This is a genomic window from Arthrobacter sp. OV608 (assembly GCA_900110595.1).
In the GTDB taxonomy this organism is placed as follows: domain Bacteria; phylum Actinomycetota; class Actinomycetes; order Actinomycetales; family Micrococcaceae; genus Arthrobacter.
In genome coordinates this window covers 1-55,936 of record FOEZ01000012.1, presented here as the reverse complement: position 1 = coordinate 55,936, position 55,936 = coordinate 1, and the positions used below count along the sequence as shown (strand labels likewise).

General features: G+C 66.7%; 51 protein-coding genes and 3 tRNA genes. 21 read left to right on the top strand and 33 right to left on the bottom strand.

What is annotated here, in order from left to right:
* Nucleotides 1–365: 365 nt before the first annotated feature.
* The 3 genes from BMX78_RS15520 to BMX78_RS15510 all read right to left on the bottom strand — a co-directional run bounded on the left by BMX78_RS15520 (nucleotide 366) and on the right by BMX78_RS15510 (nucleotide 726).
* Nucleotides 366–441: transfer RNA gene (locus BMX78_RS15520), tRNA-Phe, on the bottom strand.
* 48 nt (nucleotides 442–489) lie between these two features.
* A tRNA-Asp gene (locus BMX78_RS15515) sits at nucleotides 490–563 on the bottom strand.
* Nucleotides 564–653: 90 nt separating this feature from the next.
* Nucleotides 654–726 (bottom strand) — tRNA-Glu (locus tag BMX78_RS15510).
* Nucleotides 727–890: 164 nt separating this feature from the next.
* Here BMX78_RS15510 and BMX78_RS15505 point away from each other — a divergent pair.
* The 5 genes from BMX78_RS15505 (at nucleotide 891) to BMX78_RS15485 (ending at nucleotide 6,238) form a co-directional block, all read left to right on the top strand.
* Entirely contained in the window at nucleotides 891–1,934 is a 1,044-nt protein-coding gene (locus BMX78_RS15505) for a PHP domain-containing protein (protein ID WP_091420974.1), read from the top strand.
* Between the two features lie 103 nt (nucleotides 1,935–2,037).
* Complete coding sequence (locus BMX78_RS15500) at nucleotides 2,038–3,096, top strand: DMT family transporter (protein WP_286139060.1); 1,059 nt, start codon at nucleotides 2,038–2,040, stop codon at nucleotides 3,094–3,096.
* Between the two features lie 9 nt (nucleotides 3,097–3,105).
* Entirely contained in the window at nucleotides 3,106–3,570 is a 465-nt protein-coding gene (locus tag BMX78_RS15495; RefSeq protein WP_091420971.1) for a metallopeptidase family protein, read from the top strand.
* 10 nt (nucleotides 3,571–3,580) lie between these two features.
* The gene (locus BMX78_RS15490) at nucleotides 3,581–4,501 is read left to right on the top strand and encodes a cation diffusion facilitator family transporter (protein WP_091420968.1); all 921 of its coding nucleotides are present in this window, start codon (nucleotides 3,581–3,583) and stop codon (nucleotides 4,499–4,501) included.
* A gap of 258 nt (nucleotides 4,502–4,759) precedes the next feature.
* Entirely contained in the window at nucleotides 4,760–6,238 is a 1,479-nt protein-coding gene (locus BMX78_RS15485; RefSeq protein ID WP_091420965.1) for a C40 family peptidase, read from the top strand.
* A gap of 44 nt (nucleotides 6,239–6,282) precedes the next feature.
* Here the strand turns inward: BMX78_RS15485 and BMX78_RS15480 are convergent, their stop codons facing one another.
* The 5 genes from BMX78_RS15480 to BMX78_RS15460 form a co-directional block, all read right to left on the bottom strand.
* Nucleotides 6,283–7,131, bottom strand: a complete 849-nt coding sequence (locus BMX78_RS15480) for an ABC transporter permease (RefSeq protein ID WP_091420962.1) — start codon at nucleotides 7,129–7,131, stop codon at nucleotides 6,283–6,285.
* 22 nt (nucleotides 7,132–7,153) lie between these two features.
* Nucleotides 7,154–8,176, bottom strand: a complete 1,023-nt coding sequence (locus BMX78_RS15475; RefSeq protein ID WP_091420958.1) for an ABC transporter ATP-binding protein — start codon at nucleotides 8,174–8,176, stop codon at nucleotides 7,154–7,156.
* The gene (locus BMX78_RS15470; protein ID WP_286139058.1) at nucleotides 8,173–9,432 is read right to left on the bottom strand and encodes a LolA-like protein; all 1,260 of its coding nucleotides are present in this window, start codon (nucleotides 9,430–9,432) and stop codon (nucleotides 8,173–8,175) included. Before BMX78_RS15470 ends, BMX78_RS15475 begins: the two co-directional genes overlap by 4 nt.
* A 73-nt stretch (nucleotides 9,433–9,505) precedes the next feature.
* Nucleotides 9,506–12,292, bottom strand: a complete 2,787-nt coding sequence (locus BMX78_RS15465; protein ID WP_091420955.1) for a PEP/pyruvate-binding domain-containing protein — start codon at nucleotides 12,290–12,292, stop codon at nucleotides 9,506–9,508.
* Nucleotides 12,293–12,323: 31 nt separating this feature from the next.
* Nucleotides 12,324–13,361, bottom strand: coding sequence for a universal stress protein (locus tag BMX78_RS15460; RefSeq protein WP_091420953.1), 1,038 nt, complete (start codon nucleotides 13,359–13,361; stop codon nucleotides 12,324–12,326).
* Nucleotides 13,362–13,854: 493 nt separating this feature from the next.
* On the opposite strand from BMX78_RS15460, the gene BMX78_RS15455 reads away from it, so the two are divergent.
* Nucleotides 13,855–14,481, top strand: a complete 627-nt coding sequence (locus BMX78_RS15455; RefSeq protein ID WP_091420949.1) for an NAD(P)/FAD-dependent oxidoreductase — start codon at nucleotides 13,855–13,857, stop codon at nucleotides 14,479–14,481.
* 3 nt (nucleotides 14,482–14,484) lie between these two features.
* Here the strand turns inward: BMX78_RS15455 and BMX78_RS15450 are convergent, their stop codons facing one another.
* On the bottom strand, nucleotides 14,485–15,090 hold the full coding sequence (locus BMX78_RS15450; RefSeq protein ID WP_091420947.1) for a copper resistance CopC family protein: 606 nt from the start codon (nucleotides 15,088–15,090) through the stop codon (nucleotides 14,485–14,487).
* Between the two features lie 113 nt (nucleotides 15,091–15,203).
* Here BMX78_RS15450 and BMX78_RS15445 point away from each other — a divergent pair, with 113 nt between their 5' ends.
* Nucleotides 15,204–16,646 (top strand): NCS2 family permease, encoded by a 1,443-nt coding sequence (locus BMX78_RS15445; protein ID WP_091420945.1) that lies wholly within the window; start codon nucleotides 15,204–15,206, stop codon nucleotides 16,644–16,646.
* 7 nt (nucleotides 16,647–16,653) lie between these two features.
* Here BMX78_RS15445 and BMX78_RS15440 read toward each other — a convergent pair whose 3' ends face one another.
* Nucleotides 16,654–17,958: a cation:proton antiporter gene (locus BMX78_RS15440; protein WP_091420942.1), complete on the bottom strand. Its 1,305-nt coding sequence runs from the start codon at nucleotides 17,956–17,958 to the stop codon at nucleotides 16,654–16,656.
* 176 nt (nucleotides 17,959–18,134) lie between these two features.
* On the opposite strand from BMX78_RS15440, the gene hutG reads away from it, so the two are divergent.
* The gene (gene hutG, locus BMX78_RS15435; RefSeq protein ID WP_091420940.1) at nucleotides 18,135–19,088 is read left to right on the top strand and encodes a formimidoylglutamase; all 954 of its coding nucleotides are present in this window, start codon (nucleotides 18,135–18,137) and stop codon (nucleotides 19,086–19,088) included.
* Nucleotides 19,089–19,095: 7 nt separating this feature from the next.
* On the opposite strand, the gene BMX78_RS15430 is transcribed toward hutG, so the two are convergent.
* The gene (locus BMX78_RS15430; RefSeq protein ID WP_091420937.1) at nucleotides 19,096–19,764 is read right to left on the bottom strand and encodes a response regulator; all 669 of its coding nucleotides are present in this window, start codon (nucleotides 19,762–19,764) and stop codon (nucleotides 19,096–19,098) included.
* Nucleotides 19,761–21,377 carry a sensor histidine kinase gene (locus BMX78_RS15425; protein WP_091420934.1) on the bottom strand — a complete coding sequence of 539 codons (1,617 nt, stop codon included), beginning with the start codon at nucleotides 21,375–21,377 and terminating at the stop codon, nucleotides 19,761–19,763. Before BMX78_RS15425 ends, BMX78_RS15430 begins: the two co-directional genes overlap by 4 nt.
* A gap of 297 nt (nucleotides 21,378–21,674) precedes the next feature.
* On the opposite strand from BMX78_RS15425, the gene BMX78_RS15420 reads away from it, so the two are divergent.
* The 4 genes from BMX78_RS15420 to BMX78_RS15405 all read left to right on the top strand — a co-directional run bounded on the left by BMX78_RS15420 (nucleotide 21,675) and on the right by BMX78_RS15405 (nucleotide 25,188).
* The gene (locus BMX78_RS15420) at nucleotides 21,675–22,685 is read left to right on the top strand and encodes a Bug family tripartite tricarboxylate transporter substrate binding protein (RefSeq protein WP_091420931.1); all 1,011 of its coding nucleotides are present in this window, start codon (nucleotides 21,675–21,677) and stop codon (nucleotides 22,683–22,685) included.
* The gene (locus tag BMX78_RS15415) at nucleotides 22,682–23,185 is read left to right on the top strand and encodes a tripartite tricarboxylate transporter TctB family protein (protein ID WP_091420928.1); all 504 of its coding nucleotides are present in this window, start codon (nucleotides 22,682–22,684) and stop codon (nucleotides 23,183–23,185) included. The genes BMX78_RS15420 and BMX78_RS15415 overlap by 4 nt, the downstream gene beginning before the upstream one ends.
* Complete coding sequence (locus BMX78_RS15410) at nucleotides 23,186–24,730, top strand: tripartite tricarboxylate transporter permease (protein ID WP_091420926.1); 1,545 nt, start codon at nucleotides 23,186–23,188, stop codon at nucleotides 24,728–24,730.
* Nucleotides 24,731–24,798: 68 nt separating this feature from the next.
* A complete protein-coding gene (locus BMX78_RS15405; RefSeq protein WP_091420924.1) occupies nucleotides 24,799–25,188 on the top strand; it encodes a universal stress protein in 390 nt (129 codons plus the stop codon).
* On the opposite strand, the gene BMX78_RS15400 is transcribed toward BMX78_RS15405, so the two are convergent.
* The 5 genes from BMX78_RS15400 to BMX78_RS15380 all read right to left on the bottom strand — a co-directional run bounded on the left by BMX78_RS15400 (nucleotide 25,185) and on the right by BMX78_RS15380 (nucleotide 31,045).
* Nucleotides 25,185–26,105, bottom strand: coding sequence for a fumarylacetoacetate hydrolase family protein (locus BMX78_RS15400; protein WP_091420921.1), 921 nt, complete (start codon nucleotides 26,103–26,105; stop codon nucleotides 25,185–25,187). The two genes, BMX78_RS15405 and BMX78_RS15400, sit on opposite strands and share 4 nt — an antisense overlap.
* Nucleotides 26,106–26,372: 267 nt before the next feature.
* The gene (locus BMX78_RS15395; protein WP_091420919.1) at nucleotides 26,373–26,609 is read right to left on the bottom strand and encodes a hypothetical protein; all 237 of its coding nucleotides are present in this window, start codon (nucleotides 26,607–26,609) and stop codon (nucleotides 26,373–26,375) included.
* A 162-nt stretch (nucleotides 26,610–26,771) separates the two neighbouring features.
* Entirely contained in the window at nucleotides 26,772–28,364 is a 1,593-nt protein-coding gene (hutH, locus tag BMX78_RS15390) for a histidine ammonia-lyase (protein WP_091420916.1), read from the bottom strand.
* 9 nt (nucleotides 28,365–28,373) lie between these two features.
* Entirely contained in the window at nucleotides 28,374–30,068 is a 1,695-nt protein-coding gene (hutU, locus tag BMX78_RS15385; RefSeq protein ID WP_091420913.1) for a urocanate hydratase, read from the bottom strand.
* A 200-nt stretch (nucleotides 30,069–30,268) separates the two neighbouring features.
* Nucleotides 30,269–31,045 carry an IclR family transcriptional regulator gene (locus BMX78_RS15380; RefSeq protein WP_091421192.1) on the bottom strand — a complete coding sequence of 259 codons (777 nt, stop codon included), beginning with the start codon at nucleotides 31,043–31,045 and terminating at the stop codon, nucleotides 30,269–30,271.
* A 257-nt stretch (nucleotides 31,046–31,302) separates the two neighbouring features.
* Here BMX78_RS15380 and BMX78_RS15375 point away from each other — a divergent pair, with 257 nt between their 5' ends.
* Both BMX78_RS15375 and BMX78_RS15370 read left to right on the top strand, forming a co-directional pair.
* A complete protein-coding gene (locus tag BMX78_RS15375; RefSeq protein WP_091420911.1) occupies nucleotides 31,303–31,875 on the top strand; it encodes a DinB family protein in 573 nt (190 codons plus the stop codon).
* On the top strand, nucleotides 31,872–32,084 hold the full coding sequence (locus BMX78_RS15370; RefSeq protein WP_091420909.1) for a helix-hairpin-helix domain-containing protein: 213 nt from the start codon (nucleotides 31,872–31,874) through the stop codon (nucleotides 32,082–32,084). The genes BMX78_RS15375 and BMX78_RS15370 overlap by 4 nt, the downstream gene beginning before the upstream one ends.
* A 74-nt stretch (nucleotides 32,085–32,158) precedes the next feature.
* Here the strand turns inward: BMX78_RS15370 and BMX78_RS15365 are convergent, their stop codons facing one another.
* A complete protein-coding gene (locus tag BMX78_RS15365) occupies nucleotides 32,159–33,133 on the bottom strand; it encodes an NAD(P)-dependent alcohol dehydrogenase (protein ID WP_353615447.1) in 975 nt (324 codons plus the stop codon).
* 240 nt (nucleotides 33,134–33,373) lie between these two features.
* Here BMX78_RS15365 and BMX78_RS15360 point away from each other — a divergent pair, with 240 nt between their 5' ends.
* Nucleotides 33,374–34,879, top strand: coding sequence for an amino acid permease (locus BMX78_RS15360; protein ID WP_170850839.1), 1,506 nt, complete (start codon nucleotides 33,374–33,376; stop codon nucleotides 34,877–34,879).
* Between the two features lie 62 nt (nucleotides 34,880–34,941).
* Nucleotides 34,942–35,577 (top strand): LysE family translocator, encoded by a 636-nt coding sequence (locus BMX78_RS15355; protein WP_091420904.1) that lies wholly within the window; start codon nucleotides 34,942–34,944, stop codon nucleotides 35,575–35,577.
* Nucleotides 35,578–35,640: 63 nt separating this feature from the next.
* Here BMX78_RS15355 and BMX78_RS15350 read toward each other — a convergent pair whose 3' ends face one another.
* Nucleotides 35,641–36,504, bottom strand: coding sequence for an SDR family oxidoreductase (locus tag BMX78_RS15350; protein WP_091420902.1), 864 nt, complete (start codon nucleotides 36,502–36,504; stop codon nucleotides 35,641–35,643).
* A gap of 97 nt (nucleotides 36,505–36,601) precedes the next feature.
* Between BMX78_RS15350 and BMX78_RS15345 the strand changes: the two genes are divergently transcribed.
* The gene (locus tag BMX78_RS15345; RefSeq protein WP_091420900.1) at nucleotides 36,602–36,991 is read left to right on the top strand and encodes a winged helix-turn-helix transcriptional regulator; all 390 of its coding nucleotides are present in this window, start codon (nucleotides 36,602–36,604) and stop codon (nucleotides 36,989–36,991) included.
* Nucleotides 36,992–37,207: 216 nt separating this feature from the next.
* The gene (locus BMX78_RS15340; protein WP_091420898.1) at nucleotides 37,208–37,471 is read left to right on the top strand and encodes a hypothetical protein; all 264 of its coding nucleotides are present in this window, start codon (nucleotides 37,208–37,210) and stop codon (nucleotides 37,469–37,471) included.
* Nucleotides 37,472–37,530: 59 nt separating this feature from the next.
* On the opposite strand, the gene BMX78_RS15335 is transcribed toward BMX78_RS15340, so the two are convergent.
* Together BMX78_RS15335 and BMX78_RS15330 are read right to left on the bottom strand one after the other, a co-directional pair.
* Complete coding sequence (locus tag BMX78_RS15335) at nucleotides 37,531–38,283, bottom strand: 3-hydroxybutyrate dehydrogenase (protein ID WP_091421188.1); 753 nt, start codon at nucleotides 38,281–38,283, stop codon at nucleotides 37,531–37,533.
* A gap of 50 nt (nucleotides 38,284–38,333) precedes the next feature.
* The gene (locus BMX78_RS15330) at nucleotides 38,334–39,716 is read right to left on the bottom strand and encodes an MFS transporter (RefSeq protein WP_091420895.1); all 1,383 of its coding nucleotides are present in this window, start codon (nucleotides 39,714–39,716) and stop codon (nucleotides 38,334–38,336) included.
* A gap of 132 nt (nucleotides 39,717–39,848) precedes the next feature.
* On the opposite strand from BMX78_RS15330, the gene BMX78_RS15325 reads away from it, so the two are divergent.
* Nucleotides 39,849–40,757 (top strand): LysR family transcriptional regulator, encoded by a 909-nt coding sequence (locus BMX78_RS15325; protein ID WP_091420892.1) that lies wholly within the window; start codon nucleotides 39,849–39,851, stop codon nucleotides 40,755–40,757.
* Nucleotides 40,758–40,804: 47 nt separating this feature from the next.
* On the opposite strand, the gene BMX78_RS15320 is transcribed toward BMX78_RS15325, so the two are convergent.
* The 11 genes from BMX78_RS15320 to BMX78_RS15270 form a co-directional block, all read right to left on the bottom strand.
* Nucleotides 40,805–41,716 (bottom strand): spermidine synthase, encoded by a 912-nt coding sequence (locus BMX78_RS15320; RefSeq protein WP_091420890.1) that lies wholly within the window; start codon nucleotides 41,714–41,716, stop codon nucleotides 40,805–40,807.
* A 60-nt stretch (nucleotides 41,717–41,776) separates the two neighbouring features.
* Nucleotides 41,777–43,333 (bottom strand): D-glycero-beta-D-manno-heptose 1-phosphate adenylyltransferase, encoded by a 1,557-nt coding sequence (gene rfaE2, locus BMX78_RS15315; RefSeq protein ID WP_091420888.1) that lies wholly within the window; start codon nucleotides 43,331–43,333, stop codon nucleotides 41,777–41,779.
* A complete protein-coding gene (locus BMX78_RS15310) occupies nucleotides 43,330–44,868 on the bottom strand; it encodes an aldehyde dehydrogenase family protein (protein ID WP_091420885.1) in 1,539 nt (512 codons plus the stop codon). The genes rfaE2 and BMX78_RS15310 overlap by 4 nt, the downstream gene beginning before the upstream one ends.
* A gap of 41 nt (nucleotides 44,869–44,909) precedes the next feature.
* Complete coding sequence (locus BMX78_RS15305) at nucleotides 44,910–45,611, bottom strand: SDR family oxidoreductase (protein WP_091420883.1); 702 nt, start codon at nucleotides 45,609–45,611, stop codon at nucleotides 44,910–44,912.
* A gap of 58 nt (nucleotides 45,612–45,669) precedes the next feature.
* Nucleotides 45,670–47,097, bottom strand: a complete 1,428-nt coding sequence (locus BMX78_RS15300; RefSeq protein ID WP_091420881.1) for a PfkB family carbohydrate kinase — start codon at nucleotides 47,095–47,097, stop codon at nucleotides 45,670–45,672.
* On the bottom strand, nucleotides 47,094–47,837 hold the full coding sequence (locus tag BMX78_RS15295) for a D-sedoheptulose-7-phosphate isomerase (protein WP_286139054.1): 744 nt from the start codon (nucleotides 47,835–47,837) through the stop codon (nucleotides 47,094–47,096). The genes BMX78_RS15300 and BMX78_RS15295 overlap by 4 nt, the downstream gene beginning before the upstream one ends.
* Nucleotides 47,834–49,087 (bottom strand): glycosyltransferase, encoded by a 1,254-nt coding sequence (locus BMX78_RS15290; RefSeq protein WP_091420879.1) that lies wholly within the window; start codon nucleotides 49,085–49,087, stop codon nucleotides 47,834–47,836. Before BMX78_RS15290 ends, BMX78_RS15295 begins: the two co-directional genes overlap by 4 nt.
* Nucleotides 49,084–50,127 carry a glycosyltransferase gene (locus BMX78_RS15285; protein ID WP_091420876.1) on the bottom strand — a complete coding sequence of 348 codons (1,044 nt, stop codon included), beginning with the start codon at nucleotides 50,125–50,127 and terminating at the stop codon, nucleotides 49,084–49,086. The genes BMX78_RS15290 and BMX78_RS15285 overlap by 4 nt, the downstream gene beginning before the upstream one ends.
* Nucleotides 50,124–51,212 carry a glycosyltransferase family 9 protein gene (locus BMX78_RS15280; protein ID WP_091420873.1) on the bottom strand — a complete coding sequence of 363 codons (1,089 nt, stop codon included), beginning with the start codon at nucleotides 51,210–51,212 and terminating at the stop codon, nucleotides 50,124–50,126. The genes BMX78_RS15285 and BMX78_RS15280 overlap by 4 nt, the downstream gene beginning before the upstream one ends.
* Nucleotides 51,212–51,748: a D-glycero-alpha-D-manno-heptose-1,7-bisphosphate 7-phosphatase gene (locus BMX78_RS15275; protein WP_091420871.1), complete on the bottom strand. Its 537-nt coding sequence runs from the start codon at nucleotides 51,746–51,748 to the stop codon at nucleotides 51,212–51,214. Before BMX78_RS15275 ends, BMX78_RS15280 begins: the two co-directional genes overlap by 1 nt.
* A 127-nt stretch (nucleotides 51,749–51,875) precedes the next feature.
* Nucleotides 51,876–52,829, bottom strand: coding sequence for a sigma-70 family RNA polymerase sigma factor (locus tag BMX78_RS15270; protein ID WP_091420869.1), 954 nt, complete (start codon nucleotides 52,827–52,829; stop codon nucleotides 51,876–51,878).
* Between the two features lie 146 nt (nucleotides 52,830–52,975).
* On the opposite strand from BMX78_RS15270, the gene BMX78_RS15265 reads away from it, so the two are divergent.
* Nucleotides 52,976–54,037: an NAD-dependent epimerase/dehydratase family protein gene (locus BMX78_RS15265; protein WP_091420866.1), complete on the top strand. Its 1,062-nt coding sequence runs from the start codon at nucleotides 52,976–52,978 to the stop codon at nucleotides 54,035–54,037.
* Nucleotides 54,038–54,127: 90 nt separating this feature from the next.
* On the opposite strand, the gene BMX78_RS15260 is transcribed toward BMX78_RS15265, so the two are convergent.
* Nucleotides 54,128–54,673, bottom strand: a complete 546-nt coding sequence (locus BMX78_RS15260) for a hypothetical protein (protein ID WP_139204993.1) — start codon at nucleotides 54,671–54,673, stop codon at nucleotides 54,128–54,130.
* A 178-nt stretch (nucleotides 54,674–54,851) separates the two neighbouring features.
* Here BMX78_RS15260 and BMX78_RS15255 point away from each other — a divergent pair, with 178 nt between their 5' ends.
* Entirely contained in the window at nucleotides 54,852–55,841 is a 990-nt protein-coding gene (locus tag BMX78_RS15255) for a hypothetical protein (RefSeq protein WP_091420861.1), read from the top strand.
* Nucleotides 55,842–55,936 lie beyond the last annotated feature (95 nt).

Here is a 55,936-nt window from a genome sequence, read left to right as displayed (position 1 = left end):
CCGGGGGCAGGATATGGGCAGGCAGGACGCGGGGCAGCGCAGGACGGGGGGCAGCGCCGGACGTGGGCAGGATATGGGCAGGCGCAGGATGTGGGGCAGCGCCGGACGTGGGCAGGATATGGGCAGGCACAGGACGGGGGCACCCCTGGCCGCGGGCTGAGATGGCGTAGGCAAGGAAGTCCGAGCCTTGTTCGCGGATCCGAACCATCAAGGCAAGGTTTTGCGAACAAGACCAGGACTTCGGCAGAGCCCACTGCGAAAAGTGCGGGGACGGCAGTTAAACCGGGTGCGGGATCCCCTAACCCTCATGCGGGCACCGGGTTAAAGAAGAAAAGCACCAGTTCCGAAGAACTGATGCTTCCCAGTGGTGGCTCCGACCGGCGTCGATCCGGTGACCTTTCGATTTTCAGTCGAACGCTCTACCAACTGAGCTACAGAGCCTAGGTGACCAGTCACCATGAAAGCCGGAATTGCTTCCAACAATCAGAGCGACCCTGACGGGACTTGAACCCGCGACCTCCGCCGTGACAGGGCGGCGCGCTAACCAACTGCGCTACAGGGCCTTGCGTTTCTTGCTTCACAGTATCTCTACCGCTTTTTTCAAGGCTTCCAGCCTACCAGACATTTTCTGCCTGTTTGACCAGTTCCTTGCGTACCCCCAACGGGATTCGAACCCGTGCCGCCGCCGTGAAAGGGCGGTGTCCTAGGCCGCTAGACGATGGGGGCCAGAACCCGTTCGGAACAAAATAAAAGGCGTCAAGCGAGGCTTTCCGTCTTTGTCCTTTGCGTTTCTCCGAACTGGACTCTAAAACTATAGGGCCTACTCAGGAATAATCCAAAATCGGCCAAAACACCCGTCCGGAGCGGGGAGAACAGGTGAAGATGGACTGATGGATGCCGTTGCAGCACTCAACGAGATTGCCTTCTGGCTGGAGCGCGGGCGCGCTGCCACCTTCAAGGTCCAGGCCTTCCGGAAAGCGGCGGCGGTGATCGCCCCGCTCACGCCGGAGGAAGTGGCGGCCCGGGTCCGGAGCGGCCACCTGAAATCCATGAAGGGCATCGGCGACCGGACCTACCAGGTCATCCGCGAAGCTGTGGACGGCCAGGTTCCGGACTACCTCGCCGACCTCCGCGAAAAGGGCGCCCTGCCCTTGGCTTCCGGCGGCTCGACCATCCGCGAGGCGCTGCGCGGTGATCTCCACAGCCACAGTGAATGGTCCGACGGCGGATCCCCCATTGACCTCATGGTTGCGGCCGCCGGGGTACTGGGGAGGGAGTACCTGGCGCTGACGGACCACTCCCCCAACCTCACCATCGCGAACGGACTCTCGGCCGAACGCCTACTCCAGCAGCTGGACGTGGTGGAGGCCATCAATGCCGGAAACCACCCAGGCCTGGACGGACAGCAGGACCACAAGGCCCAACTGCTGGCAGGCATCGAAGTGGACATCCTTGAATCCGGCGAGCTGGACCAGGACCCGGAACTCCTGGCGCGCCTGGACATCGTGGTGGCGAGCGTCCATTCCAAGCTTCGCGCCGATTCAAAAACCATGACCAAGCGCATGCTGGGCGGTATCCAGGACCCGCATACCAACGTACTGGGCCACTGCACCGGCCGGCTGGTGGAGGGATCACGGGGCACGCGGCCGCCGTCGGACTTCGATGCCAAGGAGGTGTTCGCAGCCTGCGCCGAATACAACGTGGCCGTGGAGATCAACTCCCGGCCCGAGCGCCAGGACCCGCCGGACGCGCTGATTCAGCTGGCCCTGGACGCCGGCTGCCTGTTCTCGATCGACAGTGACGCCCACGCGCCGGGCCAGCTGGACTTCCTGCAGTACGGCGCCGAACGCGCTGAGCGCAACGGCGTTCCCGTCGACCGGATCATCACCACTTGGCCGGTGGAGCGGCTGCTGGAGTGGGCGGGATCAGCGTAGCCGCACTGCAGCGCCCCGGCCCTGCAGCTTTTTGGCAGGATCTTCGCTAGACGTGGCCGATTTCCGCCAGCCTGCCGTCCCCGTTCCCGGTTACATTGGCTGCATGCCATCAACCTCTCCGGTCAGCACCGCCGTTTCCCCGCCGCTCCCATCCAGGGTCAGGGCCCTCGGAGTGGCAGCCATGGTTACTACCGTGGTGCTGTGGGCGTCCGCCTTCGTGGGCATCCGTGCAATCGGCCCCCACTTCTCCCCCGGCTCCCTGACGCTGGGCAGGTTGGCGGTTGCCGCCGTCATACTGTCCCTCCTGGTCCTGCCGCAACTGCTGAAGAGCCGGCTCCTTCCCAAGGGCCGCGAGTGGTGGCCCATCCTCGCCTATGGAGCCATGTGGTTCGGTGGCTACAACGTCGCGCTGAACGCAGCGGAGCACGTGCTGGACGCCGGGACCAGCGCCCTGCTCATCAACGTGAACCCGATCCTGGTGGCCGTGATGGCCGGGATCTTCCTCAAAGAAGGCTTTCCGCGCTGGCTCATCGTCGGAAGCCTGGTTGCCTTCGCCGGAGTGGCCCTGATCGCTTTCAGTTCCGGACAGCCGTCGCGGGCTGGGGAAAGTCCGACGGCGGACGTCGCGGGTGTGCTTCTCTGCCTCCTCGCCGCGGTGCTCGCCGCAGTCAGCGTCATTATCCAGAAGCCTGTACTGCGGAAGTTTCCTGCTGCCCAGGCAACCTGGTTCGGGATACTGGTGGGCGCGTTGTGCTGCCTGCCCTTCACCGGCCAACTGGTTGCCGAAGTCCAGGCCGCACCCGTGGGGGCGACACTGGGACTGGTGTATCTCGGAGTCTTTCCCACGGCGATTGCCTTCACCACCTGGGCCTATGCGCTGTCCTTGATCGATGCCGGCAAGCTCGCCGCCACCACCTACCTGGTGCCCGGCACCACCATCCTGATCTCCTGGCTCCTCCTCGGCGAGATCCCCACCGCGCTGGGCCTGGTAGGCGGCGTGGTCTGCCTGGTGGGCGTGGGACTGACCCGGCGCAGGTCCCGGCCGACGCCCCGCAAGGATGCTCCAGGGAACCCTGCAGGCGCAACTGCCAGGCACATTGCGGTACCAGCTGCAGGGGAGGCTGCTGTGGGACCAGGGGCCAAGCGGAGCCCTTCCCGCTAGAGTCGGAGTATGCCAGTCAGCCTGCCGCCGGGCCTGCCCATTATTCCCGAAGGGCCCAGCGAACCTCTGCACGCCGCCGCGCCTGCCCACCCCTTCCCGACGCAGGCGTTCAACATGTCGCCGGACGAGTTTGAGGCCGCCGTCCGGGACGCACTTGACAGCATCCCCGGCAAGCTGGCCCAGGCCATGGACAACGTGGCGGTGTTCATTGAGGACGACTATGTGCCCCGGCCCGGGGAGGACCCGGATACCGTCCTGCTGGGACTGTACGAGGGCGTGCCGCTGACCGAACGGGACTCATGGTGGGACGCCGGCTCACTTCCCGACCGCATCACGATTTTCCGCGAACCCATCCTTGAAATCTCCGGATCGCGCGAGGACGTGATCCACGAAGTGGCGGTCACGGTGGTCCACGAGATCGCGCACCATTTCGGAATTGATGACGCCCGGCTGCACGAGCTTGGCTGGGGCTAGCCTTGTAGGCATGGGACACAACCACAGCCACACACATGGGGTCACCGCAACAGGCCGGCACCGCCACCGGCTGGTGGCCGTCCTCGCCATCACCCTTGCCGTGGTCCTGGTCCAGGTGGTGGGCGCCGCTCTCTCGGGGTCACTGTCCCTGCTGGCTGATGCCGGGCATATGCTCTCGGATGCTGCCGGCGTAACCATTGCGCTGCTCGCCGCCTGGATTGCCGGCCAACCGGCGAGCGACCAGCGGACTTACGGGTACCAGCGCGCCGAGGTGCTCGCAGCGCTGGCCAACGCCGTGATCCTGATTGTGATCTCCGTGGTGATCTTTACCGAAGCCATCCGGCGGATCGGGACGGTACCCGAGGTACAGACGGACATTATGCTCTTCGCCGCCATCCTGGGCGCAGCCGCGAACCTGGTGTCACTGCTGATACTGAGGGGCGGGCATCAGGAAAGCCTTAATGTCCGCGGCGCCTACCTCGAAGTCCTTGGTGACCTGCTGGGCTCCTTCGCCGTGATTGCCGCCGCCGTGGTCATCATGGTTACCGGCTTCCAGGCCGCGGATACCATCGCCTCTGTGCTGATCGCCCTGTTGATCCTGCCCCGCGCCTGGAGCCTGCTGCGCGATGTTGTGGATGTGCTGCTCGAAGCCAGCCCCAAGGGCGTGGAAGTCCAGATGATCCGGGAACACATCCTGTCCGTCGAGGGCGTCTCGGACGTGCACGATATCCACATCTGGACCATTACCTCCGGCGTCCCCGTCTTTTCGGCGCACGTTGTGGTGGAGGACGGTGTGCTGACCGCCCGGGGCGCGGACCAGCTGCTGGACAAGCTGGTCACCTGCCTGGGCTCGCACTTTGATACCGACCATTGCACCTTCCAGCTGGAACCGGCCACGCACTCTGAACATGAGGCCCACCAGCACGCGTAGACCGGCCTGTTTCTTGCGCCGCCGTTGCATGGTTAGGGCTCCGGGCCCCTTCCGGCCACGGGACACTGGCACCCTCTTCGCGACACGCCGGATCGGTATGCACCATTCGATACCGCGTTGTGTTTACTGTTACTGACGTGACTGCTGTTGCCAAAGTGCAGCAGGCTCACGTAGCCTCGGACTGCTGGGGAGCAGGCCAAGGGCATAGCCCTGCCGCGGTCAGGACCTCCCGGCCCTACCGTTTCGAGGTTTCAACAGATGATTTCGACTGGATCCGGTCGCAAGGCTGCCCTCCTGACTGCCGCCGTCGTACTGGTCACAGCACTGGCAACGCCGGCTGCGGCGGTTTCCGCGCCGCTGTCCCCGGCCATTGCCGTTCCTGCCGCTCCTGAATTGCCTTCGCCGGAGGACATTGCCGCTGCGAAAGCCAATGAAGCGGCCACAGCCGACCAGGTGGCCAACATTGAGCGCATTCTCGAGGCTGCCGCAAGTGCCCAGCAGGCCGCCTTCGCTGCCGCCATGCAGGCTAACAACGCCTACAGCGAGGCAGTGGTGGAGCTGGAGCAGCGCTCATCAGCGGCGGCAGTTGCCTCAGCGAAAGCTGCAGCTGCCCGCGGGCAGCAGGACAAAACCAGGAAACAGGTGGGACAACTGGCGGGGGACCTCTACCGCAACGGCGGGCTGAACCCCTCCCTGGGCACCTTCGTGAGCGGGAACGGTGAAACCCTTCAGCAGGCTGCCACCCTCCAGGCCATTTCCGCCAGCCGGAGCCGTACCTTCGAGGCCGCCGACGCAGCCGCCCAGTCATCAGCGTCGCTGACTGCCGCGGCGGAGGATGCCACCAGGGCGGCTGATGATGCGGCGCGCACGGCGGAAACCGCCAAGACCCAGGCGGAGCAGGCCAACGCCGCCCAGGCAAAAGCCGTGGCGGACGCCAAGGCCCAGCGCACCGTCCTGGTGGACCAACTGGCCGAGCTCCGGAACACCACGGCGGCGCTTGAATCCGCGCGCGTTGATGCCCTGGACCGGCAACGCGAGGAAGCCCGGCTGGCGGCTGCCTTTGCAGCTGCGGAGCAGGCTTCCCGGGACCAGGCAGCTTCCCCGGCCGGCATCCCCGCCGCGGCAGCGCCGGCGGCTCCTGCTCCTGCTCCCGCTGTTCCTGCCCCGGCTGGTCCCGTACAGCCCGCACCTGCACCTGCTGCTCCGGCACCTGCTGCTCCTGCTCCGGCACCTGCTGCTCCTGCTGTTCCTGCACCCGCGCCAGCTCCGGCACCGGCACCGGCACCGGCACCCGCTCCAGCTCCAGCTCCGGCACCCGCACCCGCTCCAGCACCTGCGCCCGCTCCAGCACCCACCACCGGCAGCGGGACTTATGAGGCCGCAATTTCGGTGGCCATGAGCAAGGTGGGCGCTCCCTACTACTACCAATACGGTGGCACCGGCCCCTACGGCTTCGACTGTTCGGGCCTGGTGCAGGCATCCTTTGCGGCGGCCGGAAAGTATCTCCCGCGCACCGCAGGCCAGCAGTACGAAGCCGCTCCTGTCCACGTACCCCTCTCGCAGGCACGGCGGGGCGACCTGCTGGTGTGGGGCTCGCCGTCGAACTTCTATCACGTTGCCATTTACCTCGGCAACGGCCAGGTGGTGCAGGCGCTCAACCCGCAGGAGGGTATCGGTGTGACCCCGCTGAGCGCCATGGCAGGCATGGAGCTATATTCGTACGCCGCCCGCTACTGACTCCCATGCAACGCCGCCGCATGGCCTGCGGCCCGCGTTGAAAGTCAGCTGAGGACGTCCTTGGTGACAAACCGCCCGTAGGCGAGCGCGCCGAAGACGGCCACGTAACCCGCTTGGAGCCACGCGTTGTCCACAAACGAGTCCCACAACACGGGCTGGCGCAAAAGGTCCCCAAAACCGAGCCAGTAGTGGCTGAAAAGCCATGGGTGCAACCACTCCAGCTGCGGCAACTGGTCAAGGACCTGGGACACCACAGAGACCACCACTGTGGCGGCCATGGCGCCCACGGGAACCACCGTGAGCGTGGACAGGAACAACCCCACCGCGGAAAGTCCGGCCAGGGAGACCGCCAGGTACGCGGCGATCAGCAGGATGCGCACCGCGGCTTCCGGTGGCTCGATGACGTCCCCTGACAGCAACGTCACAGGACCGACAGGGAAAAGCGCCGCCCCGATCGCGGCGCCCGCCAATCCAACGGTGAGGGGCGCAGCAAGGCAGAATGCCAGTGCTGCCGCATACTTCACCAAGAGGAGCCGCACCCGGCCCGTCGGGGCAACCAGCAGGTACCTCAACGTTCCCAGGCTGGCTTCACCCGCGATGGTGTCCCCTGCCACCACTCCCACCGTGAGCGGCAGGAACAAAGGAACGGACACCAGCATGGCGGTAAAGGCGACGAACAATCCGTTCTGGGTGATGCGGTCCAGGAAAGCCGGCCCCCGTCCGGCAGGAACCGCTGACGAAATCCGCACGGCCACCGCTATCAACACCGGGATCGCCGCGAGTGCCAGCAACAGCGCCCAAGTGCGCCGGCGCCCGAACAGCACCCGGAGTTCCGAACGCAGGAGGGAAAGCCCCGATCGACGCGGCGCCGCCACCGCCGTCGCCCTGGTCAACCCCGCGCTCTCAGAATGTGCACTACTGGGCAACGTCGAACCCCTCCCCCGTCAAGGCGACAAACCGGTCCTCAAGGCTTTCGCGTTCCACGGCGAACCCCCGGACCCGGACCCCGGCCTCCACGAGCCGGGCCACAATATCCTCCGGCGCGGTGCTCCCCGGGGACAGGTTGCTTCCCGGGGAAGTGCCCTGAGCGGGTGCGTCCAGCGCCGCCGTCACCACCTGTCCGTCCTGCTGCGCTGCTGCTTCCTCCGGTGCCACCCCCAGGCTGGCGAGGACTGCCATCGCCGCCCCGGCATCTGGCGTGAGCAGGCGGATGCGGACAGTTCCGGAGCGGCGAAGCTCCGGAAGCGGCCCCTGGGCCACCAGCCGGCCGGCACTCATCACTGCCGCATGGGTACAGATCTGTTCCACTTCGGCCAGCAGGTGGCTGGACACAAAAACGGTGGTTCCGTCGGCCGCGAGGGAACGGACCAGGTTCCGCACTTCCCGGGTTCCTTGCGGGTCGAGCCCGTTGGTGGGCTCATCGAGGACCAGCAGTTCGCGGGGCGAGAGCAGGGCGTTGGCGATGCCCAGCCGCTGCTTCATGCCCAGGGAATAGGCATGGACCCGCTTGCCCGCCGCATGCCCCAGGCCCACCCTTTCCAGTGCCTGATTAACCCGGGCCTTTCGGGTGGCGGGGGCAGTATGCCGGGTAGCGGCGTCGAGGCGGTGGAGGTTCGCGGTACCGGAGAGGAACGGATAGAAGGCCGGGCCCTCCACCAATGCCCCCACCTGGGGAAGGACGTCCTGGAACCGCCCGGGCATCTCCATCCCGAGGAGCCGGACGCTCCCCGCGGATGCGGCAGCAAGGCCCAGCAGCATCCGGATGGTGGTGGTCTTGCCCGAGCCGTTAGGGCCAAGGAAACCAAAAATCGTTCCCCGGGGCACAGCCAGGTCCAGGCCGTCCACGGCCAACTGCTGCCCGAACCGCTTTGTCAGCCCCTGCGTCTCGATGGTCAGGCCGTACGTCCACGATCCGGGGCCCTGCGCGGCCCCGGTCACGGAGCCGTGGAAGCGGCTTGCAGCCTCTCCGGTGGGACCATGCCCGCGAAGATCCGGCCGTCGTCCGTGAGCAGGACGTTGAAAAGTGCGGTGGAAATCAGCCGGCCGCCAGGAACGGCGACGGCGGCCTGGGCCAGCAGCGGATTCCGGGCCAGCAGGGTATTGAGCTTTGAGCCTGCGCCGCTTTCCGCCGGAACTTCCGCTACCGCTTCCCAGCCGGACCCGGACACGTACTGCCGGGCGTGGTCCTGGATGTTCTCCGCCAGCCGGTCAGGGGTGATGTACGTTCCCGGCGTCTCGGGGAATCCTTGACCGGGCTGCTGGTAGGCGGGGTGGTTGAACGGCAGCTCCTCCACCTTGCTGCCCGGTGGCGGGGCAAAGTTGAACAGCGCTTGGTCCGGCGCTTCCAGCGAAAGGCTGGTGAATCCAGCGCTGAAGGCAGGCTCGGCAGCTCCCCTCGCAGTGACCTTCACGGAGAGCGGCATGCCAGTCTGAGAGTCGACGGCGACCGTTACCCTGCCGACGAGGGTGGCGTCAGTGCGTGGTTCCAACTGCAGGGTGTAGGCCTGCCGGCCGGCGGTTTCCACGTCCGGGCCGACGGTGACGGCGGTGGTGCTGTCAGCCATGGCCAGGAACTTTCCTGCCAGTTCCTCCGGTGTGTGGGTGGCCGGCATTCCGGTGTCGGACGGACCGGTGTGGGACGGCTCGCTGTGGGACGGCTCAGCCAGCGGCAGGTCATGGGCGTGGGCAGGAAGGGTCAGATGCGCGGCTGAGTTGTCCTTGGACGAGTAGAACCAGACGTCGTTGTTATGGCGGACTATGTCCCGCTCGGCGAGCCGGTCCACTACCTGGATGCGCGCATTGGTCGGGCCGTCCATAAACACCCGCGCCGTGTGCTCGCCGGTGAGGAACTCCATAACTGAAGCCACGCCGTCGGCCGATGCGGGCCCCGACGTGGGTGGTGCAGCCGGGAGCTCCGGCAACCCCAGCTGCGAGGTCTGTTCAATGGTGCCCGAGAACGTGTGTGTCTTGTGCGAAGCGAGGAGGGCGATGACTTCGGCCGGGGTTTTCTCCGGCAGGGGGTCGCCGGCCCGGGCCGGAAGAGTTCCCGACAACACCCCGGCGGCGATGACCGAAGGTACGGCCACCGCGGGGATCCAGCGCAGCCAAGGGCTGCGGATGACGTGGCTCACGCCGCGGTCCCTGATCTCCAGGCTTGTCCCGTGGTCGCTCCGGTGGTTGAAACTCCGGTTCATGGCTGATCGTCTCCGTCGCTGGAGCCCATAGTCCAAGGGTACGCCTCGAATACGCCCGCTACACCTGCCCGGGCTACCCCCGGGGCTGCGCAGGCACCACGGTTCCCGCACCGCCGTCGACCGTGATGTATTGGCCGGTGGCCAGCCGGACTGTGGCCTCCGGGACTCCCACCACGGCAGGGATGCCGTACTCGCGGGCCACCACGGCACCGTGGGAGTTGGGCCCGCCCATCTCCATCACCAGGCCGCCGGCGGTGAGGAAGAGCGGAGTCCAGCCGGGATCGGTGGACGGCGCCACCAGGATCTCTCCGGGTTCCAGGTGGGCGCCCACGGGGTCCAGGATGACCCGGGCGGCAGCTGTGACAGACCCGGCTGAAGCGGGGCTGCCGGTCAGGGCGCCATCCGCCGCAGCGGCGCGGCCGGCGTACAGCACTTCCGGCTCGGTCCCGTCTGAGAGCAGGACCCGGGGGATGTGCCGCCTGCCTAATTCGCTGGAATAGGCGGCGCGCCGCTCCACGATGAGTTCGCGGACGTTTCGTTGCCGGCCGGCAGTGGTCGCGCTGGTGTGGCCCAGCGCCTGCCGAAGCTCATCAAAGTCGAGGAAGAAGACGTCATCCGCGCTCTCGAGCCGGCCGTCTGCAGCCAGCGCGGCTCCCACGAGCGCCAGCTGCTTCCGTACTTCAGCAAGGCCAAGGACCAGCTGGTACTTGGGCGATTCCCGCAAACCAGCGAACAACCTGGCACGCCGCAGGGCCGCGCCAACGAGCACGGACCGCACCCTGCCGCGCGCCCGGGCTTCGGCAACGAGCCGGTCCACTGCAGCCTCCGCCTCAGCCTCGGCGCGGCTGAATTGCGCGTCCGGGGCCATGGCCGGATTGTCCAGGCGGAGGTAGTTGGCCAGGACGCCCAGGATGTACGTGGGATCATCGGACCAGCGCGGCATCCCCACGTCGATCTCCGCCACCGCGCGGTGGCCGTAGCGTTCCAGGAACCGCTCCACGCCTGCATTCAGCACGGGAGGCAGGGTGCCGTCGCGGAAATCCGCGGCAAGCCGGGATGGCTCCCGTGTCTCCAGGGCCTCCCGTGCTTCGCGTTCAACCTTCATGGCTGCAGCGAGGCGCCACAGGTCAAGGTCCATCTCGGTGGTCACATTCTGCGGCAGGCCCCGGAGCACCTTCTGCAGGTCTTCCCCGCGGCCAGGCCCGCCCAGCAGCTTGCCCGCAACCCACAGCATGGCGAATCCCAGCGCGGGCAGCGGCAGGATGGCCGGAACGATCGAAAAAAGCCGGCTTCCCAGGAGCCGCTCTGCGTGATCCAGCCGTTCCACGGGGCCGGCTCCTGAATCCAGCTCCAGCTCGTCGGCGAACTGCCGGCTGAACCGGTCGAGGCGGCGGAGCGCCGCCGTGGGTGTCAGCAGCCCGCGGAGCAAGGTTTCCGGGGCCCGGGCACGCACCGCAGCGGGCAGGACATGGCGCAGGAGTCCGAACGGGGTCTTCCGGGTCACCGAAAATCGGGGGTCGGAAAAAACCTGGCGCAGCACGGTGGCGGACCGGGCCTCCATGACGTCGAACACGCGCGGCAGGATGCGGCGGCCCACGGTGCTCCGGACGGGCGTCGTGACGTCGACGTACATGCGCTGGGCCGCCTCCGCGTAGGGTGCCGGACCGCGGCGCGGGTCGGGGACGTCGAACCCTGCTGCCCGCGCAACAGAGGAGCCAATGAGCCGCAGTGATGCCAGCCCCATGGGGGTGAGCGGGCGGGTCAGTCCCTGGGCGAGGCTGAAGCAAAGGTATATCCGGGCGCCCCCATCAGCGGCGGAACGGCTTTCGGGTAAGGGATACAAGGTGGTGATGGGCCGGGACTGCGTCAGCCAGAGCGCACCGCCGGTATCGATGGCCCACTCCGTGTCCTGTGGCGCTCCGAAGTGCCGCTCGGCCTGCAGGCCCAGCGCGGCAAGTTCCAGCGCCTGCCCATCGGTCAGGCTCGAACCGTCCGCCCCGTCCTGGACGTTGTGGGTTTCCGTTCCACCGCCTGGCCTGGGCCGGACGGCAACGCGCTTATCGCCAAGCTTCCGCTCCAGCACCCGGTGTGCAGCCGTGTCCACTACGAAGTGGTCCGGATTGACCGCCCCGGAGACCACGGCTTCGCCAAGCCCGGGGGCGGCATCGATAACGGCTTCCCGCCGCCTGCCCGTCAGGGGGTTGGCGGTGAACATCACGCCGGCTGCCGCGGCGTCAACCATCCGCTGGATCACGACGGCGAGGGCTACTTCGTGGGGCGCGATGCCCAGTGCGGCACGGTAGGCCACTGCACGGTCAGTCCAAAGAGACGCCCAGCAGTTCCGCACGGCCACCAGGAGTGCCTCAGGTCCGATGATATTCAGGTAGGTGTCCTGCTGGCCGGCGAAGCTGGCGAACGGAAGATCTTCGGCCGTGGCGGAGGAGCGTACAGCCACCGGAGTTTCATGTCCCAGCGCGGAATAGGCCTGCTCTACGGCTGCGGCAATGTGCGGCGGCACCTGCAGGCCAATGATCGCTTCGCGCACAGTGCCGGCGAGCGCGGCAAGTTCGGCGGCCTGGTTGGTGGTTCCCTGCAGCGCCTTTTGAAGGTCACCGAGTTGGCGGAGGCCACCGTCACGGACAGTGACAGTGGCCTCCTTGTACGCCTCAGTGGTCAGGCAAAAGCCGTCCGGCACGGGCAGCCCTGCCGATATCAGTTCGCCAAGATTGGCCGCCTTGCCGCCCACCAGCGGAAGCATGCTGCCGTCGAGGTGGCTGAGGCGGACCACCAGGGCGTGGTCGCTTTCCCCACCGGGCCGGCGCGGTTCCTGCCCGGGATCTGCTGGATTGTAGGCAGCCATGGTGTGGCGCTGTCGAAGCGGCCGGGCCGGATCAGGCTGCGCCGAGGATGGGCCCGAAACGTGCCCTGTCGGCCAGCCGCGGGTCCTCACGGTCCGGAACCACCATCACCGGTCCCTTCGCATGGTGGAGGACGCCGTCCGAAGTGGACCCCAGCAGCATGCCCGTGAAGCCGCCGCGGCCGCGCGTGCCCACCACCACCAACTCCACGTGCCGGCTGGCGTCCACCAGCACATCCACGGGGGAACCGTCCAGCAGTTCGCATTCCGCGGCAAGGCCGGGGTAGTGGCTCCTCAGCCAGGCCATGCCGGCGTCCAGGGTCACCTGGATGTCTGCGAAGAGCGCCTTCCGGTCCATGGGGGCGGGTACCCAGGCCAGTGAACCGCTGTACTGGGGAACAGCGCACACCACGCGGAGCGACGCGCCCAGCCGCTCGGCCTGGTCCGCGGCTTCAAGGACCGCAACCCGGGCCTGCTCCGAGCCGTCAACGCCGACCACCACCACGTTGTCCACGCGCCGGTGCCCGGCTTTGGCCTGTTCGGCCCTGATCCGTTTGTCCTCGGTCGTTTCACCCAGGCGGTCAGAACACACCAGGGGCACCGTAACGGTGGGGCATTTTGCGTGGGCCGGCAGCGCGCTGCTGACTGAACCCAGGAGCCTGCCCACAAATCCGCCCCTGCCCCTGGTTCCGAAGACCAGAAGCTCCGCGGTTCGGGACATCTCCAGCAACACACCCGAGGCATCCCCGTTCTCCACAGAGGCGCTCACGTCGATGTCATACCTGGAAACCTTCTCCACCGCCTGCTTGACCACGGCTTCCGCGCCCTCGCGGATCACGGAATCATCCACAGTGGCGTATCCACCGTCCAGGCCGGAGGCGGCGAAGATGGGCACGGAATACGCGGTCACGATATGCAGGGGGCGGCGGCGGCGCTGCGCTTCGCGGGCTGCCCAGACCAGGGCGCACTGGCCATGTTCCGAGCCGTCCACGCCAACAACAATCCCGTCGGGAGCGGCAGGAGCACCACCATTGTCCCGCGCCGGGTCCGGATGCAACTCTTGTGCGCCCATGGGGCCGCCTCCTCGCGATACTGCCGTATGTTGCGGCTATTCTGCCAGAAACCGCACCCTTCCCCGTGCACCCGTTCAGCGGCAGCCGCTGCGAAGGAAGGGCCTGCTTCCAGTTCTCACTATTCTCCGTCCACCGTCCCTTAGCAAGCCTGTTCAGGGCCGGACAGGGGAGGTTATCCACAGGCTTCCGGCGCCAGGGGCCGCACGCTTTCGACGGGGCCGGTCCGCCCATTTCGGCAGCCAAACCCCGCCCTTTCGGGGGTGTGACGGAAAGCGTGTTCACCCGCAGGTGAATGTTTCCGGATTGGGCTATCCAGCACCGGAATTGTTCTGTAGTCTTCAGGACATTGTTGGTCCGGGACGCCAGCTGCACATGCAAGTGAGCGCTGCCCGGCCATGCACTGCGGCCGGACTTTGGGGGTAACGGGACGCGCGCGGGCGACGACGCCTGCACCTGCCGAATCTTCGAAGGAGGGAAACTGTAGTGTCAAGCATGCCTGGGAATGCCGGGACCGAGCAGACCACCACTGTGATCATTGGCACCGGGCTGTCCGGCCTGGCTGTGGCAGCCGAACTGTGCCGCCGCGGAGTTGACTCCATCGTGGTGGACGGGCTGGACCTCCTGGGTGCCGCGCAGCCGGCCAACACCGCCTCCCTGCAGCGCTGCGACGCGGCGGACCCCGTCACCCTTCGTGAACGGAACGAAATCCTGCGCCACCTTCGCAACTATGCAGCCAGCCACGACGTGGATGTCCGGAACACCACCAGGGCTGTCCAATTGACCATGGTGGAGGGCCTTCCGGGGGGCACAGCCGTTCCGCAGTGGGAGGTGCACACGCCCACCGGCGTCCTGATCGCTGACCACATCGTGCTGACGCGCTGCGCCCACAGCCAGCTGCGGCGGATGATCAACGACTTCGGCATCACTGTGGGCCGCAACGTCGTCGCTGCCATGCGTGCCATCGGCATCTACCTGGTGGGAGTGGGCGAACTGATCACCCCTTCACCCAAGGAGGTGCTGCGCCAGGCCAAAACGGTGGGCCACGCCATTTCCGCCAAGGTCAACCCGGACAGTGTTGGCGCCGCATTCACCGGCAGCCTGGCGATCCTGCCCTGTTAGCGCTCAGCGCTCGTCATCACTGCCTGCCGTGAGCCTGCGGCGGGCCAGGATGGCGAGGGTGGCAAGCAACCCCACCGCGGCAGCGGCGAAAATCACGATGCTCCATTGGAACGGCTCGCCCGAGCCTGTGGGCTCCGGCGCCGCTGTCTTTCCCGGCTGGGCGGTTCCGATGGCAGGAACAGTTGCCGCCGCCGTCGTTGTGGCTGCCGGAGCAGCCCCGCCGGCCGCCGCAGCGGCCGTGAAGCTGAAGGTCCCTTCGATGGGGTGCGAATCAGAGCTGACCACCCGCCACGCGACCGTGTACTGCCCGGCAGGAGCCCCGGCCTTGAGTTTCTGGCGGGCTTCGTTGTCCACAATTTCCACGGCCCCGTCGGCCCACTCCACGCCCGAGGCGTCCTTGACGGAGAAGGATGAGCCGATCCCGAGCGGGTTGTTACTGAAGGTCACAGACACCTGCTCCGGCACTACCGCCACCGAGGCACCCTGGGCGGGGCTGCTGGATTCGGCGGCGTCGTGCGCGGCGGCCGGACCGGCCAGGCCCAGGAAGGCGGCGGCGCAAACGAAGGACCCGAGCACAAAGCCCAGTAACTGGCGGCGGATGGAACCCATGCTTGGACTGCTCCCTTGGTGTTGGCTTCCTAACAGACTAGGCGAAATTGGCGGGCTCTCCGCCAAAGTCACCATAGGATTCAGGTATCCCCACAGACTTCCCCGGAGGACTAATGCTTAAGCAAGGCTCTGCCCTGGACCGGTATTTCATGATCACCGAGCGCGGTTCCAACCTCTCGCGCGAGATCCGCGGAGGCTTCGCCACGTTCTTCGCCATGAGCTACATCGTGGTGTTGAACCCCCTGATCCTCTCCGGCCCGGACTCAAGCGGCACCACTCTCGGATTTCCCGCCGTTGCCGCCGTCACCGCTTTTGTTGCCGGCATCCTCACCATCCTCATGGGAGCCTGGGCCAAGCACCCCTTCGCACTGGCCACCGGGCTGGGTGTCAACGCCTTTGTTGCAGTCACCGTTGCCACCAATCCTGGCCTGACGTGGCCGGACATGATGGGCCTGGTAGTGATGTCCGGCGTCACCATGCTGATCCTGGTCCTCACCGGGTTCCGCACCGCGGTGTTCAAAGCTGTTCCGGAGGGCCTGAAGACGGCGATCGTGGTGGGCATCGGTTTGTTCATTGCCCTGATCGGACTGGTCAACGCCGGCTTCGTCCGGCGCATCCCGGACGTGGCCGGGACCACGGTTCCGGTTGGCCTCGGCTTCGAGGGCAAGCTCCTTGGCTGGCCCACCGCCGTGTTCGTGTTTGGCCTGGTCCTGACCATCGCGCTGGTGGTCCGGAAGGTCAAGGGAGCAATCCTGATCGGCATCATCAGCTCCACCGTCATCGCGGTGGTCGTGGAGATGACGCTGCACATCGGCCCCAGCGTGCAGCCGGGCAAGCCCTTCAACCCCCAGGGCTGGTCCCTGGTGGCCCCCGCCTTCAGCGAATGGGCAGCCCCGGACCTGTCCCTGATCGGCAAGGCCAACCCATTCGGCGCCTTCCAGCACCTCGGCTTTGTGGCTGCCACCCTGCTGGCCTTTGTGATTCTGCTCAGCATCTTCTTCGACGCCATGGGCACCATGGTGGGCCTGGCCAATGAAGCCGGCACGGTGGACGAGCACGGCAACATTCCCGACGTCGACCGCGTCCTGCAGGTGGACGCCCTCGGCGCCATCGCCGGCGGCGGCGCGTCGGTGTCCTCCAACCAGATCTACGTCGAGGCGGGCGCCGGAATCGGTGAAGGCGCCCGGACGGGCATCGCCTCGATCGTCACGGGCCTTTTGTTCCTCGTGGCCATGTTCTTCACCCCGCTCATCAACCTGGTGCCCTTCGAAGCCGTGGCTCCGGCCCTGGTGGTGGTGGGCTTCATGATGGTCTCCCAGGTGGGCAAGATCGACTGGCAGGACTGGGGCATCGCCATCCCTGCCTTCCTCACCTTCTCGCTGATGCCGTTCACCTACTCGATCGCCAACGGCCTCGGTGCCGGCTTCATCGCCTACGTCCTGATCCGCACCGTCCAGGGCCGGGTCAAGGACATCCACCCCCTGATGTGGGCGGTGGCCGGGGCGTTCCTGCTGTTCTTCGCGATTGGTCCCATCGAGGCCGCCGTCGGAATGTAGCAACCGCCTACACAGGGGTGTTGGGGGCCAGCCCCTCATCTCCGGAGACCGCCCTGGCCCTGACAACGCGCAGCCTGTCCAGCCGGTTCATCAGCGGTGAGGTGGTGGCGCCATGGATCACGATTGAGAGCGCCACCACCAGGCCCACAAAAGCCCACAGCCACTCCGCCTGGTCTGCAAAGCGGCCCTTGCCCAGGGCATAGGAGAGGTAGTACAGGGAGCCGATTCCGCGGATTCCGAAGAACGAGAGGGCAATCCGTTCCCGCGGGCCGGTCTTGCCGCCCAGCAGCCCGAGCCAGCCCGCCAGGGGCCGCACCACCAGCAGGAATGCGAGCGCCACCAGCACCTCGGCCCAGCCGATTCCCGCCAGCAGCCCGCGGGCGATTGCGCCGCCCAACAGGACCAGGATCACCACGGTGAGGAGCCGTTCGAGCTGTTCCACATAGGAGTGCAGCACCCGGTGGTACCCATGTGTGCGTTCTGCGGCGCGGATGGTCACGGCGCAGACAAACACGGCAATGAACCCGTAGCCCTCCACCATCTCGGTGACGCCGTAGGCCAGGAAAGTGGCGGCGAGCGCCACGAAGCCCTCGGAGTGGTTGGACAGCCGCAGGCTGTCGGCGCGGGCGGAGAAGAAGAGCCTGGCCAGGACCTTGCCGGTCAGGAAGCCCACCAGCAGGCCGAGGGCAAGCCGCCACAGCACATCCACGCCGAACCATTCCGCGAACCAGTCAGATGGAGCTGAGCCGGCGATGCTGATGGCGATGGCAAGGTAGACGAAGGGGAAGGCCAGTCCGTCGTTGAGGCCGGCTTCGGAGGTGAGGCCAAAACGGACCTCGTCCTCCTTGTTGGTGCCGCCGTCTTCGTCCGCGGGCTCGCCCACCTGCACCTCGGAGGCAAGGACGGGGTCCGTGGGCGCCAGGCTGGACGCCACCAGCAGGGCGGCGCCGAGGCCCAGCCCCAGCAACCACATCCCCAGCAGGGTCAGTCCGATGATGCACAACGGCATGGCGATCCCCAGCAGGCGCCAGGTAGTTGACCACTGCCGCCGCCCCACGGGCCGGTCCAGCGCCAGCCCGGCGCCCATCAGCGAAATGATCACGCAAATTTCCGAGAGGTGAAGGACAAAGTCGCCGTGCGCTACGGGGTCCGGGTCCGGAAGGGTGGGAATCAGGGCAAACGCGCCCATGCCCGCCCCGAGGAAAACCATCGGCATGGAGAAGGGCATGTCGCGCAGCAGTTTGGGGAGCACAGCGGCGGTGAACACGGCAAGTCCGGCAGCGGCAAACAGGATGTTGGGGGCTTCAAACACGGTGATGTTCTCCGGCCTGGGTCGATGGCGCCCTCGTGGCGCGGCAAGATGGCATGGTCCCGGAAGGGATTGCTCCACCTTAGCCTCTCCGGTTTCCGCCGGCAGCTTCTTGAATTCCAGACACCATCACGGCCCCGTTGCTGGTTTTCGTCCCCGGCATGCGGTGAGCTTGAACCATGCCTTCCTCAACCCCTGCCGTCGACGTCCCGCCCCAGCCCTGGACCGGCAGGTTTGATGGCGACGGTGCAGGGCACCTCCGCTGGTGGCAGGCGGTAAAAGCGTACGACGCCGGACCGTCGGCCGGCCCCGGAACAAAGCCTGCAGCGCTGCTCGGCTTTTGCAGCGACGAGGGGGTGCGCCGGAACAAGGGCCGCGTTGGTGCAGCCAACGCTCCCGCTGCCCTTCGCGCCGCCCTGGGCCCGTTGGCTTACCACCTGGAGCGACCCGTGGCGGACGCCGGTGATGTGGTGGTCTCCGGCTCGGAATTGGAGGCAGGACAGGACCGCGCCGGCCGCGCCGTGAGGGACATGCTCGACGCCGGGCAGCTCACCGTGGTGCTGGGCGGCGGCCACGAAACCGCCTATGCGAGCTATTCGGGTGTTGCCGCATCCGCCGCCGTCCAGGGCGGCCTGAGGCTGGGCGTGCTGAACCTGGACGCCCACTTCGACCTGCGTGACGAGCCCGTCCCCAGTTCCGGCACACCCTTCCTTCAGATGGCCCGCGCGGAAGCAGCCGCCGGGCGGGACTTCCGTTACGCCGTCGTCGGAATCTCCGAACCCAACAACACCCGCACCCTCTTCGAGACGGCACGGAAACTGGGCGTGCGGTACCTGCTGGATGAGGACTGCGGAGCGGACCGGGTGCAGGAATTCGTGGCAGGGTTCCTCGCGGACATCGACGTCCTCTACCTGACCATCGACCTTGACGTGCTGCCCGCAGCGGTGGCACCCGGTGTCAGTGCCCCCGCCGCTTTCGGGGTGCCGCTTCCGGTGATCAGTGCTGTGTGCCGCCAGGTGGCGCGGTCACGGAAGCTGCTGCATCTTGACGTCGCGGAGCTGAACCCGGAATTCGATATCGACGGCCGGACCGCGAAAGTTGCCGCGCGGCTGATCGACACCCTGCTGCGCTGACCGGCGGCTACTGGCCTTTGAGGACGTAGCGCCGCTCCGGGCGCCCCACCCCGTACTTGAGCCGGACGTCCAGCGTTCCTTCGTCATACAGGTATTCGAGGTAGCGGCGGGCACTGACCCGGGACGTCCCCACCTGCTCGGCCACCTCGGCCGCGGACAGGTCACCTGCCGCCGCGTTCAGGGCGGCCTCCACCAGCTTCAGCGTCTCGATGCTGCAGCCCTTGGGCAGCGGCCGCTCCGTCCGGTCAAGGCCAAACACCCGGTTGACGTCCGACTGCTCGGCCACATCCTTGGCGGAGTCCAGGCCCTGGTAGGCGCTGCGGTAATGCTCCAGCCGTTCCTGCAGGTCCGACTGGGAGAACGGCTTGATCAGGTAGTGCACAATCCCGCCCCGCAGCGCCTTGCGTACTGTTTCGACCTCACGGGCGGCACTGATGACCAGCACGTCCAGTTCCGGGGCAACATCGCGCAGCTGATGCATAAGGTCCAGGCCGTTGATGTCCGGAAGGTGGATGTCCAGCAGCACAAGGTCCGGCTGCAGCCGGCCGGTTTCCACCACGGCCTGGGCGCCGGTATGCGCCACGCCCACCACCGCGAACCCGGGTGTCCGCTGGATGAAGCCTGCGTGCACCTTGGCCACCATAAAGTCGTCGTCAACGATCAGCACCTTGATCATGGCTTTGTTGCACCTCCCTTGGGCTGGGTTGTACCTCTGATGAACCGGGCGGTGAACACCGCTCCATTGTGGTTGGCCACAGTGAGATCACCCCCGGACCTCCGGCAAACCACGCGGGACAGGGCCAGGCCGAAGCCGCGCCCGTCCGCGGGCCCGGCATCTTTGGTGGTAAACCCCTGGCGGAAAATCTCCTCCACCGCCTGGTCCGGGACACCCGGACCGTTATCCCGCACAGTGACGGTCACGTGGCCGGCTGCGGTGAAGGGGTCCCGGCCCTCCTCCACCAGCACCCGGACAGCGGCGTCCGGACGTCCTGTCACGGCGTCGAACGCATTGTCCACGAGGTTCCCCACCACCGTGGTGAGGTCGCGCGACAACTCGTCGCTGACCGGACGCAGGGCAGATTCGGGATCCAGCTGCAGGGCCACCCCACGCTCGGTGGCGAGGCTGGATTTGGCAATGAGCAGAGCGGCGAGGGCGGGATCGTGGATGCGGCTGGTGACTTCATCGTTGAGCCGGGTCCGGTCCACTGTGGCGCCATTAACGAACTGCACCACCGAATCATATTCACCGATCTGGATCAGGCCCGAGATCACGTGGAGCTGGTTGGCGAACTCGTGGGCCTGCGCGCGGAGCGTATCCGTGGCGGTGCGGGTTGCGCCCAGCTCACGCTCAAGCGAGGACATCTCGGTGCGGTCGCGCAACGTGGTCACCGAGCCTATTTCGCGGCCGCGGGACCGGATGGGAACGCGGTTCAGGACCACCAGCCGCTCCCCCACGAGCACCAGCTGGTCGGGGTCCGGCTGGTTGCGCGTGAGGACCGTCTTCAAAGCCGAATCCACGGGGAGCGATGAAACCTTCTTGCCCACGCAGTCTGCCGGCAGGCCCAGCAGTTCGCGGGCGCTGTCGTTGGCCACAGTGATCCGTTCGTTCGGATCGAGCGCCACCACGCCTTCCTTGAGCCCGTGCAGCATGGCTTCCCGGTTTTCCACCAAACCGGTAATCTCACTCGGTTCCATACCCAGGGTCTGGCGTTTGACGCGCCGGGACAGCAGCAGCGAACCGGCCACCCCCAGGACGCTGGCAACGCCGAGGTAGGTGAGAAGGTTGGGAACGGCATCCCCCAGCCGCTCCAGCGTGGTGGGGTAGTTCCGGCTGATGGAGGCGATGCCGATCATCTGTCCGGCATCATTCAGCACCGGGACGTGCGCGGACAGGACCGCTGCATTGCTTTCGGCCACCACACCGGTCCAGGCGCGGCCCTCCATGACCCGGCTCGGCCCAATGTCCAGCTTCTCGCCCAGCAAACTGGGGTCCGAGGAGGCAACCACGGTTCGGTCCTGTTTCGCCAACGCCACCTGGGACGATCCGGACAGCGTCCGCACGGCCTCAGCCACGGCAGGGAGTGCCGCTCCGTTGCGGGGCTCGGCCGTTGGAAGCAGTTCACGGACCGCCGGGTTGTTGCCCAGGGCTTCGGCGGCAGAGAGCGCGCGCCGGCCCTCCACCCGTTCAAACGTTGCGGCGGACTGGGCCAGGGAGATGGCCACCACCGCCACCAGGACCGCCAACACGATCAGCAACTGCAGCACGAGGTATTGCCCCGCGAGGGACATCCCTCTTCGTCGAGTCACTGTGGTTGGTCCTTTGGATGGTACAGCGGGTATCTCCGGCCAGGTTCCCGCGTTGTCGGCCCCTGCGGAGGTACGGGAACTATACCGCAGGCAGCGCCAGTGGCAGGGTTTGCGGCCTTTTCAAGCCCAGACGCGGCAGCCGCGGTTCGTTCCGTGAAACGTGAACGCAATGAACTTAACTTTCTCTGCGTACATAAGAGTGACCGGCGTCACCGCGGAACCTAGCATCGAATCACCAAGTCAGTCTTGCTGATCATTTTTCATGAGAAGAGGAACACCATGCGCCAGATCCGCGCATTGCGTATTGCCGCCGTCGCCGCCGGCATCGCCCTGATGGCCACCGGCTGCGGTGCCACCGGAAAGAGCTCCACCGGTACGGAAAGCTCCGGCGCTGCCGCCGGACCCATCACCGGCCTGCAGATCATGGTCCCGAATACCCCGGGCGGCGGCTATGACACCACCGCCCGGGCAGCAGCGAAGGTTCTCGACGACGAGAAGATCTCCACCAACACCGAAGTCTTCAACCTCGCCGGCGCCGGCGGCACCGTGGGCCTGGCCCGCGTGGTGAACGAAAAGGGCAACGGGGATCTGGCCATGCTGATGGGCCTGGGCGTGGTGGGCGCGAGCTACACCAACAAGTCCGAATCGAAGCTCACCGAAACCACGCCGCTGGCCCGTCTCATCGAGGAACCCGGCGCCATCATGGTCAGCAAGGATTCCCCGTACAAGACCATTGACGAGCTCGTGAAGGCCTGGAAGGCCGACCCCGGTTCCATCTCCGTCGGCGGCGGCTCCTCCCCCGGCGGCCCCGACCACCTCCTGCCCATGCAGCTGGCCGGTGCCGTAGGCATCGACGCCACCAAGGTCAACTACGTGGCCTACGACGGCGGCGGTGACCTGCTTCCCGCGATCCTCGGCAACAAGCTCGGTTTTGCCGCCTCCGGCCCCGGCGAGCTCCTGCAACAGATCAAGTCCGGCGAAGTACGCGTCCTGGCCACGAGTGGCGAAAAGCGGATCGAGGGAGTGGACGCACCCACGCTGAAGGAATCCAACATCGACCTGGTGTTCACCAACTGGCGCGGCATGGTGGCCCCTCCGGGCATCAGCGATGCGGACAAGACCAAGCTGATCGGCGCCCTGGAGAAGATGCACGGTACCGCGGGCTGGAAGGAAACGTTGAAGACGCGCGGCTGGACCGATGCCTTCATCACCGGCGATGAGTTCAAGTCCTTCCTCTCCGACCAGGACAAGCGGGTGGCGGACGTGCTCACCAAGCTTGGGTTGGCGTGAGCTCCCTGACAACAGGCCTCAAAGGACGCGCCGAGCTGGGAGTTGCACTCCTGCTCGGCGCGGCCGGCGTCGTGGTTTTCGTGGACGCCAACCGCCTGGTAACCCCGTACTCCCAATCCGATCCCGTCGGCCCCAAAACCGTTCCCTACATCGTGGCCGGCCTGCTGGTGGTCTGCGCCGTCCTGCTTGCCATCAACGTCTTCCGCGGCGGCCAGGGCGAAGCTGAAGGCGGCGAAGATGTGGACCTCACCCACCCCGCCGACTGGAAGACCGTCCTGCCCCTGGCCGGCGCATTCATCCTGAACATCCTGCTCATCGACTGGGCCGGATGGGTCATCTCCGGCACCGTCCTTTTCTGGGGCTGCGTGCTGGCCCTCGGCAGCCGCCACTACATCCGCGACGGGCTCATCTCCATTGCCATGTCGCTGCTGACCTTCTACGGCTTCTACCTCGGCCTCGGCATCGCACTGCCCGCCGGACTCCTGGAAGGAATCCTCTAAATGGACGTCTGGTCCTCACTGATGGACGGCTTCGCCACCGCCCTGACCCCCATGAATCTCCTGTACGCCGTGATCGGCGTGCTCCTGGGCACCGCCGTCGGCGTCCTTCCGGGCCTCGGCCCGGCCATGACCGTGGCCCTGCTGCTTCCGGTCACCTACGCCCTGGAACCCACCAGCGCCTTCATCATGTTCGCCGGCATCTACTACGGCGGCATGTACGGCGGATCCACCACCTCCATCCTGCTGAACACACCAGGTGAATCGTCCTCGGTGGTGACGGCGATCGAGGGCAACAAAATGGCCAAGGCCGGCCGGGCGGCCCAGGCGCTTGCGACGGCGGCCATCGGCTCGTTCGTTGCCGGCACCATCGGCACCGCCCTCCTTGCCGTCTGCGCACCGATCGTGGTCCAGTTCGCCGTCAGCCTCGGAGCCCCCAGCTACTTCGCCATCATGGTCCTGGCCCTGCTGGCCGTCACCGCCGTCCTGGGCTCGTCCCGGCTCCGCGGCTTCGCCTCGCTGGCACTCGGCCTCGCCATCGGCCTGGTGGGCATCGACTCCGTCACCGGCCAGCGCCGCCTGACGTTCGGCCAGCCGCTGCTCGCGGACGGGCTGGACATCGTTGTAGTGGCAGTGGCCATCTTCGCCGTGGGCGAAGCCCTCTGGGTTGCAGCCCACCTGCGCCGCACGCCGCTGCATGCCATTCCGGTGGGGCAGCCCTGGATGGGCAAGTCCGACTGGAAGCGCTCCTGGAAGCCGTGGCTGCGCGGCACCGCCTTCGGCTTCCCCTTCGGCGCGCTGCCGGCCGGTGGCGCCGAGATCCCCACGTTCCTGTCCTATGTCACGGAGAAGCGCCTCAGCAAACACCCCGAAGAGTTCGGCAAGGGTGCCATTGAAGGTGTTGCCGGCCCCGAGGCTGCCAACAATGCTGCCGCCGCCGGCACCCTGACCCCCATGCTGGCGCTGGGCCTTCCCACCAACGCCACCGCCGCGGTGATGCTCGCCGCCTTTACGTCCTACGGCATCCAGCCGGGCCCGCAGCTCTTCAGCAGCCAGGGTCCCCTCGTGTGGGCCCTGATCGCGAGCCTGTTCATCGGGAACCTGCTGCTCCTGCTGATCAACCTGCCGCTGGCACCGATGTGGGCGAAACTCCTGCAGCTCCCCCGGCCGTACCTGTACGCGGGCATCCTCTTCTTCGCCACGCTGGGCGCCTACTCGGTGAACCTGCAGGCGTTCGATCTGGTGATCCTGCTGGTGCTCGGCGTCCTCGGGTTCATGATGCGGCGCTTCGGCCTGCCCGTGCTGCCGCTCATCCTGGGCGTGATCCTTGGCCCGCGCATTGAAGGCCAGCTCCGGAAGACGCTGCAGCTCAGCGCCGGTGACCCCGCCGGCCTCTTCAGCGAGCCGATCGCCGTCGTTGTCTACATCCTCGTGGGACTCATCCTGCTGTGGCCGCTGGTCTTCAAGCTGGTCAAGCGGAACGGTCCGGCGCGCAAGCCGCTGCTTCCTGCCAATTCCGGCGCTCCCGAACCGACGGACGTTGGCTGACCGGTCCCGGACACCCTCTCCGGACCATGCCCCGTACGCAACAAGACCTACAGAAAAGAGAACCAGCCATGACCATCGTGGTGGGATACGTCCCGACCCCCGAGGGTGAAGCAGCCCTGACGCAGGCCATTACCGAAGCCCGCAAGAACAACACACAGCTGCTGGTTATCAACTCCTCCAAGGGCGATGCCCTGGTGGACAACCGCTACGCCCAGGAGCCGGAGATCCAGAGCATTGAGGACCGGCTGGCCACCCAGGGCATCGACCACGTGATCAAGCAGCCGGTCCGTGGCCACGATGCCGCCGCCGAGGTCCTGGATGCCGCGGAGGAGAACAATGCCGAATTGATTGTGATCGGGCTGCGGCGCCGGACACCGGTGGGCAAGTTGATCATGGGCAGCGTGTCCCAGCGGATCCTGCTCGAAGCCGACTGCCCGGTCCTGGCAGTGAAGGCCTAGCTGGACTGAAGCTGTACCTGCGGCGCCGGCTTCGCGGGCGCCGCGCTTGCCGGACGTGCGCGGTAAAGTTCCTGGCGCTGGCGCCCCAGGCCCTCAACTTCAACCTCCACCACGTCGCCCGGCCGCAGGTATGGGAAGCGGCCGCTCAGTGCAACACCTTCTGGAGTCCCGGTGATGATCACATCACCGGGCTCCAGCCGCATGTACTGGCTGCAGTGGTGCACCAGGGTGGCAGCGTCGAAAATCAGCCCGGCAGTGGACAAGTCCTGCCGGGCTTCGCCGTTCACCCAGCTGCGCAGGCGCAGGTTGCCGCCGTCGATCTCCCCGGCTGGAACAAGCCATGGACCGAGCGGCGTGGAGCCGGGCAAGGACTTGCCCTTGGTCCATTGACCGGCCGCACCGGGAATCTGGTACTCACGCTCGGAGAAGTCGTCGGCGGTGACGTAGCCGGCGATGCAGTCCTGGGCCGCCTCCATGGACGGCAGGTAGCTGGCCTCCGCCCCGATCACGATGCCCAGCTCCACCTCCCAGTCGTATTTGTGGGAGTGCGGCGGAACCGGGGCGGGGTCATAGGGGCCGGTCACGGTATTCGTCGGCTTGAGGAACACCACGGGAATCTCCGGCGGCGCCGAACCGGACTCGGCCGCGTGCGCGGCGTAGTTCATGCCAATACCAACCACTGCTCCCGGGCGGACTACCGGAGCACCGATGCGGAGGCCTGCAGCGCCTTCAAGGACCGGCAACGTGCCGGCTTCGAGGGCTTCGCGTACCTTAGCCAGCCCTCCCCCGGCGAGGAAGGCGCCGTCAACGTCCCCGGTCAGGGGCAGCAGGCTGAAGTACTCTTCATCTCCGGCGGCGGACCGTGCCAGAACGGCGGGCTGTTCCTTGCCGATGTCCCCGAGGCGCATGATTTTCATACAGGATTTCCTTCTCTTCGCATCCGGCCTAATCCGGTTGATGATGGCGTACCACCATGGTGTCCGACGCAGGAGGACCTTCGCCACTGCGCCGATTGTGACTGGGCCGGCAGCGGCAAGACCACGCGTTGCGGCCCGGACGAACGGTGTTACATAGGGCAGTCATCGACGCCTGAATTTGTCCGGCGGACGCCTGGCCGGCGACCAAACAAGAGTCCCCGCACTGCATCAGGCAGCGCGGGGACTCGTGTTTGTCCTGGAAATGCGTCAGCCGCGGCGTACCTGCACGCCGTCGGACTTCAAAAAGAGCTGCTTCTCAGTCGGACCAGCCGGCACGAGCCACAGAACGTTTCCGCTCTGCGACACTTCTTCCACCTCCCCGGTGGCTACCACATGCGCCTGCTTGATGATTTCGACGCGTTCCCCGGCCCGGAGGCTCCTCCAGTCGGAAACAGCGGCGGAATGGGCATTGCGCCTCGATAGGACTGCCCCACGTGCTTTCATGTGAACTTCTACCCCTTTGTATATGTTCGTGCGCCACAGCTTCGTTGATGTGACTTTTGCTACACCTTAAGTTCTACTACACTCCCCGTCCGCCCGATGACCGTGTCGGCGGAAATTTCACCAGGCGGACGGATTGCGCTTCTATCCGAAGATTCTTCTCTCCTAGGCGAGGACGCCGACGGCGGATTCGGCCGCCCTGCGCACCTCACCTGCGGCGACGAGCTGGTCAGCCGTCTCCAATTCGGGCGAAAGGAACCGGTCGGTCCCCGGCCCGTCCACCTTTTCGCGCAGCGCCGCGACGACGGCGGCGCCCGCCGGCCCCGGAGTCAGTACGCCGCCCGAAAGCTGCGTGCGGATATCCAAGGCCCGGGCAGAGGTCACCAGCTCTATGGCCAGGACCCGGCGGAGGTTCTCCACTGCCTTGCGCAGCTTGCGTGCCGCGTGCCAGCCCATGGAAACGTGGTCTTCCTGCATGGCCGAACTCGGGATGGAATCCACGGATGCCGGGACTGCCAGCCGCTTGTTGTCGGACACCAGCCCTGCCTGGGTGTACTGGGCAATCATCAGTCCCGAATCCACTCCCGGGTCAGCAGCAAGGAAGGCGGGAAGGCCGTGGGAGCGGGCCGGATCCAGCATCCGGTCCGTCCGCCGCTCGGCAATCGAGCTCAGGTCGGCGACGGCGATGGCCAGGAAATCCAGGACATACGCCACGGGGGCACCATGGAAGTTGCCGTTCGAGCTCACCCGGCCGTCCGGCAGGACCACCGGGTTGTCGATGGCCGCAGCCAGTTCGCGCGATGCCACCAGTGCCGCGTGGTCCACGGTGTCGCGGACGGCGCCGGCCACCTGCGGGGCACAGCGTAGCGAATAGGCGTCCTGCACCCGCGAGTCCCCTACCTTGTGGGAGGCCACGATCGGCGAATCCGACAGCACGCGCAGCATGTTGTCCGCGCTGGCCGCCTGTCCCGGGTGTGGACGGAGGGCGGCATGGAGCTCGGGCAGGAACACCTGGTCCGTGCCCAGCAGCGCTTCGACGCTGAGTGCGGCGGTGATGTCCGCCGTCGTCAGCAGCTGGCGAAGGTCGGCGATGGCCATCAGGAGCATGCCCAGCATGCCCTCGGTGCCGTTCACCAGGGCCAGGCCTTCCTTTTCGGCGAGGGTGACGGGTTCGATGCCGTGTTCGCCGAGCAGCTCAGCAACGGTGCGCTGGCCGGCGGCGCCGTACGTCACGCCGTCGGGCCCTTCCGCCTCGCCTTCGCCCATCAGGACCAGGGCGCAGTGGGACAGCGGGGCGAGGTCGCCCGAGCAGCCGAGTGACCCGAACTCGCGGACCACGGGCGTGATGCCGGCATTGAGGACGTCCACCATGGTCTGCAGGACCACCGGGCGGACGCCGGTGCGGCCGGAGGCGAGGGTCTTTGCACGCAGGAACATGATGCCGCGCACCACTTCACGTTCCACGGCCGGGCCCATGCCGGCGGCGTGGCTGCGGATCAGGCTTTTCTGGAGCTGGGTGCGCAGTTCGTTGGGGATGTGGCGGTTGGCCAGGGCGCCGAAGCCGGTGGAGATGCCGTAGGCGGGGACGTCGCTGGAGGCGAGGTCATCGATGTGGGCGCGGACCTTGGCGACCGTTTCCAGGGCATCCGGGGAAATGGTGATCTTGGCGTTGTGGCGTGCGACGGCGACAACGTCCTCGGGCGTGACGCCGCTGGAGCCGAGGGTGACGGTGAGCGGTTCGTGGGTTGTGAGAGTCACTTGTGGTTCCTACTTCTCGTTCATCGGGATGCGGACGCCACGTTCTTTGGCGACGTCGAGGGCGCGGTCGTAGCCGGCGTCGGCGTGGCGGATGACGCCCATGCCGGGGTCATTGGTGAGGAGGCGTTCGAGCTTCTGCGCCGCAAGGTCGCTGCCGTCAGCGACGGAGACCTGGCCGGCGTGGATGGACCGGCCGATGCCCACGCCACCGCCGTGGTGCAGGGAGACCCACGTGGCACCGGAGGCGGTGTTAAGCAGGGCGTTGAGCATAGGCCAGTCGGCGATGGCATCCGAACCGTCCGCCATGGCCTCGGTTTCGCGGTACGGGGAGGCGACGGAGCCGGAGTCCAGGTGGTCGCGGCCGATGACGATGGGCGCCTTGACCTTGCCTTCCTTGACGAGCTGGTTGAACAGCAGGCCGGCCTTGGCGCGCTCGCCATAACCGAGCCAGCAGATGCGTGCCGGCAGGCCTTCGAACTCGACGCGTTCCTGGGCGGCGTCGATCCAGCGGTGCAGGTGCTTGTTCTCGGGGAACAGCTCCTTGATGGCCTCGTCGGTGATGCGGATGTCTTCCGGGTCACCGGACAGGGCCACCCAGCGGAACGGGCCCAGGCCCTCGCAGAACAGGGGCCGGATGTAGGCCGGAACGAAGCCAGGGAACTCGAACGCCCGGGTGTAGCCGCCCTTGCGTGCTTCGTCGCGGATGGAGTTGCCGTAGTCGAAGACCTCGGCGCCGGCGTCCTGGAATTCCACCATGGCCTGGACGTGGCGTGCCATCGAGGCCTGGGCCTTCTTGGTGAAGCCCTCGGGATCGGCCTCGGCCTCGCGGTGCCACTCGGCCACCGTGATGCCCTCGGGCAGGTAGGACAGCGGATCGTGGGCGGAGGTCTGGTCGGTGACGATGTCCACCGTGAGCTCCCCAGCCTTGTGGCGGCGCAGGATTTCCGGAAAGACCTCGGCGGCGTTGCCGACATAGCCCACGGACCAGCCGCGGCGCTCTTCCTTGGCTTTGAGGACCTTGGCGATGGCGGCGTCGAGGTCGGTTTCCACTTCATCGAGGTAGCGCTTGCCCGCGCGGCGGCGCAGGCGGGTCTCGTCGACGTCGACAATCAGGCAGGCGCCCTCGTTCAGGGTGACGGCCAGCGGCTGGGCACCGCCCATGCCGCCGCAGCCGCCGGTGAGCGTGAGGGTGCCGGCGAGGGTGCCGTTTTCGTCGCCGGTCAGCTTGCGGGCGATCGCGGCGAAGGTTTCGAAGGTGCCCTGCAGGATGCCCTGGGTGCCGATGTAGATCCAGGACCCGGCGGTCATCTGGCCGTACATCATCAGGCCTTCGGCCTCGAGCCGGCGGAATTCGGGCCAGTTGGCCCAGTCGCCCACGAGGTTGGAGTTGGCCAGCAGCACACGCGGGGCCCACTCGTTGGTGCGGAAGACACCTACGGGCTTGCCGGACTGGACCAGGAGGGTCTCGTCCTTCTCCATGGTTTCCAGGGTGCGGGTGATGGCGTCGAATGCGGCCCAGGACCGGACGGCCCGGCCGGTGCCGCCATAAACCACCAGATCGTCCGGGCGCTCGGCCACCTCCGGGTCAAGGTTGTTCATCAGCATCCGCAGCGGGGCTTCGGTCTGCCAGGACTTGGCGGTGAGCTCAGTGCCGCGGGCAGCTTTGACCGGGCGGGCACCGGTGGTGAAATCGGCGGGTGCCATGATGGCTCCTTTTCGTTGGTGTCTGTGATGTGAAAGAAGTTCTGTATCAACTAAAGCCCTTGGCGGGAGGGCTTTACAGGGGTTTTGGAAGGGTGCTGTCCGGCATTCCAGACGCTCCCACCCCTCCCGTTGCGCCATCACTTTTGGTTGCCAAAAGCCCTGGTTGGGGACAACAAGCGATGGCACAAATGCGGGGGCGGCTACTTGACGGGGCGGCCGTGGAGCCGGAGTGAGAGTTCGTCGGCAACTTTTTGCACCCGGCCGGCCAGGACCGGCCATTCCTCCACCGGCAACTTGTCCTCGAGGAACGTCACGGCGACTGCCGCCGTCGGCCATCCCAGGTGATCCGTTACGGCGGCCGCGATGGAGCCGAAACCTGGAGTTACCTCTCCGTGTTCCGTGGCGTAGCCGCGCTGCCGGACCTGGTCCAGGTGGGAGGACAGCGCCGAGTACTTCATGATGGCGCCCTCCACCTCGTGCCGGGCCGAGAAGGCGGCGGCATTCGGGTACAGGGCGCGTACTTGGGACTTGGGCAGCGCGGCAAGGATCGCGCGGCCGCTGGCGGTGAGGTGGCTGGGGAGCCGGACGCCGACGTCTGTCACCAGGGACGGCCGGTTCTTGGCCCGTTCCTCGACAATGTAGAGGACGTCGCGTCCATGCAGGACCGCCAGGTGGGCGCTCTCGCCGAGCGCATCCACCAGGCTGGCGAGCAGCGGCCGGCCCAGCCGGGACAGCGGTTCCTGGCGGGAGTAGGCGGAACTGAGCTCAAAAGCACTGATTCCGAGCCCGTACCGCTGCTCTTCGTGCAGATGGAGCACGAAGCCATTGGCCTCCATCACACCGAGCAGGTGGTAGACGCTGGACCTGGGCAGGCCCAGGGTTGAGGCAATTTGCGACGCCGCCATCGGGCCGCGCCGGGAGGCCAACAGTTTGAGGATGCGGAGCGTGTTCTCGGCAGCGGGGACCTTCGACGCCAGTTTGGAGGCCGCTTTTGAGGCCGCTTTTGATTCGTTGCCGGCCTCCGGCCTCGCTTCGGTGGCTAACACCGGAACCTCCTTTTTTGTTGGCGGTACATCCCGGGGCTATCCGGGATCCCGTACTTAAGCTTGCGCCCTCCTCCGGCTTGCAAGCCTCATGAAAACACGCCTGCTGTCTGCGATACGAGACAGGCGTGAGCATGCTGCCCCGCTTCTGCGCCGGCCAAGGCTGGCTCGCGGTTCGGTAGAGTCCCGCTATGGACGAAAAAGAGACGCTTCACCGTTATCTTCGGGCCAGGCGGGACGACCTGCTCGGCAAACTGGACGGCCTCAGCGAGTACGACGTCCGCCGGCCGCTTACACCTACCGGAACCAACCTGCTGGGCCTGGTCAAACATGTGGCCAGCGTGGAGGTGGACTATTTCGGGGTGGTGTTTGGGCGCCCCAGCGGGCGGCACCTTCCCTGGCTGGACGACGGCGCAGTCCCGGACGCGGACATGTGGGCGACCGCGGCCGAGTCCCGCGAGGACATCGTCGAGCTGCACCACTTCGCCGCCGCACATAGCGACGCGACCATCGAGGCATTGCCCGCTGACGCCCCTGGCGTGGTCCCGTGGTGGCCGGAAGAGCGGCGCAACGTCACCCTGCACCAGATACTGGTCCATATGGTTGCCGAACGCTCCCATCACCTGGGCCACGCAGACATCCTGCGCGAACTCATCGACGGCAGTGCCGGGCAGCGCCCCGGCGATCCGAACCTCACCAGGCGAAGCCCTGAAGAATGGGCTGCCCACCGTGCCGCCATAGAATCTGCGGCGAGGCAGGCATGAGCACCAGCGACGTTCCTGCGCAGGTTGGGGATCTGCCACCGCTTGGCCGGCCCGCCAACAGCGCCCTGCTCCAGGCCGGCATCACTTCCCTGGCCGCGGTGGCCTCACTGGGCCGGCGGGAACTGCTGGCCATGCACGGCATCGGCCCGAAGGCCGTCCGGATCCTCGAGGCAGCCGCCGCCGAACGGGGGCTCACCTTCGCGGCCTGACGTGGCGGTAGTCCTGGATGATGAGGGGGCCGGGATCATCCTGCCTTCGCGCCTATGTGGATAAGCTGACCTGCTCAGACACTGACGACAACCTTGCCGCGCGCCCGCCCCTCGCGGAGGTACTGGATGGCGGCCGGCGCTTCGGCAAGGGGAAAGACCTTATCCACCACAGGTTTGACGCTTCCGGCCTCAATCATCGACGCAAGGGCCTCGAGATCCAGGTCCGTTTCCTTGGCGACAAGCCCCTTGAGCTTCCGGCCGGAAAACAAGCCGACCAGTGGCGCAACCAGGGACCGCTGAAACCCGCCGGTCAGTTTTCCGCCACCTTCGCCGCCGATGATCACCAGCGTGCCCTTGGGTACGAGCAGCCGGCGCAGGAGTGACAGCGGCCGGTTGCCGGCCGTGTCCAGGATGACGTCGTACAGCGTGCCGGCGCCCGCAATATTGGTCGTCCTGTAGTCAATGACGGCATCCGCCCCAAGGGAACGGACCAGGTCAACCTTGCCGGTGCTGCATACCCCTGTCACCTCCGCTCCGAAGGCTTTGGCCAGCTGGACCGCGAAGGACCCCACTCCCCCGCCCGCGCCAAGGATCAGCACCTTCTTGCCGACAGTGACCTGGCCGGCGTCGCGGACAGCCTGCAGGGCAGTGACGCCTGAGATCGGCGAAGCCGCGGCTTCTTCGAAAGAGAGGCTCGCAGGTTTTCGGGCCAGCTTGTCCTCCTTGGCACAGACGTACTCGGCAAAGGACCCGTCGCAGGTGCCAAACACCTCGTCCCCTGCAGCAAAACGTGTCGTTCCGGGCCCTACCGCCTCCACCACGCCGGCCACTTCCCGGCCCCGGACCGGAACCTTCGGATTCTTCAGCCCATAGCCAAAGAGCCGGACCAGATACGGCAGCCCGGTCATCAGGTGCCAGACGCCCTGGTCGACGCCGCCCGCCCGCACCCGGATCAACACCTGGCCGTTGCCGGGCCCGGGCTTGGCGATGTCCCGCAGTTCGAGCACGTCCGCCGATCCATAAACGTCCTGAACGATTGCTTTCATCATCGAACTCCTTCGGGCTGGTGGTACGGGGGCACAACAACCTCATCCGTCCGGTTACCGGCGGCCCCTCAAGGTAAGGAAAAGCCGGAGTCGAGTCAAGGGCACCCCTCAGAACCGAAAACGCAGCGGTCCACCGTCCAATCTGAAATGAAAGACACCAAGCCCCCGTGAGGCTCATCACGTCGCCCGCGGAAGTGGTCTGCTGGTTACCGGCCCACCTCCCAAAGACGAGAAGGTATTTGTATGCAACAAGCACCAAGCCCAACCCGGAACGAAAGTCCGGCCGCACAACAAACCGCAACAGCCGCCGTCGGAAGCGTCCTGAACCGCGGGCTGAACGTGCGCCATATCCGGTTCATGGCCCTGGGTTCGGCGATCGGCACGGGCCTCTTCTACGGGTCGGCCTCCGCAATCCAAAAGGCCGGCCCCGCCGTCCTGCTGGCCTACATCATCGGCGGCGCAGCCGTGTTCATGGTGATGCGCGCCCTCGGCGAAATGGCCGTCCGGCACCCGGTTTCCGGCTCATTCGGCCAGTACGCCAGCCGCTACCTGGGCCCGCTGGCGGGCTTTGTGACCGGCTGGACCTATGTCTTCGAAATGGCCATCGTGGCCATCGCGGACGTCACGGCCTTCAGCATCTACATGGGCTTCTGGTTTCCACAAGTGGAGCGCTGGATCTGGATCCTTGCCATCATCTTCTTCCTGGCCGCCCTGAACCTGCTCAGCGTCAAGGTCTTCGGCGAACTGGAGTTCTGGTTCTCGCTCATCAAGGTGGCGGCCATCATCGCCATGATCGCCGGCGGCGCAGCCATCATCGTGTTCGGCTTCCAGGCCGAGGCATCCACTGTCGCTCCCGGCCTGGGCAACCTCGTGGAGCACGGCGGGTTCTTCCCGTTCGGCTTCGAAGGGCTCCTCGCCTCCTTCGCCGTGGTGATGTTCGCCTTCGGCGGGATCGAGACCCTCGGCATCACGGCCGGCGAGGCGGCCGACCCGAAAAAGGTCATCCCCAAGGCGGTCAACACCGTCCCCGTGCGCGTCCTGCTGTTCTACGTCCTCACCCTGGGCGTGCTCATGAGCCTCTTTCCGTGGAACGAGATCGGCAGCAACGGCAGCCCCTTCGTCCAGATCTTCAGCGGCCTGGGCATCCCCGCGGCCCCGCACATCCTGAACGCCGTGGTGATCACGGCCGCGCTCTCCGCCATTAACAGCGACATCTTTGGCGCCGGCCGCATCCTCTTCGGCCTCTCCCGCCAAGGCCACGCCCCGGCCGCCTTCGGCAAGGTGTCCCGGCACGGGGTGCCTTGGATGACGGTGGTGATGATGGCCGCGATCCTCCTGGTGGGTGTGGTCCTGAACGCCGTCATCCCCGAGGACGTCTTTATCCTCATCGCATCCATCGCGACGTTCGCCACCGTCTGGGTCTGGGTGATGATCCTTGCTTCCCATGTGGCCATGAAGCGGGAAATCGCGCGAAGCGGCCTGCCGGCGTCGGAATTCCCTTCGCCGTGGTGGCCTGCCGCGTCGATCCTCACCATTGCCTTTATGGCGCTGGTGATCGCCGTCCTCGGCGCCTTCGAGGACACCCGGATCGCCTTGTATGTTGGCGGAGCCTGGCTGGTGCTCCTCATCCTCGCGTACCGTTTGTGGATCAAAGGTGACGGACGACGGCGGGCCGAGCTAGTGGACGAAACGTCACCGCTGCCTGTGGTTGCTCCAGCCGAAGTCGCCGCCGACCGCAGCCGCGGCTGAGCACACAGGACCAGGCAGCGCCAGGCGATGCCTGGCGCACCCTGCCGGGGCTAAACTCAGGCATGGTTCCACTGTCCAACCTGCTTGCCTTTGCCCTTGCCGCCGTAATCCTTATCGCCGTGCCGGGGCCCAGCGTCCTGTTCGTGATCGGCCGTTCCCTTGCCCTCGGCTGGAAGAGCGGCGTCCTCACCGTGCTGGGCAATGCCACCGGGCAGCTGGTGCAAGTGGCAGCGGTGGCGTTGGGCGTGGGAATTGTGGTGGCGCAGTCGGTGATCCTGTTCAGTGTGGTGAAACTGGCTGGTGCCGCCTACCTGGTCTACCTGGGCATTAAAGCTATCCGGCACAGGCGGGAGCACCCCTCCGCCGAGAGCCGGCCCATGGACCCGCGGCCGCTACGCCTGGTGGCCGACGGCCTGGCCGTAGGCGCCAGCAACCCCAAATCCGTGGTGTTCTTCGTAGCTGTCCTGCCGCAGTTTGTGGATTACTCGTCCGGGGCCATCGCATTCCAACTGGCGCTGCTCGGGGTGCTGTTTGTACTGATAGCACTGGTGTCAGACAGCCTCTGGGCCATTGCCGCAGGATCGGCCCGGCACTGGTTTGCCCGCTCGCCCCGCCGGATTTCCGCCATGGAGGCAACCGGCGGGGCGCTGATGATTGGCCTTGGCGGCACCCTCGCGCTGACAGGGACCAAGTCCTGATTTCCTGATTGCCCGGCCCGGAAGGCCGGGCAATCAGAAAATGGCAATCAGCGAAGCTGCAACCTAGGCAGTCGCAGCGGCGGCCCGCACAGCTTCGCCCAGGGACGTCGTCGGGCGGCCGATCAGCGTGCGCAGGTCCCCGGTGCTGACCAGGAGGTCGCCCCGGGCAATCCCGAGATCGGAATCGGCGAGGATATCCGCGAATGCCTCCGGCACGCCGAAACCGGCCAGCATTCCGGCATATTCCTGGGCCGGGAGGTCCTGGTAGGCGACATGCTTTCCTGCGGCAGCGGTGATCTCGGCGGCCAGCTCAGCCATGGTGAACGGCTCGTCGCCACCGAGTTCGTAGATCTTGCCTGCCTGGTCATCGGCAACCAGAACGGCGGCAGCCGCGTGGGCATAGTCCGCGCGCGACGCTGCACTGACGCGGCCTTCGCCTGCACTTCCGGCGATGGCACCCTGGGCAAGCGTGCCGGGCAGCTGCTCGGTGTAGTTCTCCAGGTACCAGCCGTTACGCAGGAGGACAAAAGGAACACCGGATTCCCGCAGGATGGCTTCCGTGGCCTGGTGCTCGCCGGCCAGCTTCATTGACGTGGTGTCCGCGTTGGCGATGCTGGTGTAGGCAAGCAGTTCAACACCTTCGGCCTTTGCGGCTTCAATCACAGTGCGGTGTTGCTCCACCCGCTGGCCCACCTCGCTGCCGGAAATGAGGAGGACCTTGGAGGCACCCTTCAGGGCCTGGGCCACGGAGGCGGGATTAGCGTAATCCATGCCCTTTACCTGGACACCGCGCTCCGCGAAGTCTGCGAGCTTTTCAAGGGAGCGCCCGGTGGCCACGATCTCCTGCGCGGGAACATTGCGCTCCAGCAGTGCCTCGACTACGTGGCGGCCCAGTTTGCCGGTTGCGCCGGTGACGACGATGCTCATGAAATTTCCTTCCGTTGGGGTTGTTCATGGAGCACAACCACGACACCTTCCCGATACTTCCCGAAAGAGAGTACGCACTTTCAGGTAAGGTACTGGTATGGAAGTAAGTACCTCCGCTACTGCCCTTTCCGCACCCCTTCCCGTGGCGCTTGCCGACGGCGTGTTCCCGGCCGGGTGCCCCAGCCGGACGGTCCTGGACCATATCACCAGCAAATGGGGCGTACTGATCCTGCTGGCGTTGTCCGAGGGTGAGCAGCGGTGGAGTGAGCTGCGGCGGCGGGCCGAGGGCATCAGCGAGAAGATGCTGGCGCAGACCCTCAAGACGCTCGAGCGTGACGGCCTGGTCAGCCGGAAAGCGCAGCCCGTCATTCCGCCGCGGGTGGATTACAGCCTGACCGAGCGCGGCTACGAACTGAGCGCACTGCTGGTTCCGCTGGTGGCGTGGGCATTCGAGAACGCGGAAGAAATAGTCAACGGCCCGCGCTGACCGGGCACGATCCGCTGGTGCCCGGCGGGAGAACCCAAGCAAGTAGTCCCGCCTGGAAAAAGCGGGTACATGTTACTGGTGTGACTGGTGTGAATAGCGCATAGCTTTAGCGTAAGGTGCCAACCGGAATGGGAGGGCCGCCCTCTGCTGGGAGCGTTCCGGTTACCTGCACCGCCAGTGGGTGGCTTCGCTGCCGCCCGCGAGGAGTTGGTACGTATGGTGAAAACTTATGTCCCCGACCCGGCCGGCATGGGCCAGCCCATCAGCCTTGCTACTGCCGCGGTAAAAGCGTGGGACCGGGCAAGGACCGCCCTCACCCCGCGGTCCCCGTTCAAGATCGGCGATGCAGTGGTGGGGGATGATCCCTTTAGCGGCCGGCGCGAGGGAATCGTGGTGCTCCGGCAACGCAACTCCGTGGGCGTGAAAACCGCCCACGGAGTGGTGTTCTACGATCACCGCCAAGTGCGGCAGCTGGACTGAGCTGCCGCTGAGGTATTGCCGAGGTGTGGCTGCCGGCGGGTGTTGCCCGCCGGCGGATGCTACCGGGCCGACCAGCCGCCGTCCATCGTGTAACTGGCGCCGGTAACCATGCCGGCGTGGCCGGAAGCAAGCCAGGCCACCAGGGACGCAACCTCCTCGGGCTCCACCAGGCGCTTGATGGCAGACTCGGTGAGCATCACTTTGGCCAGCACCTCGGATTCGGGGATGCCGTGTACCTGGGCCTGGTCCGCAATCTGCTTCTCCACCAGCGCCGTCCGGACGTAGCCGGGGTTGATGCAGTTGGACGTGACTCCGTGCTCGCCGCCTTCGAGCGCCGTCACCTTGCTCAACCCTTCCAGGCCGTGCTTGGCGGCAACGTATGCGCTCTTGAAAGGAGAGGCCCGGATCCCGTGCACCGAGGACAGGTTGATGATCCGCCCGAAGCCGTTGCTGTACATGTGCGGCAGGGCCGCCCGAATCAGCAGGAACGGAGCCTCCAGCATCAGGGCGATGATCCGGCGGAACTGCACGGGATCAAACTCCTCAATGGGGCTGATGCGCTGGATCCCGGCGTTGTTCACCAGGATGTCGCAGTCCAGGCTCAGGGTGGCGAGCGAGTCCACGTCCAGCAGGTCAACAGTCCAGGAGGTGCCGCCCACCTCGTCGGCGAGCGCGGCGGCTCCGGCGGCATCGACGTCGGCCACCACCACTTTCGCCCCGCGTGCGGCAAGCTCGCGGACGCACGCGGCGCCGATTCCGCTGGCTCCCCCGGTGACCAGGGCCTTGCGGCCATTCAACGTGTTGTTATCCATTGCAGTTCCCTTGCGATTGTCCATCGGAAGTCTCCAGCTGCCCAGGCAGCTTAGCGGGTCCTGGCGGGGAGCAGGCCTTCGCGGGCGGCGTCGGCCTTGTCCACTTCCTCCAGGGCGATGCCCTTGGTTTCCCGCAGGCTCAGCACTGCCACCGCGGTGATGGCGCAGGCCACCACCAGGTAGATGGCGGTGGGCACCCAGGACCCGGTGTCCTTCAGCCACTGGGTGGCAAGCAGCGGTGCGAGCGAGCCGGCGAAGATGGAGGTCACCTGGGAGCCGAGCGAGACGCCGGAGTAGCGCATGCGGGTGGGGAACAGTTCGGCCATGATGGCCGGCTGGCCGGCGTACATGAAGGCGTGGAGGCAGAGCCCGATGGTCACGGCCGCCACGATCACAACGGGGCTGCGGGTATCAAACATGGGGAAGGCGAAGAACGGCCAGGCCGCGCCGGACACCGCGCCGAACAGGTACACGGGCTTGCGTCCGAATTTGTCCGCCAGGCGCCCCACCTGCGGTATCACCAGGAAGTGGATGACGTGGGCGATCAGGAGGGCCAGCAGGAGCGAGGAGGTGTCGTACTTGTGGACGGTCTTGAGGTAGACGATCGCGAAGCTGACCACCAGGTAGTACATGATGTTTTCGGCGAAGCGCAGGCCCATGGCCTGGAAGATGCCCTTGGGGTACTTGCGGACCACTTCGGACACGCCGTAGCTGACGGCCTGTTCCTTCTCCACCAGCGCCTTGGCCTCCAGGAAGATGGGGGCTTCGGTGACGTGGGTGCGGATGTAGTAGCCAACGAACACGATCACGGCGGACAGCCAGAACGCCACGCGCCAGCCCCAGCCAAGGAACGCCTCGCTGCTGAGGGTTGTGGACATGATGAACAGCACCAGGGTGGCCAGCAGGTTGCCCACCGGCACGGCGGCCTGCGGCCAGCTGGACCAGAAGGCGCGTGACTTGTTGGGGCTGTGCTCGGCCACCAGCAGCACCGCTCCGCCCCATTCGCCGCCGAGGGCAAAGCCCTGGATGAAGCGCAGTGCCACGAGCAGGGCCGGTGCGAGGTAGCCGATATCGGCGAAGCCGGGCAGGCAGCCCATCAGGAACGTTGCCACACCCACAATCACAATGGTGAGCTGCAGCGTGGGCTTGCGGCCCAGTTTGTCGCCAATCTGGCCGAACACAATCCCACCCAGGGGCCGCGCCACGAAGCCGACGGCGTAGGTAAGGAAGGCCTGGATAATGCCGTCCAGTTCGTTCCCGGTGGCCGGGAAGAAGTACTTGCCGAACACCAGGGTGGCGGCGGTGGCGTAGAGGAAGAACTCGTACCACTCCACTACCGTGCCCACCATTGAGGCGGCCACGATTTTCTTTAGTCCGGATCCTTTGGATGCAGGTCCGGCAGTATTGTCCGCCGGGCGTTGTTCAACGCTCATGGGGTTTCTCCTAAGTGTCTTCGGTGACACGTGCTGTGATCTCCAGCACCTGAATGGCTCCCCTGAGTATTGCTGCACAAACAAACAGCTTCAATAGCCAAACCGGCACCAAGTATGTGCAGAATTGCAGATATGAAAGCCAACCCTGATGATTTGCTGGTCCTTTTGGCGGTGTCCCGCTCCGCGAAATTTACGACGGCGGCGCAGGCCCTGGGCCTCAACCACACCACCGTCTCACGCAGGATAGCCGCGTTGGAGAAGGCGCTCGGCGGCCGCGTCCTTGCACGGGCCACCGGCGGCTGGGAGCTGACGGACCTCGGCGCCCAGGCGGTCCAGGTGGCCGAACAGGTGGAAGCGGTGGTGGGCACGCTGGGAGCAGAAGGCGAGGCACCCGACCCGATTACCGGCGTCGTGCGTATGACCGCCACGGACGGGTTCAGCGCCTACATTGCCGCCCCGGCTGTAGCCCGGCTCCGGCGTGGCCACCCTGGCCTCAGCGTGGAGGTGGTGACCATGACCCGGCGGGCGCTGCAGCAGCGCTCAGGCCTGGACATCGAAGTGGTGGTGGGCGAACCCCAGGTGCACCGGGCCGAGGCGGTGCGGCTGGGCGACTACATGCTGGGAATGTACGCCTCCCGGGCCTACCTGGCCGAACACGGAACCCCGGCCACCGTGGCCGAACTCAACGAGCACCCGCTGGTCTACTTTGTGGACTCCATGCTGCAAGTGGACGACCTGGATGCGCCCCGCCGGCTGGTGCCCGCCATGCGCGACGGCCTGACCTCCACCAACGTTTTTGTTCACGTGGAAGCAACCCGCGCCGGTGCCGGGATTGGTTTCCTGCCCTGCTTTATGGGCGATCTTCACGGGGACCTGGTGCGCCTGCTGCCCGCCGAAATCGCCGAACTATTGCCGTACTGGATGGTGCTGCGGCCGGACTCACTGCGCCGCCCGGCCGTGGCCGCCGTAGTCCAGGCGCTCCGCGAGCAGATGGCGGAGCACCGGGACTGGCTGCTGGGCAAGGGCAACTCCGCTGGTTGAGGCTGCAGAAACCTGGATTTCGACAAGCTCAATCACCGGTTGACGGCTCAATCACCGGCAACCGGGTCGTGGCGGACTGGGGAGCCCGCCGCGAACGCCCGGACCTGGTCGTCGTCCCAGAGGTGGGCCGGGACGGCTCCGCCCAGGAGCCGGCGGTGCAGCTTGGGGTCGTCGCCAAAGGGGACGTCGCTGCCGGCCATCACCATGTTTCCGTAGCGGCGGCCCTTGAGCATGGCGGGGTCCGCGATGATCACCGTGTATTTGAAGGCGGCCGCGATGGTGGCGGCGTCCTCGCGGGCGTTCTTGAGGTCCGGCGCATCGCCGGAGTTCACCACGTAGAGTCCGCCCGGCGCCAGCACGCGTTTGGCATGGTCGGTGAACTCGGCCGTGGTCAGCGCCCGTGGGGTGAAGGCGCCGGCAAAAACGTCCCGGATGATGAAGTCCCGGGTTTCGGCGGTCAGGGTTTCGGTGACCTCGCGGGCCTCCCCCACCCGCAGGCGCAGCAGCGGTGCCTTGGGGAGGTCGAACCAGTTGCGCACGTACTCCGCGAGCTTGCCGTCCAGCTCCACCACTACCTGCCGCGCGTCCGGGTACACGGCATGGAAGTAGCGGGCCAGGGAGCAGGCCCCGCCGCCCAGGTGCAGGCCGCGCAGCTTCTGCTGCGTGCCGGAAACGCCCGACGGCGGCCAGCGCGACTCGATCAGCGCGGACATCCAGCGCATGTACTCGAAGTCCAGGAACAGCGGGTCCGCCAGGTCGATGTGGGAGCTCATGACGCCGTTGATCTTCAGGAGCCAGCCGGTGGAGTTGTCCTGGTCCGCGATCAGCTCGCAGTCCCCGGTGTCGATGTAATACACACCTTCAACAGGTCCGCTCTGGCGGGAACCCGCGGGCACGTCAACCACCCCGGCTACCGCACGCATGCCGTTCCGGCCCCCTGACCTTCCGCGTTTAGCCATTACCCGTGCCGCGCTTCAGTCATGGTTCAACCTTAGTTGCCGCTCGATACAGCTGGCACCTTAGTTGCCGGGCACGGCCCCCTCGCCCTCCCGGATCCGTTTCACCACGGCAGTGGTGGACCGCTCAGCCACGTAGTCAAGGATGGCCACCCTGCCGCCGTATTCCTCCACGGCGGGCGTCTCGGCCAGCATTTCCGGACTGTAGTCCCCGCCCTTCGCGTACACCTCGGGCCGGAGCTGCCGGATGAGCGGTGCCGCCGTGGGGGTGTCAAACACTGTCACGTAGTCCACGCAGCTCAAGGCCGCCACCACCGCCGCACGGTCCGCCATGGAGTTGATGGGGCGGCCGGCACCCTTGAGTTTCCGTACGGAATCGTCGCTGTTCAGCGCCACCACCAGGACGTCGCCAAGCTGCTTGGCCTGGTTGAGGTAACGGGTGTGGCCGCTGTGCAGCACGTCGAAGCAGCCGTTAGTGAGCACAATCCTCTGGCCCTGCGACCGGTGCAGCTCCAGCTGCCGTTCCAGTTCGTCGGCACCAAGGGCAGTGTCAGCAAACGCCTTCAGGTACCGGCTGAGCTGGCCCGTACTGCAGACGGAGGTTCCCGGCTGGTGCACCACCACGTCCGCGGCCGACTGGGCAAGGTCCAGGCTGGCCGTCAGCGGCAACCCGGCCGCGCGCGCAAGCGTCAGCGCCGCAACGAACGTATCCCCGGCACCGGACGCCTGCTTCTCGGCGGCCGGCCGCGCCCACGTACGGTGCGTGACGCCGTCGGGCCTCAACAGCACGGTGCCGTCCCGGTCCAGGGTGACCACCACGGCGGCCGCACCGGTGGCTGCCAGCAACTCCTCCGAGTGCGCGCTGACAGCTTCGACCCGGTCCTGGCCGTCCGGAAGCCGCAGGTCCAGCATCCGGGCGGCTTCCTGCGCGTTGGGCGTCACCAGGTCCGGGCGCAGTGGTGCCCATGGGCGGGGATCATGGGAGTCGACCACCAGCAGCGGGCGTTCCCCCAGTGGAACGGGCGTCTCCCCCAGCGCATCGATCAAACCTTTGTGGACGGGCCCGGCAAGCACACCCTTGCCGTAGTCGCACACCAGCACCGCGTCCTGGCGTTCGACGGCGGCACGCACCGAAGCTGCCAGCGTCTCCAGCGCCTCGGCCGGCACCGCCTTGGCGGAGTCGTCGAGGCGGAGCATCACCTGGCCGCCGCTGCTGATCCGGATCTTGGTGGTGGTCACCATGTCCGGATGGCTGTGGAGGTGGGTCACGTCGATGCCGGCCGCGACGAGCTGGCTGCGCAGGTCCTCGCCGGCATCATCGGTTCCGACGATGCCTGCCACCGAAACCCTGGCTCCGAGGGCAGCCAGGTTCATGGCCGTATTTGCTGCCCCGCCGGGGACGGACTCCCGGACCTGGAGGTCCACCACCGGGGCGGGGGCCTCACGGCACAGCCGCTCGATGCTGCCGCTCCACCAGCCATCCAGCATCAGGTCGCCGATCACCAGGACGGCCGGCTGCTCCGCTGCCAGCCGGCCGGGCAGCCACTCGGACAGCGCCCGCTGCGTGGACAAGTCCGCCACGGCAGGGTCCACCGGCAGGTTCTCGGGGTGCAGGCTCATGACTTGTCCTGTTCATCGGCTGAGGATTCGGAGCCCGGGCTATCAGGAGCAGCGCCCGAATTGTCCTTTGTTGATTCCGGCGGCGCCGCTATGTGCACCACTTTCACCCGGCTGAATTCGTCCAGCAGCTCCGGGCCGTAGCCGAAGCCGGCACCGCTTTCGCCGCGAGGCTGGGCCGCACCGCCCGGGGCGCCGCCGAACACTTCGTTGATCTTTACCGTGCCTACCGGGAGCGCGGCCACTGCCTGCTGGATGTGGGCGATGTTGCCGCTCAGGACTGTGGCGGCGAGGCCGTACTTGCCGCTGCACGCGAGCCGCAGCCCGTCGTCGAACGATTCCACCACCTGCACCGGGGCAACAGGCCCGAAGGTTTCCTCAGTCATGATCTGCATATTGTCGGTGCAGTCCAGCAGGACGGTGGCCGGGTAGAAGGAGCCCGGTCCGTCGGGAAGGGTGCCGCCCTCCACCGCCCGTGCGCCCTGCCGCATCGCGTCGGCCACCTGGGCGTGGACCTCGTCCCGCATTCGCAGATCCACCAGCGGGGCTACGCTCCCGTTGTTGTTGCGCAGGGCCGCTTCCGTTTCCAGGGCAGCGCAGAACTCCGCTGCGATCTCCTGATGCACGTAGATCCGCTCCACAGCCACGCAGATCTGCCCGCTGTTACTGAAGGCGCCGATTGCGGCCTGCCCGGCTGCCCACACGGGGTCCACGTCGCGGTCCACCAGCAGCGGATCGTTGCCGCCGTTCTCCCGGATCACATGGGCGCCGGTCAGCACGCCGGCCCTGGCGATCCGCGCACCGGCCGCGCTGGAGCCGACATGCGCGATGACGTCCACCCCGGACTGCGTCAGGAGTGCCCCGACGTCCGCACCGCCGGACACCGTCTGGAACACGCCGGGCGGAAAGGCCGGAGCCAGGACTTCGCCCAGCGCCTCGCCCAGCCGCGGGCAGCGCTCGCTCGGCTTGTGCACAGCGGTGTTGCCGGTCACCAGTGCAGCCCCGATCAGGCCGCACGCCACCGCCACCGGATCATTCCACGGTGTCAGGAGGGCAGCCACGCCGCGCGGCTCGGCCACCGTATAGTCGGCAGCGAGCCGGTTGCCGAGCAGGCTGTGGCCACGGTGGACGGGTCCCAGTTCCGCGTGCTGCTCCAGGGTGGAAACCCCTGCGCCGATGCCGGCGAGCGCCTCCTCCACCGGCCGGCCCGTTTCGCTGAAGTTGAGTTCGGCCAGTTCCTGCGCGGCTGCTTCAAGTGCTTTCGCCGCCTTCCGGAGGGCGGCGCCGCGTTCCCCCGGAGCAGTGGAGGCCCACTCAGCTGAAGCCCTCCGTGCCACTTCCACGGCATGGGTCACTGCGGCCGGTTCCGCTTCCGGCACGGTCCACAGGACGTCACCGGTCCTGGGGTTCAGGATGGTGATGCCGTTGCTGTCAGTTGCTTCCGGTTGTGCAGTTTTGTCCTGCACAGTGGAGTCCTGAGCGGTGGCGTCCTGTGCGGTGGAATCTTGTGCAGTGGTGTCTGTGGCGATGCTGGGCATGATGTTCCTCCCGTCGGTTCCGGCGTGGGTCGTCTTGGCGTTTAGGGCCAGGAGCCCTCTTCTTCATGGCAGATCAGCATTTCGCGGACCTCGCAGCCAGCGGGCTGGGACAACGCAAAGAGGATCGCCTGCGCCACGTTGTTGGGATCGTTGAGCCGTGAATCGTCCTGCGGCTTGTACTGCTCGGTCCGGTCGTCGAAGAAGCGCGTCTTCATGCCGCCGGGAATCATGGTGGTCACGCCGATCTCACCGCCGGTCTCCGCTGCGAGCGCGTGGCTGAAGCCCACCACGCCGAACTTGGACGCGCAATAGGCGGTGGCATCGGCCACGGCACGCTTGCCCAGCGTGGAGGCGACAGTCACCACCCGGCCGTGGGAGGACTTGAGGTAGGGCAGGGCCGCCCGCACCACGGAGACGGTACCCATCAGGTTGACCCCGATCACTTTTTCCCATTCCGTGGCCTCAACGTCGGCCAGCTTGCCGCACCGGTCGATGCCGGCGGCCGTCACCACGGCTTCGAGCCCGCCCAGTGTTTCGGCGGCTTCCTTGACGGCGGCCTCCACTGCCAGGCGGTCCGCGACGTCCACTTCGAATGCCTTGACGGCGGACACGTTGCTGATGTCGCGGTCCAGCACCACGGGGGTGCCGCCTGCCTTCAGGACAGCGTCGACGACGGCGGCTCCCAGTCCGGAGGCGCCTCCGGTCACAAGTACACGTCCGGGTGATTTCACATCGGCAGTCATGGTGTTCCTTTCGATTGGGAATTCAAACTCTTTGGTGCAATCAGCTGACTTTTAGCGGTCAGCTCACTTTGGCGAGGGCATCGGCCAGGCCGGTGGTGGACCGTGCAGGGTGGTACGGGACCGTCAGGCAGCGTCCGCCCCAGCTCTCCACCAAGGGGGCCTCGGGCAGGCTGGCGCCCTTGTAGTCGCCGCCTTTGACCCAGATGTCCGGGCGGAGGCGTTCCAGGGCGGCCTCCGGAGTGTCTTCGTCGAAGACCATCACGGCGTCCACGCATTCCATCGCGAGGAGCAGCTCGGCGCGGTCGTGCTGGCCGATGATGGGCCGCTCCGGCCCCTTCAGCCGCCGCACGGAATCGTCCGAGTTCAGGCACACGATCAGGCAGTCCCCGAGTTCGCGGGCAGCTGCCAGGGACCGGACATGCCCGGCATGCAGCAGGTCGAAGCACCCGCCGGTGGCCACCACCTTGCCGCCGCTTTCCCGCACGGCGCGGGCCAGCAGCAGCGGGTCGCTGATGCGGGGCCGGACTTCCACGGGCTCCCCGGCATCCGGAAGGGCGGATACCCCGCCGTTGGCCAGGAAGTCGGCAGCATCATGGACTGCGAGCACCGCGGCTTCGTCGAGCCCGCGGCCGGCCAGGAGGTGCACGGCAAGGCTGGCGGCAAGCCGGTCGCCGGCCCCGCAGGGATCACCGGCTTCCACCCTCGGGGCGGGAACGGGTTCCGGGCTGCGGCCGGGCCGGCACAGGACAGCACCGTGCTCTCCCTTGGTCACGAGGACCGCCTGGCTGCCCCATTCCTCCAACAGGACAGTGCCTGCCTCCGCGGCAGGATCGCTACCGGGATCCGGTGCAGCAGACAGCCGGACAGCTGCCGGCTCCTGCGGTGTTTCCTGCCGGTCTTCCTTCCGGCCGCGCGACTGCACGGCCTTCTGGGCTTCAGCCAGGTTTGGCGTGACGACGGCGACGCCGGGCACCGGGTCCGGCCCGGCCGGGTGCGGGTCCCAAACGATGGGAACCTCATCCGCCAACCGGGCCAGGAGCTCCCTTATTTGAGGGTTCGCCGCAAGGCCACGGCCGTAATCGGCCACGATGATCACACCGGCCTTCTCCACCGCACGGAGCATGGCCGCGCTGACCTCCGGGACGGGAGTCTTTCCACACCCCTGGTCAAAACGGACCACTGGGTGCGATCCTGCCCGGACGCGGGTTTTGACCGGCGAGGCATAACCGCTGGGACCGGACACGAGCCGCACTCCGGCGAGCTGCCCTTGAAGCTGCCTGCCGGCGTCGTCATCGCCCAAAACCGTCACCAGCGTGACAGGCCAGTTGTCCTGCGCAAGCATCCGGGCCACCAGGCCTGCTCCCCCGGCGCGGCGCTTGACGCCGGACACGTCCACCACGGGCACGGGTGCATCGGGGCTTAGCCGCGTGGCTTCACCGGACAGGTCCACGTCCAGCATCACATCGCCCACCACCACGATCCTCATGCCACACCACCGCGCTTCTGCAGCCCCTGGTTTTGCACACCAAGGTTTGTCAAAGCCAGCGGATCAGCGGACCCGCGCCGGCCCACCTCGAGGTCAAAGGCGCGGCAGATGGCATGCAGGGCGATCAGATGCCCCTCCTGGGCGTTGGCGTTGAGCGCGTCAATCATGACCGCCTCGTCACAGGCCTCAGACAACGGATTGGGACCGGTGCCCGTAAGCGCCCAGGTGGTGATGTTCAGGCGCGACGCTGCTTCGGCGGCCCGCAGCAGGTTGGGACTCTTGCCGCTGGTTGACAGCAGCATCAGCACGTCGCCGGACCTGCCGTGGGCCCGCACCTGGCGGGCGAAAACGTCGTCGTACCCGTAATCGTTGGCGATGGCGGTCATGGCCGAGGACTCCGCGTGGAGCGAGATGGCAGAGAAGGGCACCCGCTCGCCGTCGAACCTTCCCACCAGCTCCGCCGTGAGGTGCTGGGCCTCGGCAGCCGATCCGCCGTTTCCGGCGGCGAGAAGCCGCTGGCCGCGGAGCAGGCGCTGGGCGAGCTCCACTCCCCAAGCGGCCAGGCGGCCGGATTGGCTCCGCAGCGAATCGAGGGCCGGCACCACGTTGTCCAGGTGCGCGCGCACCGCCTCCGCGCTGTCCGGATCCACAAAAGTGGCACCGGGCAGCACCGCGGGCCGCGGGGCCGGCCGTGCCAGGACCGGCAGGTCGGCTTCACGAAGGGACCATTCCGCAGTCACAGTGCCGCTCCTTCCATCGGGACGACGCCGGGGGCAGCCCCGGCCACCGCCAGCTGATAGGCCTTTTCGGTTTCGGCTGCCACCCGGTCCCAGGAGTACCTGGCCCGTGCGCGCCGCTTTCCTGCATCCCCAAGCTCCGTCCGCAGGGCGGGGTTCTCCAGCAACAGCGCCAGCGCTGACGCGATGGCCTCCGGGTCCCGCGGCGGCACGTGCAGCCCGGTCCCGTGGTCAACCACTGTGTCCCTGAGTCCGCCCACAGCAGCAGCAACTACAGGGACGCCGCAGGCCATGGCCTCGAGCGGGACGATGCCGAAAGGCTCGTACCAGGGCGCGCACACCACTGCATCGGCACTGCGGAAGATGCCGGGCATCTCGCCGCGGGACACCTGGCCCTGCAGGTTCACGTGGTCCGCAACGCCGAGTTCCCCGGCAAGTTCCAGCAGCCGGCGGACTTCGGGATCGGCGTGCAGCACTCCTGATTCTGCGCCGCCGCCCACAATCAGGAGTTCGACGTCGTCAAAACCCGCGTCCTTGAGGTACGGCAGCGCACGGATCACCAGGTCCACGCCCTTGCGCGGCACCAGTCGGCCCACGGAGAGGATGCGGTGCTTGCGCTGCCTGGCGGCCGCCGGGCCGTCTGTGGAAAAGAAGCCCAGGTCCACCCCGCAGGGGGCAATCGAAATCTTTGCAGTGTTGATGCCCATGGCTTTGAGTTCAAAAACTTCGTCGGAGCAGGTGGCAACGATCCGGTCCACGGACCGTCCAACTCCGGGTTCGAGCCAGCGGCGTTCGGCCGGGCTGGTGTCCTCCGCGCCCTGGTGCCGCCGCTTGACCGTGCCCAGGGCGTGGAAGGTCTGGATGACGGGAACCCGGTAACCCTGCTCCGGCCGGCGGGCGGCGTCCAGGGCTGCCAGGCCGGACATCCAGAAGTGGCCGTGCACCACATCAGGAGGACGCTGGCTCCAATCCCGCGCCACGCCGTCGGCAAGCTCGCCCATGTAGGGCAGCAGCTCATCCTTGGGGACGTGCCGGGCAGGTCCGGCGTCCACGTGGACCACTTCGAACCGGCGCCCCACACGGACCCTTTCCGGAAGCTCCGTTGCGTCCCGGCGGGTGTAGACAGTGACGTGGTGGCCGCGCTTGGCAAGTGCTTCGGACAACGCGGCAACGTGCACGTTCTGCCCGCCGGCGTCCACCCCGCCCAGCGCCGCCAGCGGACTGGCGTGCTCGGAAATCATCGAGATCTTCATGGGGTCTTCCTCTCTCGCGCCGGGACAAGGATCTTCTCGTCCAGGCCGTCGTTGCTGGCGGTAAGCGGGTGCAGGGTCCCCCCGCTCAGGTCCGCGAGGAGCTCATCCCAGCGGTCCTGGAACCTGCCCAGGCTGTAGCGTTCCAGTGCCGCCTCACGGGCGGCGACGCCCCGCCGTCGGGCTTCATCCGGATTGGCAACGAGCCGCTGCGCGCAGCGGAGCAGCTCGTCGATATCGGCGGAGACGATGCCAGCCTCCGGCGGCACGGCCCGCGACGCTTCGGTGGTGGCCAGCGCAACCACCGGCATGCCCAGGTGCATGGCTTCCAGCAGGGACAATCCCAGGGAGGTCCAGCGCATGGGGTGTACATAGACACGGCAGCGGGCCAGCTCCCGGTGCAGCTCGCGGGTCTGGAGGTCGCCGCGGGCCGTCAGCCGGGAGGCGTCAATCCCGGCGGCAGCGGCCAGGCCATCGGTCTTCATGCCGAACACCTGGAGCGGGGCAACGGAAGCGAATGCGGGCAGGAGGTCCGTGCCGGTGACCCTGCCGCGGCGGATGGGTTCATTCACCACCACGCCCAGCTCCGGCAGCTCACCGGTGTAGAGCTGCCCCGGGTCTGGAATCCCGTGTTCGATGACCAGGCTGCGCGCTGATCCGTTATCCCACGCCAGCTTGTTGAAGTGCGTGACGTGCACCAGGGGGATGGCGTCCTGGTCCGCAAGCGGATGCCGGGTAAACGGAAAATCGCCCTTGGGGGTGTTGTGCTCCACGTACACGGCCGGCAGGTCGACTCCAGGCCTGCGGCCGAGCAGCCGTGCAACTTCTGCGATTTCCTCAGGGCGCTGCAGGACGACGGCGTCAACGGCGTCCGCGTCCAGTGCGGCAGGATCCACCTCCCGCACCGACGCCGGCCAGTCCCTGCCGGCACGGCCCAGTCCCCAGGCACCACCCCCCGGCAGGACAGGAAGCAGGTACTCGTGACGGCCACGCACAAACGCGTCCGTCCATGAACCGTGGACATGCCAGAGCAGGATTCTCATCTGTTGCGGGCCTTTCTACGGGTACTGACGTGGGTACTGAAGGAGCTCACCCCGCCGATCAGGCGCTCCACGGCCGCCACCACTTCCTCCGGCGAAACCGAGTCAAGGCACGGGTGGCCCGGCACGGGGCAGACCCGGGCGCGGGACATCCGGCAGGCGGCGTTCTGGTCCCCGAGCAGCTCCAGCGGGACTCCATACGGCGCCCACCGGATGGCCGGTACCACCGGCGAAAAGAGGCAGGCCACCGGAGTGCCAACGGCTGCGGCGAGGTGTGCCGGCCCGGTGTTGCCGGTGACCACGGCGTCGGCCCCGGACATCACCCCGGCCAGGGTGTGGAGGTCCGTGCGGCCGCCAAGGTCGAGGGCGGACGGTCCGGCGACTGTCGCCGTCAGCGAGGTTTCTCCAGGGCCGCCGGTCACCACCACCCGGTGCCCGGCGCCCTGCAGGAGTTCGACGGCGGCAGCATGGTGCAGCGGCGGCCACGCCCTGGCAGGGACGGCGGCTCCGGGATGCACCACGACGTAGGGTTCGTCACCCACGAGGTCCCGGACGCCGGGTACCGATGCAAGGCGGAGCTTGCCGTCGTCTCCGGCAGGCAGCCGGAACCCGCCCGCTTCGGCGATGCCCAGCGCGCGCTCGGCCTCGGGCTGGTCTTCGGGAAAGTCCTCGCCGGGCTTGAGCCGTACATCCAGCAGGGAGCCGGCGTAATCGGTGGACGCCCCGGTGATCCGTTCCACGCCTGCCAGCCGGAGCAGCAGTGCCAGCGGCAGGGGTGACTGGTGGAAGGAGGTGAGGATGACGGCCTCGTTAATCCGGGAGTTACGGACATACTCGATGAGCCTGTCTGCGTGCGGGCCGGTCATCCGGGGAGCGGGATTCATGATCCACGGGCTGTCCCAGCTGTAGACCTCGGCCACGCCCGGCAGCATTGCCGCCGCCGCCTCGCCCTGCCGTCCGCACAGCATCACCACCTGGTTCGGGCGGCTGCCGTCCCGGAACCGGCCGTTGGCGACTGCCCGCACGGCGGGCCCGGCCAGCAGGACATCACCCATGCTGTCCAGGCGTGCCACCAGGACGCTGCCCATCAGGGCTGCCCCACGAGCAGTGAGACGGCTTCGGCCAGGTTCCGGGCCACCAGCTGGGCCTCGGCCACCTCCTCGAGCCGGGTCACGGGGGTGGGAACGAGTACGCCCGTTGCTCCGGCGGCTTCGGCGGCGCGCACGTCGGCACCGATATCGCCAATGAGCGCCGCCTCCGATTCCTGGATGCCAAGCTTGCGGCAGGCACTGTGCACCATTCCCGGTGCGGGCTTGCGGCAGGAGCAGAGGTCCTGCTCCGCATGGGGGCAGATTTCCCACACATCAAAGGGCCCCAGCAGCTCCTCCACCCTGGCATTGACGCCGGCCACATCGGCGGCGGTAATCAGGCCGCGAGCGATTCCCGACTGGTTACTGACGACCCCGATCGCGACCCCATCGGCCCGCAGGGCGTCCAGGACGGCCTTCGCGCCCGGCATCGGCGTGACCCGGCCGGGATCCCCGTTGTAGGGCACATCAACTACCAGGGTCCCGTCCCGGTCGAACAGGACAGCACGGAACTTCGAGGTTACGGAGCTTCCCATACACACTCCGTTCCCCACTGCTGCTGCTCCTAAACAGGGGCTGCTGCTTTTCTCGCCTTTGAGCAGGCAAGATAGGACTCCGCCGGGCTCCCCCGGTGCCGGGGCCGCCTTCGGCACGCCTTGGGAACTAACAGCTTCCAGCCCCGAATGCTGCCCTGGAGGTAGTCCGGCGGGATGGAACTTTGCCGGAAACTGAGCCAGGAGCTGCGGAGCCCGTCGTTCCCTCCGAGGACCGGAAGGATCCGGCAGAGCCAGCGGAGCGACTCGGTTCCGTCCGGACGCCGGCCACGTGCCCGCTATTTAACAGGCGGCGCTGGAGCTCCACGAGCACCCGGGCCAGCCGGCGGGAAACCTGCATCTGCGACATCCCCAGCCGCTTCCCCAACTGGACCTGGGTTTCCTCACAGAAATAGCGGCGGTACAGCAGTTCCCGGTCCGCGGCATCCAGGTCCTGCATCGCCTCGCGAAGGCAGGCCAAGTCTTCAAGCCGTTCCAATGGCGTTTCCGGGCAGGCGAGCAAGTCGCCGATGGACGGGGCGTCGCTGTGCGGGTTGGCTGCGTCCAGTGAGTCCGGGTGCATGCTGCTCAACGCCGAGATGGCTTCCCGGACTTCGGTGGCGTCAGCCCCCAGCTCCGCTGCCAGCTCCTCCACACTGGGATTCCTGCCCAGCGCCTGGACCAGCTCCGGTTCCACGCGGAACATCCTGGTGCGGAGGTCCTGGATGTGCCTCGGAGGCCGGACCACCCACGTACGGTCACGCAGGTATCTCTTCAACTCCCCCGCGATAGTGGGTGCCGCATAGGCGGGGAAGCTTTCCCCCTTGGACTGGTCGAAGCCGCGGGCGGCCTTTACCAGTCCAAGGTAGGCCACCTGGTTCAGGTCGGCGCGTTCCCGGCCCCGGGCTTCAAAACGGGCGGCCAAGGCCTCGGCAAGGTCCAGATAGCTCAGGACCAGGTCATTTTCGAAGGTCTCCCGCAGCCGCCCCTGATTGTTGGCGGGCCGGATTTCCCTTGGTGGTTCCAGGCACGGCTCCTGGACGGGCGTATTATCCACGGCAAGCGCGGCGAAAGATTCGGGCATTGTCGTTGGTTCCCTCGGTCTGGTTCCGAAAGCCTGCGGCAAGACTTAGCAGTAGGAAATCATAAGGCTGCTTATAAAACAATCCTTCGCAGCATTAGGCTCGGCATGTAAGACGAAACTGCCCACTTCTGCCAAGGAGCCTTGCCATGCGCATCGCCATCACCGGAGCCAGCGGAAATGCAGGAACCGCGCTGCTGCGCACCCTGCACGGGAAACTCGCCAGCAGGCCGGGAAGCCTGGAGCTGACAGGCATCAGCAGGCGCCTGCCGGACACATCCCGCGCCCCGTACGCTGCGGTTGCCTGGCACACGCTCGATATTGGCCTGGAAAGCGACCGCGCCCGGCTGGAATCCGCGCTGACGGGCATTGATTGCGTGGTGCATCTGGCGTGGCAAATCCAGCCGAACAGGGACCTGGACCAGCTGTACCGGACCAATGTCACCGGAACGGCAAACGTCCTGGAAGCCGCGCGGAAGGGCGGAGTCAAGCAGGTGGTCTGCGCGTCCTCGGTGGGCGCGTACAGCAAGGCGCCAAAGGACCGCCGGTCCGATGAATCGTGGCCCGCGACCGGCATGGCGGGTTCGCACTACAGCCGGCACAAGGCTGCCCAGGAAGAGCTCCTCGACAGGTTTGCGGCAGCGGAGCCGGGCATCGCCGTGGCCAGGCTCAGGCCGGCACTGATTTTCCAGCGTGGCGCAGGGAGCGAGATCGGGAGGTATTTCCTGGGGCCGATCATCCCCCGGCTCCTGCCGGGGAGGCCCTGGATTCCCCTACTGCCCGCCCCGGACGACCTGATTTTCCAGGCCGTCCACGCAGACGACGTCGCCGAGGCCTACTGGCGGGTTATCGACCAGCGGGCATCCGGAGCTTTCAACATCGCAGCGGAGCCAGTGCTCACGCCGGAGGAACTTGCCCGGATCGTCCAGGCGCGGAGAATTCTTCCCATTCCCATGGGACTGCTCCATAAACTCGTGGGCCTCGCCTGGCGGCTCCACCTCGTGCCTACGGACTCCGGATGGGTTGAGATGGCGGCAGGCGCGCCCGTTATGGACACAAGCCGTGCCCGCCGGATCCTGGGGTGGGAAGCGAAAAAATCGTCAATAGAGGCCGTGCTGGACATACTGGAGGGCATCGGGACGGGGGAAGGAGTGGCTCCCTCCCCCGTCCTGACGCCTCGTCAAGGCATCTCACCCCGTCAAGGCACCTGACCCAATCAAGGCGTCCCACCGAGTCGAGGCGTCCCACCCAGGAGCCAGGCAGCGTCCCGCACCCGGATGGGATTCCGCCCCGTTTGCGGCCTAAATGCCTGAACGCGGATTTTCGCGGTCTACATGCGAGCCGCCCTGGCCCGGACCGGCATCACCTTGCCGGCGGTCATCGCGTGCCCCATTCCCGGCTCCCGCTTCACGGGCAGTATCAGCGGCGTCGCGGGCCGCGTGAGTGCGGTTGCCGGCACCGCGGTTGGCGCCATCACGGTCCCGGTCTCCCTTGACATCGGGGTCAATCTCATCCGCTTTCCGGGTCCTTTCGCCCACGTCGTCACGGAGCGTCCTGGCCTCGGTGGCCTGCTGGTCCGCCTGTTGGCGCAAGCGTGCGGCTTCGACCTGCGCCTGTTCTGCATCCGCCCTGGCACGTGTTGCCTTGGCCTCGCGCTCACGGGCATCCAGTTCCCTGTCCTGGGCCTCGCGTCGGATTTCCGCAGCCTTCTCGCGGTGCGCGTCGTCCCGCTTTTGCTGGATCGCCTTCCGGCGTCGTCCTGTTGCGAGCAGCAGCAGCACAATCAGCACCACCACAACTATGGCAATTACTACCCAAACCCACGGAGCTATGTCCAAAATACCCACCACTTCCACCTAGATGTGACCGGGCCGGCGGAGGCCATTCCGGTTGATTTTTTTGGAACCGTTTATAACTCGCTTAGCAAGCGTACTTACCTTTTATTAGTAATCATGCTTATTATTTTAGGGCCAGTATCGCTGGTTCTTGATCAACAACCGGCCTTCTTGGAAAGAGAGAGCGAAGATGACAGAGAACCAATGGCCCGAGGATCCCGCTTACACGGCTCCGCCGGCCTCCACAGGAATCCCGGGCGAGCGAAGCGCCACCACTTTCCCGCCCGCCGCCACGCCCCAATATGGCGAGGTACCCTCGGGTGACACCGCTGGGACGTCCCGCAAGGAAGCGGCAAAAGAAGAAGCAGCAGATGTAGCCCGTACGGCGAAGGGCTCAGCACAAAATGTCGCCCACACTGCCAAAGATGAAGCTGCCAACGTCGCCGCCGAGGTGAAGTACAGCGCACAGGACCTGCTGTCACAGGCAAAGTCCGGACTGACCAGCCAGGCCGGGACGCAGCAGCAGAAGGCGGCAGAAGGTATCCGCACCATCTCCAGCCAGTTGCACAGCATGGCAAGCGCTCCCGATCAGCAGGGCATGGCCAGTGATTTGATCCGGCAGGCTGCCCAGCGCAGTGAATCGGTGGCGTCCTGGCTTGAAAACAGGCAGCCGGGCGACCTGCTCGGCGAAGTCCAGAAATTCGCCCGCAACCGCCCCGGCACCTTCCTCCTGCTGGCAGCAGGCGCCGGCGTCCTGGCAGGCCGGCTCACCCGCAGCCTCACCGCCGGCGCCACCGGAAGCCAGAGCGGCACCAGCAGCAGGGGACTTTCGGGCCAGTACTCCAGCCCCTACGGCGACCAGTACGGCAGCACTTACAGCGACCAGTACAGCGAGGGCTACGTCCCCACCGGCGGAACAGTACCGCCTCCCCCGGTCCAGCAGCCGGGCCCGGCCACCACGACTGCAGGCTACGACGACGTCGCTGCCGGCACCATGTATCCAACAGCTGCGTCCACCGCCAGCCCCCTGGGCAGCCCTGACCTGGTGGAAGAAGAACCCTGGTCCGGCAACCGGACGGCCGAGGACCCGTTGGGCGACCGTACCCTTGCCGATGACCCCATGGCCGGAGACCCCCTGACCCGGGACCGCTCCAGGGACGGCCAGTCTGGTGGACTGTGATGAGTAGCCAGATTCCGGAGATGCCGCCGAGTGAGGCGCATCAGAAAGCGGATAACGCGTCGTTGGGTGAGTTGCTCGGTGAAGTGACCAGGGAC

Coding starts and splice junctions, on each gene's coding strand:
- BMX78_RS15505 (WP_091420974.1), top strand. CDS start 891: ATGGATGCCGTTGCAGCACTCAACGAGATTGCCTTCTGGCTGGAGCGC.
- BMX78_RS15500 (WP_286139060.1), top strand. CDS start 2,038: ATGCCATCAACCTCTCCGGTCAGCACCGCCGTTTCCCCGCCGCTCCCA.
- BMX78_RS15495 (WP_091420971.1), top strand. CDS start 3,106: ATGCCAGTCAGCCTGCCGCCGGGCCTGCCCATTATTCCCGAAGGGCCC.
- BMX78_RS15490 (WP_091420968.1), top strand. CDS start 3,581: ATGGGACACAACCACAGCCACACACATGGGGTCACCGCAACAGGCCGG.
- BMX78_RS15485 (WP_091420965.1), top strand. CDS start 4,760: ATGATTTCGACTGGATCCGGTCGCAAGGCTGCCCTCCTGACTGCCGCC.
- BMX78_RS15470 (WP_286139058.1), bottom strand. CDS start 9,432: ATGAACCGGAGTTTCAACCACCGGAGCGACCACGGGACAAGCCTGGAG.
- BMX78_RS15465 (WP_091420955.1), bottom strand. CDS start 12,292: ATGGCTGCCTACAATCCAGCAGATCCCGGGCAGGAACCGCGCCGGCCC.
- BMX78_RS15460 (WP_091420953.1), bottom strand. CDS start 13,361: ATGGGCGCACAAGAGTTGCATCCGGACCCGGCGCGGGACAATGGTGGT.
- BMX78_RS15455 (WP_091420949.1), top strand. CDS start 13,855: ATGCCTGGGAATGCCGGGACCGAGCAGACCACCACTGTGATCATTGGC.
- BMX78_RS15450 (WP_091420947.1), bottom strand. CDS start 15,090: ATGGGTTCCATCCGCCGCCAGTTACTGGGCTTTGTGCTCGGGTCCTTC.
- BMX78_RS15445 (WP_091420945.1), top strand. CDS start 15,204: ATGCTTAAGCAAGGCTCTGCCCTGGACCGGTATTTCATGATCACCGAG.
- hutG (WP_091420940.1), top strand. CDS start 18,135: ATGCCTTCCTCAACCCCTGCCGTCGACGTCCCGCCCCAGCCCTGGACC.
- BMX78_RS15430 (WP_091420937.1), bottom strand. CDS start 19,764: ATGATCAAGGTGCTGATCGTTGACGACGACTTTATGGTGGCCAAGGTG.
- BMX78_RS15425 (WP_091420934.1), bottom strand. CDS start 21,377: ATGTCCCTCGCGGGGCAATACCTCGTGCTGCAGTTGCTGATCGTGTTG.
- BMX78_RS15420 (WP_091420931.1), top strand. CDS start 21,675: ATGCGCCAGATCCGCGCATTGCGTATTGCCGCCGTCGCCGCCGGCATC.
- BMX78_RS15410 (WP_091420926.1), top strand. CDS start 23,186: ATGGACGTCTGGTCCTCACTGATGGACGGCTTCGCCACCGCCCTGACC.
- BMX78_RS15405 (WP_091420924.1), top strand. CDS start 24,799: ATGACCATCGTGGTGGGATACGTCCCGACCCCCGAGGGTGAAGCAGCC.
- BMX78_RS15400 (WP_091420921.1), bottom strand. CDS start 26,105: ATGAAAATCATGCGCCTCGGGGACATCGGCAAGGAACAGCCCGCCGTT.
- BMX78_RS15395 (WP_091420919.1), bottom strand. CDS start 26,609: ATGAAAGCACGTGGGGCAGTCCTATCGAGGCGCAATGCCCATTCCGCC.
- hutU (WP_091420913.1), bottom strand. CDS start 30,068: ATGGCACCCGCCGATTTCACCACCGGTGCCCGCCCGGTCAAAGCTGCC.
- BMX78_RS15375 (WP_091420911.1), top strand. CDS start 31,303: ATGGACGAAAAAGAGACGCTTCACCGTTATCTTCGGGCCAGGCGGGAC.
- BMX78_RS15370 (WP_091420909.1), top strand. CDS start 31,872: ATGAGCACCAGCGACGTTCCTGCGCAGGTTGGGGATCTGCCACCGCTT.
- BMX78_RS15365 (WP_353615447.1), bottom strand. CDS start 33,133: ATGATGAAAGCAATCGTTCAGGACGTTTATGGATCGGCGGACGTGCTC.
- BMX78_RS15360 (WP_170850839.1), top strand. CDS start 33,374: ATGCAACAAGCACCAAGCCCAACCCGGAACGAAAGTCCGGCCGCACAA.
- BMX78_RS15355 (WP_091420904.1), top strand. CDS start 34,942: ATGGTTCCACTGTCCAACCTGCTTGCCTTTGCCCTTGCCGCCGTAATC.
- BMX78_RS15350 (WP_091420902.1), bottom strand. CDS start 36,504: ATGAGCATCGTCGTCACCGGCGCAACCGGCAAACTGGGCCGCCACGTA.
- BMX78_RS15345 (WP_091420900.1), top strand. CDS start 36,602: ATGGAAGTAAGTACCTCCGCTACTGCCCTTTCCGCACCCCTTCCCGTG.
- BMX78_RS15340 (WP_091420898.1), top strand. CDS start 37,208: ATGGTGAAAACTTATGTCCCCGACCCGGCCGGCATGGGCCAGCCCATC.
- BMX78_RS15335 (WP_091421188.1), bottom strand. CDS start 38,283: ATGGATAACAACACGTTGAATGGCCGCAAGGCCCTGGTCACCGGGGGA.
- BMX78_RS15330 (WP_091420895.1), bottom strand. CDS start 39,716: ATGAGCGTTGAACAACGCCCGGCGGACAATACTGCCGGACCTGCATCC.
- BMX78_RS15325 (WP_091420892.1), top strand. CDS start 39,849: ATGAAAGCCAACCCTGATGATTTGCTGGTCCTTTTGGCGGTGTCCCGC.
- BMX78_RS15320 (WP_091420890.1), bottom strand. CDS start 41,716: ATGGCTAAACGCGGAAGGTCAGGGGGCCGGAACGGCATGCGTGCGGTA.
- rfaE2 (WP_091420888.1), bottom strand. CDS start 43,333: ATGAGCCTGCACCCCGAGAACCTGCCGGTGGACCCTGCCGTGGCGGAC.
- BMX78_RS15310 (WP_091420885.1), bottom strand. CDS start 44,868: ATGCCCAGCATCGCCACAGACACCACTGCACAAGATTCCACCGCACAG.
- BMX78_RS15305 (WP_091420883.1), bottom strand. CDS start 45,611: ATGACTGCCGATGTGAAATCACCCGGACGTGTACTTGTGACCGGAGGC.
- BMX78_RS15300 (WP_091420881.1), bottom strand. CDS start 47,097: ATGAGGATCGTGGTGGTGGGCGATGTGATGCTGGACGTGGACCTGTCC.
- BMX78_RS15290 (WP_091420879.1), bottom strand. CDS start 49,087: ATGAAGATCTCGATGATTTCCGAGCACGCCAGTCCGCTGGCGGCGCTG.
- BMX78_RS15285 (WP_091420876.1), bottom strand. CDS start 50,127: ATGAGAATCCTGCTCTGGCATGTCCACGGTTCATGGACGGACGCGTTT.
- BMX78_RS15280 (WP_091420873.1), bottom strand. CDS start 51,212: ATGGGCAGCGTCCTGGTGGCACGCCTGGACAGCATGGGTGATGTCCTG.
- BMX78_RS15275 (WP_091420871.1), bottom strand. CDS start 51,748: ATGGGAAGCTCCGTAACCTCGAAGTTCCGTGCTGTCCTGTTCGACCGG.
- BMX78_RS15270 (WP_091420869.1), bottom strand. CDS start 52,829: ATGCCCGAATCTTTCGCCGCGCTTGCCGTGGATAATACGCCCGTCCAG.
- BMX78_RS15265 (WP_091420866.1), top strand. CDS start 52,976: ATGCGCATCGCCATCACCGGAGCCAGCGGAAATGCAGGAACCGCGCTG.
- BMX78_RS15255 (WP_091420861.1), top strand. CDS start 54,852: ATGACAGAGAACCAATGGCCCGAGGATCCCGCTTACACGGCTCCGCCG.